This window comes from Streptomyces sp. SKN60 (assembly GCF_026236535.1).
Taxonomy (GTDB): Bacteria; Actinomycetota; Actinomycetes; order Streptomycetales; family Streptomycetaceae; genus Streptomyces.
On the sequence record NZ_JAHTMW010000022.1, the window covers coordinates 56,444 to 112,282 of the forward strand.

At 72.2% G+C, this 55,839-nt stretch carries 53 protein-coding genes (2 of these 53 only partly in view); 28 read left to right on the forward strand and 25 right to left on the reverse strand.

Translation table 11 applies throughout. The features are described 5' to 3' along the window. The 4 genes in view from KV205_RS29750 to KV205_RS29765 are tightly spaced (at most 27 nt apart) and all read left to right on the forward strand, a layout consistent with a single transcriptional unit that may run on beyond the window. Positions 1 to 61 carry the 3' portion of an amino acid ABC transporter ATP-binding protein gene (locus tag KV205_RS29750; protein WP_274711013.1) on the forward strand. Its footprint begins 686 nt before the window's first position, so 61 of the gene's 747 nt are visible here — the last part of the coding sequence; the start codon falls outside the window, past its left edge; the stop codon is at positions 59 to 61. Between the two features lie 27 nt (positions 62 to 88). Then, the gene (locus KV205_RS29755) at positions 89 to 1,006 is read left to right on the forward strand and encodes a glutamate ABC transporter substrate-binding protein (protein WP_265867835.1); all 918 of its coding nucleotides are present in this window, start codon (positions 89 to 91) and stop codon (positions 1,004 to 1,006) included. Between the two features lie 20 nt (positions 1,007 to 1,026). Then, positions 1,027 to 1,671, forward strand: a complete 645-nt coding sequence (locus KV205_RS29760; protein WP_265867836.1) for an amino acid ABC transporter permease — start codon at positions 1,027 to 1,029, stop codon at positions 1,669 to 1,671. Beyond that, positions 1,668 to 2,528: an amino acid ABC transporter permease gene (locus KV205_RS29765; protein WP_265867837.1), complete on the forward strand. Its 861-nt coding sequence runs from the start codon at positions 1,668 to 1,670 to the stop codon at positions 2,526 to 2,528. Before KV205_RS29760 ends, KV205_RS29765 begins: the two co-directional genes overlap by 4 nt. 58 nt (positions 2,529 to 2,586) lie before the next feature. On the opposite strand, the gene KV205_RS29770 is transcribed toward KV205_RS29765, so the two are convergent. Together KV205_RS29770 and KV205_RS29775 are read right to left on the reverse strand one after the other, a co-directional pair. Beyond that, a complete protein-coding gene (locus KV205_RS29770) occupies positions 2,587 to 4,137 on the reverse strand; it encodes an alpha/beta fold hydrolase (protein ID WP_265867839.1) in 1,551 nt (516 codons plus the stop codon). A 169-nt stretch (positions 4,138 to 4,306) separates the two neighbouring features. Continuing rightward, positions 4,307 to 4,627: a hypothetical protein gene (locus KV205_RS29775; protein WP_265867840.1), complete on the reverse strand. Its 321-nt coding sequence runs from the start codon at positions 4,625 to 4,627 to the stop codon at positions 4,307 to 4,309. A gap of 148 nt (positions 4,628 to 4,775) precedes the next feature. On the opposite strand from KV205_RS29775, the gene KV205_RS29780 reads away from it, so the two are divergent. Beyond that, on the forward strand, positions 4,776 to 6,068 hold the full coding sequence (locus KV205_RS29780; protein ID WP_265867841.1) for a cytochrome P450: 1,293 nt from the start codon (positions 4,776 to 4,778) through the stop codon (positions 6,066 to 6,068). Here KV205_RS29780 and KV205_RS29785 read toward each other — a convergent pair. Beyond that, entirely contained in the window at positions 6,022 to 6,753 is a 732-nt protein-coding gene (locus tag KV205_RS29785) for a hypothetical protein (RefSeq protein ID WP_265867842.1), read from the reverse strand. The two genes, KV205_RS29780 and KV205_RS29785, sit on opposite strands and share 47 nt — an antisense overlap. A 106-nt stretch (positions 6,754 to 6,859) precedes the next feature. Between KV205_RS29785 and ggt the strand changes: the two genes are divergently transcribed. Continuing rightward, entirely contained in the window at positions 6,860 to 8,677 is a 1,818-nt protein-coding gene (gene ggt / locus KV205_RS29790; RefSeq protein WP_265867843.1) for a gamma-glutamyltransferase, read from the forward strand. A gap of 10 nt (positions 8,678 to 8,687) precedes the next feature. Here ggt and map read toward each other — a convergent pair whose 3' ends face one another. Further along, on the reverse strand, positions 8,688 to 9,455 hold the full coding sequence (gene map, locus KV205_RS29795) for a type I methionyl aminopeptidase (protein WP_265867844.1): 768 nt from the start codon (positions 9,453 to 9,455) through the stop codon (positions 8,688 to 8,690). 33 nt (positions 9,456 to 9,488) lie between these two features. Between map and KV205_RS29800 the strand changes: the two genes are divergently transcribed. From KV205_RS29800 to KV205_RS29845, 10 genes are all read left to right on the forward strand, one after another. Beyond that, positions 9,489 to 9,740 (forward strand): helix-turn-helix domain-containing protein, encoded by a 252-nt coding sequence (locus tag KV205_RS29800; protein WP_265867845.1) that lies wholly within the window; start codon positions 9,489 to 9,491, stop codon positions 9,738 to 9,740. A gap of 96 nt (positions 9,741 to 9,836) precedes the next feature. Next, positions 9,837 to 11,096 (forward strand): alginate lyase family protein, encoded by a 1,260-nt coding sequence (locus KV205_RS29805; RefSeq protein ID WP_265867847.1) that lies wholly within the window; start codon positions 9,837 to 9,839, stop codon positions 11,094 to 11,096. A gap of 10 nt (positions 11,097 to 11,106) precedes the next feature. After that, the gene (locus KV205_RS29810; protein WP_265867848.1) at positions 11,107 to 11,511 is read left to right on the forward strand and encodes a PPOX class F420-dependent oxidoreductase; all 405 of its coding nucleotides are present in this window, start codon (positions 11,107 to 11,109) and stop codon (positions 11,509 to 11,511) included. 76 nt (positions 11,512 to 11,587) lie between these two features. Continuing rightward, a complete protein-coding gene (locus KV205_RS29815) occupies positions 11,588 to 12,808 on the forward strand; it encodes a UL36 very large tegument protein (protein WP_265867849.1) in 1,221 nt (406 codons plus the stop codon). Between the two features lie 196 nt (positions 12,809 to 13,004). Continuing rightward, a complete protein-coding gene (locus KV205_RS29820; RefSeq protein ID WP_265867850.1) occupies positions 13,005 to 13,847 on the forward strand; it encodes a nitrilase-related carbon-nitrogen hydrolase in 843 nt (280 codons plus the stop codon). Continuing rightward, the gene (locus KV205_RS29825) at positions 13,844 to 15,124 is read left to right on the forward strand and encodes an aspartate aminotransferase family protein (RefSeq protein WP_265867851.1); all 1,281 of its coding nucleotides are present in this window, start codon (positions 13,844 to 13,846) and stop codon (positions 15,122 to 15,124) included. Before KV205_RS29820 ends, KV205_RS29825 begins: the two co-directional genes overlap by 4 nt. 64 nt (positions 15,125 to 15,188) lie before the next feature. Continuing rightward, entirely contained in the window at positions 15,189 to 16,592 is a 1,404-nt protein-coding gene (gene hydA / locus KV205_RS29830; RefSeq protein ID WP_265867852.1) for a dihydropyrimidinase, read from the forward strand. Positions 16,593 to 16,605: 13 nt separating this feature from the next. Further along, entirely contained in the window at positions 16,606 to 17,622 is a 1,017-nt protein-coding gene (locus KV205_RS29835) for a TIGR03842 family LLM class F420-dependent oxidoreductase (protein WP_265867853.1), read from the forward strand. A gap of 58 nt (positions 17,623 to 17,680) precedes the next feature. Continuing rightward, positions 17,681 to 19,204, forward strand: coding sequence for an NCS1 family nucleobase:cation symporter-1 (locus KV205_RS29840; RefSeq protein ID WP_265867854.1), 1,524 nt, complete (start codon positions 17,681 to 17,683; stop codon positions 19,202 to 19,204). A 175-nt stretch (positions 19,205 to 19,379) separates the two neighbouring features. Beyond that, positions 19,380 to 19,976 carry a bifunctional 2-polyprenyl-6-hydroxyphenol methylase/3-demethylubiquinol 3-O-methyltransferase UbiG gene (locus KV205_RS29845; RefSeq protein ID WP_265867855.1) on the forward strand — a complete coding sequence of 199 codons (597 nt, stop codon included), beginning with the start codon at positions 19,380 to 19,382 and terminating at the stop codon, positions 19,974 to 19,976. 33 nt (positions 19,977 to 20,009) lie between these two features. Here the strand turns inward: KV205_RS29845 and KV205_RS29850 are convergent, their stop codons facing one another. Continuing rightward, the gene (locus KV205_RS29850) at positions 20,010 to 20,903 is read right to left on the reverse strand and encodes a hypothetical protein (RefSeq protein ID WP_265867856.1); all 894 of its coding nucleotides are present in this window, start codon (positions 20,901 to 20,903) and stop codon (positions 20,010 to 20,012) included. A 21-nt stretch (positions 20,904 to 20,924) separates the two neighbouring features. Beyond that, the gene (locus tag KV205_RS29855; RefSeq protein ID WP_265867857.1) at positions 20,925 to 21,980 is read right to left on the reverse strand and encodes a biotin/lipoate A/B protein ligase family protein; all 1,056 of its coding nucleotides are present in this window, start codon (positions 21,978 to 21,980) and stop codon (positions 20,925 to 20,927) included. Between the two features lie 138 nt (positions 21,981 to 22,118). Here KV205_RS29855 and KV205_RS29860 point away from each other — a divergent pair, with 138 nt between their 5' ends. The 3 genes from KV205_RS29860 (at position 22,119) to KV205_RS29870 (ending at position 25,087) form a co-directional block, all read left to right on the forward strand. Next, positions 22,119 to 22,997, forward strand: coding sequence for an inositol monophosphatase family protein (locus tag KV205_RS29860; RefSeq protein WP_265867858.1), 879 nt, complete (start codon positions 22,119 to 22,121; stop codon positions 22,995 to 22,997). A 59-nt stretch (positions 22,998 to 23,056) separates the two neighbouring features. Then, on the forward strand, positions 23,057 to 24,481 hold the full coding sequence (locus KV205_RS29865; RefSeq protein ID WP_308404114.1) for an NAD(P)/FAD-dependent oxidoreductase: 1,425 nt from the start codon (positions 23,057 to 23,059) through the stop codon (positions 24,479 to 24,481). Positions 24,482 to 24,550: 69 nt separating this feature from the next. After that, positions 24,551 to 25,087, forward strand: coding sequence for an O-acetyl-ADP-ribose deacetylase (locus KV205_RS29870; RefSeq protein ID WP_265867860.1), 537 nt, complete (start codon positions 24,551 to 24,553; stop codon positions 25,085 to 25,087). A 227-nt stretch (positions 25,088 to 25,314) separates the two neighbouring features. On the opposite strand, the gene KV205_RS29875 is transcribed toward KV205_RS29870, so the two are convergent. Continuing rightward, positions 25,315 to 25,761 (reverse strand): VOC family protein, encoded by a 447-nt coding sequence (locus KV205_RS29875; RefSeq protein WP_265867861.1) that lies wholly within the window; start codon positions 25,759 to 25,761, stop codon positions 25,315 to 25,317. A 97-nt stretch (positions 25,762 to 25,858) separates the two neighbouring features. Between KV205_RS29875 and KV205_RS29880 the strand changes: the two genes are divergently transcribed. The 3 genes from KV205_RS29880 to KV205_RS29890 are packed head-to-tail and all read left to right on the forward strand — an operon-like array spanning position 25,859 to position 28,674. Next, positions 25,859 to 26,617: a TetR/AcrR family transcriptional regulator gene (locus KV205_RS29880; RefSeq protein ID WP_265867862.1), complete on the forward strand. Its 759-nt coding sequence runs from the start codon at positions 25,859 to 25,861 to the stop codon at positions 26,615 to 26,617. 51 nt (positions 26,618 to 26,668) lie between these two features. Then, a complete protein-coding gene (locus tag KV205_RS29885; protein WP_265867864.1) occupies positions 26,669 to 28,162 on the forward strand; it encodes an AlkA N-terminal domain-containing protein in 1,494 nt (497 codons plus the stop codon). 11 nt (positions 28,163 to 28,173) lie between these two features. Continuing rightward, complete coding sequence (locus KV205_RS29890; protein ID WP_265867865.1) at positions 28,174 to 28,674, forward strand: methylated-DNA--[protein]-cysteine S-methyltransferase; 501 nt, start codon at positions 28,174 to 28,176, stop codon at positions 28,672 to 28,674. A gap of 219 nt (positions 28,675 to 28,893) precedes the next feature. Here KV205_RS29890 and KV205_RS29895 read toward each other — a convergent pair whose 3' ends face one another. Further along, a complete protein-coding gene (locus tag KV205_RS29895; RefSeq protein WP_265867866.1) occupies positions 28,894 to 29,610 on the reverse strand; it encodes a Sir2 family NAD-dependent protein deacetylase in 717 nt (238 codons plus the stop codon). Positions 29,611 to 29,674: 64 nt separating this feature from the next. Here KV205_RS29895 and KV205_RS29900 point away from each other — a divergent pair, with 64 nt between their 5' ends. Then, the gene (locus KV205_RS29900; RefSeq protein WP_265867867.1) at positions 29,675 to 29,878 is read left to right on the forward strand and encodes a DUF2191 domain-containing protein; all 204 of its coding nucleotides are present in this window, start codon (positions 29,675 to 29,677) and stop codon (positions 29,876 to 29,878) included. Here the strand turns inward: KV205_RS29900 and KV205_RS29905 are convergent. The 4 genes from KV205_RS29905 to KV205_RS29920 all read right to left on the reverse strand — a co-directional run bounded on the left by KV205_RS29905 (position 29,850) and on the right by KV205_RS29920 (position 33,473). Continuing rightward, on the reverse strand, positions 29,850 to 30,248 hold the full coding sequence (locus KV205_RS29905; RefSeq protein ID WP_265867868.1) for a hypothetical protein: 399 nt from the start codon (positions 30,246 to 30,248) through the stop codon (positions 29,850 to 29,852). The two genes, KV205_RS29900 and KV205_RS29905, sit on opposite strands and share 29 nt — an antisense overlap. After that, positions 30,245 to 30,739, reverse strand: a complete 495-nt coding sequence (locus tag KV205_RS29910) for an NUDIX hydrolase (protein ID WP_265867869.1) — start codon at positions 30,737 to 30,739, stop codon at positions 30,245 to 30,247. The genes KV205_RS29905 and KV205_RS29910 overlap by 4 nt, the downstream gene beginning before the upstream one ends. Next, the gene (locus KV205_RS29915; protein ID WP_265867898.1) at positions 30,736 to 31,845 is read right to left on the reverse strand and encodes an ADP-ribosylglycohydrolase family protein; all 1,110 of its coding nucleotides are present in this window, start codon (positions 31,843 to 31,845) and stop codon (positions 30,736 to 30,738) included. Before KV205_RS29915 ends, KV205_RS29910 begins: the two co-directional genes overlap by 4 nt. A 101-nt stretch (positions 31,846 to 31,946) precedes the next feature. After that, positions 31,947 to 33,473 carry a BCCT family transporter gene (locus tag KV205_RS29920; protein WP_265867899.1) on the reverse strand — a complete coding sequence of 509 codons (1,527 nt, stop codon included), beginning with the start codon at positions 33,471 to 33,473 and terminating at the stop codon, positions 31,947 to 31,949. A 231-nt stretch (positions 33,474 to 33,704) separates the two neighbouring features. Here KV205_RS29920 and KV205_RS29925 point away from each other — a divergent pair, with 231 nt between their 5' ends. Continuing rightward, on the forward strand, positions 33,705 to 34,856 hold the full coding sequence (locus tag KV205_RS29925) for a glycerate kinase (RefSeq protein WP_265867870.1): 1,152 nt from the start codon (positions 33,705 to 33,707) through the stop codon (positions 34,854 to 34,856). Between the two features lie 106 nt (positions 34,857 to 34,962). Here the strand turns inward: KV205_RS29925 and pssA are convergent, their stop codons facing one another. The 9 genes from pssA to KV205_RS29970 form a co-directional block, all read right to left on the reverse strand. Next, positions 34,963 to 35,835 carry a CDP-diacylglycerol--serine O-phosphatidyltransferase gene (gene pssA, locus KV205_RS29930; protein ID WP_265867900.1) on the reverse strand — a complete coding sequence of 291 codons (873 nt, stop codon included), beginning with the start codon at positions 35,833 to 35,835 and terminating at the stop codon, positions 34,963 to 34,965. After that, entirely contained in the window at positions 35,828 to 36,484 is a 657-nt protein-coding gene (locus tag KV205_RS29935; RefSeq protein WP_265867872.1) for a phosphatidylserine decarboxylase, read from the reverse strand. Before KV205_RS29935 ends, pssA begins: the two co-directional genes overlap by 8 nt. A 170-nt stretch (positions 36,485 to 36,654) precedes the next feature. After that, positions 36,655 to 37,860 (reverse strand): acyl-CoA dehydrogenase family protein, encoded by a 1,206-nt coding sequence (locus KV205_RS29940; protein WP_265867873.1) that lies wholly within the window; start codon positions 37,858 to 37,860, stop codon positions 36,655 to 36,657. Between the two features lie 2 nt (positions 37,861 to 37,862). Further along, a complete protein-coding gene (locus KV205_RS29945) occupies positions 37,863 to 38,375 on the reverse strand; it encodes a MaoC family dehydratase (RefSeq protein WP_128981445.1) in 513 nt (170 codons plus the stop codon). A 6-nt stretch (positions 38,376 to 38,381) separates the two neighbouring features. Further along, complete coding sequence (locus KV205_RS29950) at positions 38,382 to 39,359, reverse strand: CoA ester lyase (protein ID WP_265867875.1); 978 nt, start codon at positions 39,357 to 39,359, stop codon at positions 38,382 to 38,384. Next, complete coding sequence (locus tag KV205_RS29955) at positions 39,356 to 41,410, reverse strand: protein meaA (protein ID WP_265867901.1); 2,055 nt, start codon at positions 41,408 to 41,410, stop codon at positions 39,356 to 39,358. Before KV205_RS29955 ends, KV205_RS29950 begins: the two co-directional genes overlap by 4 nt. 11 nt (positions 41,411 to 41,421) lie before the next feature. Beyond that, a complete protein-coding gene (gene ccrA, locus KV205_RS29960; RefSeq protein ID WP_265867876.1) occupies positions 41,422 to 42,759 on the reverse strand; it encodes a crotonyl-CoA carboxylase/reductase in 1,338 nt (445 codons plus the stop codon). 424 nt (positions 42,760 to 43,183) lie between these two features. Next, complete coding sequence (locus KV205_RS29965; RefSeq protein WP_265867877.1) at positions 43,184 to 44,023, reverse strand: TetR family transcriptional regulator; 840 nt, start codon at positions 44,021 to 44,023, stop codon at positions 43,184 to 43,186. A gap of 124 nt (positions 44,024 to 44,147) precedes the next feature. Beyond that, positions 44,148 to 45,929 carry a 3-hydroxyacyl-CoA dehydrogenase family protein gene (locus tag KV205_RS29970; protein ID WP_265867878.1) on the reverse strand — a complete coding sequence of 594 codons (1,782 nt, stop codon included), beginning with the start codon at positions 45,927 to 45,929 and terminating at the stop codon, positions 44,148 to 44,150. Positions 45,930 to 46,228: 299 nt separating this feature from the next. Here KV205_RS29970 and KV205_RS29975 point away from each other — a divergent pair, with 299 nt between their 5' ends. Then, complete coding sequence (locus KV205_RS29975) at positions 46,229 to 46,834, forward strand: HEAT repeat domain-containing protein (protein ID WP_265867879.1); 606 nt, start codon at positions 46,229 to 46,231, stop codon at positions 46,832 to 46,834. Between the two features lie 241 nt (positions 46,835 to 47,075). Here the strand turns inward: KV205_RS29975 and KV205_RS29980 are convergent, their stop codons facing one another. From KV205_RS29980 to KV205_RS29990, 3 genes are all read right to left on the reverse strand, one after another. Continuing rightward, entirely contained in the window at positions 47,076 to 47,510 is a 435-nt protein-coding gene (locus KV205_RS29980; protein ID WP_265867880.1) for a RidA family protein, read from the reverse strand. A gap of 68 nt (positions 47,511 to 47,578) precedes the next feature. Then, positions 47,579 to 49,177, reverse strand: a complete 1,599-nt coding sequence (locus KV205_RS29985) for an alpha/beta fold hydrolase (protein ID WP_265867882.1) — start codon at positions 49,175 to 49,177, stop codon at positions 47,579 to 47,581. A gap of 111 nt (positions 49,178 to 49,288) precedes the next feature. Continuing rightward, entirely contained in the window at positions 49,289 to 50,374 is a 1,086-nt protein-coding gene (locus tag KV205_RS29990; RefSeq protein WP_265867883.1) for an Rv2578c family radical SAM protein, read from the reverse strand. A gap of 148 nt (positions 50,375 to 50,522) precedes the next feature. Between KV205_RS29990 and KV205_RS29995 the strand changes: the two genes are divergently transcribed. Together KV205_RS29995 and KV205_RS30000 are read left to right on the forward strand one after the other, a co-directional pair. Then, positions 50,523 to 50,966: an SRPBCC family protein gene (locus tag KV205_RS29995; protein WP_265867884.1), complete on the forward strand. Its 444-nt coding sequence runs from the start codon at positions 50,523 to 50,525 to the stop codon at positions 50,964 to 50,966. Between the two features lie 296 nt (positions 50,967 to 51,262). Then, complete coding sequence (locus KV205_RS30000; protein WP_374214742.1) at positions 51,263 to 53,731, forward strand: MFS transporter; 2,469 nt, start codon at positions 51,263 to 51,265, stop codon at positions 53,729 to 53,731. 173 nt (positions 53,732 to 53,904) lie between these two features. Here the strand turns inward: KV205_RS30000 and KV205_RS30005 are convergent, their stop codons facing one another. Next, positions 53,905 to 54,951, reverse strand: coding sequence for a hypothetical protein (locus KV205_RS30005; protein WP_265867903.1), 1,047 nt, complete (start codon positions 54,949 to 54,951; stop codon positions 53,905 to 53,907). 329 nt (positions 54,952 to 55,280) lie between these two features. Between KV205_RS30005 and KV205_RS30010 the strand changes: the two genes are divergently transcribed. Beyond that, a protein-coding gene (locus KV205_RS30010) for a M55 family metallopeptidase (RefSeq protein ID WP_265867885.1) crosses the window boundary here: on the forward strand, positions 55,281 to 55,839 show its 5' portion. The gene runs 275 nt beyond the window's last position; only the first 559 of its 834 coding nucleotides appear in the window; its start codon is at positions 55,281 to 55,283; its stop codon lies beyond the right edge, outside the window.

Below are 55,839 nucleotides of genomic sequence, written 5' to 3' on the forward strand. Positions count from 1 at the left end.
CTTCACCGCCCCGAACAGCGACCGCGCCAAGGACTTCCTGTCCAAGATCCTCCAGCACTGACCGGGACCGGGAGCAGCGCACACCCCCATGCAGCGAACGAAACGAACCCTCGCCGCGCTCGCCCTGCTGCTCGCCGCCGCCCTCACCGGCGCCGGCTGCGGCAAGGAGGGCAGCCCGCCCGTCAAGGGCCCCCAACCGGACCAACTCCCCGTCTACCAGGTCCGGTCCGGCTTCACCCTGACCGACTCCGCGACCTGGAACCGGGCGAAGAAGCGCGGCCGGCTCGTCGTCGGCGTCAAGGAGGACCAGCCCTACATGGGCGAGAAGGACCCGGCGACCGGCGTCTACTCGGGCTTCGACATCGAGATCGCCCGGATGATGTCCGCCTCCCTCGGCTTCGACCCGGCCGGCATCTCCTTCCGGACCATCGCCTCGGCCAACCGCGAAACCGCCCTGCAGAACGGCCAGATCGACTACTACGTCGGCACCTACACCATCAACGACAACCGCAAGAAGCTCGTCGGCTTCGCCGGCCCCTACTACCTGGCCGGCCAGTCCCTGCTGGTCCGCACCGACGAGAACGACATCGACGGACCCCAGGACCTGGCCGGCAAGCGGGTCTGCTCGGCCGCCGGCTCCACCCCGTACCAGCGCATCCAGAAGGACTACCCGCAGGCCGAACTCGTCGCGTACGACACCTACTCGGTCTGCGTCGACAACCTGCTCACCTACCAGGTCGACGCCGTCACCACCGACGACACCATCCTCATGGGCTACGCGGCCAAGGTCCCCGACGAACTCAAGCTGACCGGACAGCCGTTCAGCAAGGAGCCGTACGGCATCGGCGTGCCGCGCTCCGACACCGCGCTGCGCTTCGCCCTCGACGACGCGATCGCCGCCCACGAGAAGAACGGCGACTGGAGGAAGGCCTACGACGCGACCCTCGGCCTGTCCGGCGTGCCCGCGCCCGCCCCGCCCGCCATCGACCGCTATCCGGCGAGCTGAGGAAGGAGCACCACCCCGCCATGGACGTCCTGACAGAGAACTTCTCCACCTACGGCGAAGGCTTCCTCGGCACCGTCGAACTCACCGTCTACTCCTCGCTGTTGGCCCTGGTGCTCGGCTTCCTCGTGGCCTCCTTCCGGGTCGCCCCGGTCCGCTCGCTGCGGGTGTTCGGCACCGCGTGGGTCACCGTGCTCCGCAACACCCCGCTCACCCTGCTGTTCTTCGCGGTGATGCTGGGCCTGCCCCGGTTCGGCCTCGTGCTGCCCTTCGAGCTGTTCGCGGTGCTCGCCCTCGGCTGCTACACCTCCGCGTTCATCTGCGAGGCGCTGCGCTCCGGCATCAACACCGTGCCGCTCGGCCAGGGCGAGGCCGCCCGCAGTCTCGGCATGACCTTCGGCCAGACCCTCGGCAACGTCGTGCTGCCGCAGGCCTTCCGCTCGGTGATCCCGCCGATCGGCTCCACCCTCATCGCCCTCGCCAAGAACTCCGCCATCGCCGGCGCGTTCAGCGTCACCGAACTCCTCGGCACCTACAAGACGTTGAGCGAGCTCGGCTACAACATCGTCTGGACCTTCGTCTGGATCGCCGTCGGCTACCTCATCATCACCCTCGCCATCAGCGCGCTCTTCCACCTCCTGGAGAAGCGCTATGGAGTCGCCCGATGACCACCGCCACCTCCGCGCTCTACGACATCCCGGGCCCGCGCACCCGCCAACGCCATCTGATCTACGGACTGATCTCCACCGCGGTCCTGCTCGGCCTCGCCGCCTGGATCCTCTATCTCCTCTTCGACACCGGCCAGTTCACCGCCACCAAATGGACGCCCTTCGCATACCAGGGCATCCAGGACTTGCTGCTCCGGGGCCTCGGCAACACCCTCAAGGCCTTCGCGTACGCCTCGGTGCTCTCCCTCGCGCTCGGCGCGGTCCTCGCCACCGGACGCCTCTCCGAACACCGGGCCTTCCGCTGGACCTCCACCCTGCTCGTCGAGTTCTTCCGGGCCATGCCGGTCCTCGTGATGATCTTCTTCATCTTCGTGGCGCTCAAGGTCCAGCCGCTGCCCGCCCTGGTGGCCGGACTCACCCTCTACAACGGCTCGGTGCTCGCCGAGGTCTTCCGCACCGGCGTCCACGCGGTCGCCCGCGGGCAGCGGGAGGCCGCGTACGCGCTCGGCATGCGCAAGACCCAGGTGATGACCTATGTCCTGGTGCCGCAGGCGGTGCGGGCCATGCTGCCCGCCATCATCAGCCAGCTGGTGGTGGCCCTGAAGGACACCTCGCTCGGCTTCCTCATCACGTACGAGGAGTTCCTGCACGCGGGCAAGCTGATCGCCTCCAACCTGGACTACGACCTGCCGTTCATCCCGGTGGTGCTGGTGATCTCGCCGATCTACATCGGCATGTGCATGCTGCTGTCCTGGTTCGCCACCTGGGTGGCGCGGAGGGAGCGCCGCAGCCCCCGGACGAAGGCCGTCGACGTGGCTCCGGCGGAACCGCCCACGCTGCTGCCGGACCGGGAGTAGCCTCCCGGCACGGCGCACCAGCCCCGCCCGGGCCCTGCCCGCCCGGCAGCAGCCGTGATCACTCCGACCGCAGCGGTACCGACACGAAGCTCGGGTCGGCCGCGGGCGAGGAGAAGGTCAGCTGCGCGCCGGTCGGGTTGTGCTCGATGTACAGCGGGTCGACGGTGTCGACGACCAGCGCGAGCCGGTGGCCGGCCGGTACGTCGTAGGCCGTGGAGAAGAGATCCAGGTCGACGGCGAACGGCCGCCCCGGCTGCCGGTCGTGGAAGGTGTACGGGGCGTGGGTGACCAGCTTGCCGATCCCGAGCGGGCCCACGTCGTAGAGGTACGCCACGAAGGTGCCGCTCTCGGCGGTCGGGGTGACCGTGGTGTGCAGCCGCGCCGTGCCGCGCACCCGCTGCGGGGTGGCGTACCGCTCGGACTGCCACACGCCCGCGAAGGCGCGGGGGAGCAGCGGGACCGAGACGGCGGGCGGGGCCTGGAAGAACTGGTCCAGGAGGTTGGACAGCAGGACGACGCCGCCGTCGGCGCCGGAGTCGACGTTGGCCCACAGGTGCTCGGAGCCGCCGAGCGGGATCTCGCGCCGGTTGGCGTTGACCGACGTCCAGTCCGGATAGCCCTCGTAGCCGGCGTCGGAGCGCGGCTTGAGTCGCACGGGCTGCTCGCGGTCGACGCCGTTGTCGACGCCCTTGAGGTAGTGGTCGAACCAGCGGTGGGCGCTGGTCCAGGTGTCGTTGGGCAGCCCGAGCAGTCCGGTGGCCTCCGCGGTGGCGTGGTCGCCGGGCCGGAACTCCAGGCGCTTGGGCCCGGCCAGCTTCTCGTAGAAGCTCGCGAACTGGTTGGGCGGGAAGATGGTGTCGCCCCAGGCGTTGCCCAGCATGATCGCGGGCCGGTTGGCGTTGAGCGCGTCGAGGTGGGTCGCGGCGGAGCGCTCGCGGCCCCACGCGATCATCTCGTCCTCCTTGTCCAGGTTGGAGGAGAGGAAGTCCTTGAGCGTCTGCTGGAGTTCGGGCCCGGGTCGGCCGGTGAGATAGCCGGCACCGCCGAGCAGCGCGGCGGCCTGGAGGTGCTGGGTGCGGCCGCTGTAGATGGAGTCGATGAGGTCGGCCCAGCCGCTGAGCGCGGCGACCGCCTTGACCCGCTTGTCGTGCGCGGCGACGAGCAGGCTGATGCCGGCGCCGTACGAGACGCCGGCCATGCCCACCCGGGCGGGATCGGCCGGGGTGTTCGCCAGCGCCCAGTCGATGACGAGCGAGGCGTCGGCGACGTCCTTCGGCCCGGCGGTCTCGATCTCGCCGCCGGACTGCCAGAAGCCGCGTGAGTTGTAACTCACCACGACATAGCCGGAGTCGGCGAGCTGCTTGGCCTGGGCGAGGTACTCGACCTGGGGCATCGCCCAGCTGGTCGGCAGCACGATCACGGGGTAGCGGGCGCCGGCGGCGGCTCCGGCCGGGGTGACGACATTGGCCTTGAGGACGGTGCCGCCGTCGCCGGCGATGTCGACGAAGCGGACGGTGTCGGCGGAGTCCGCCTGGGCGGCGGGGGCGAGCCCGAGGGCCGTCCCGGCGACGAGGGCCGCCGAGACGGCGAAGGTCAGGGCTGTGCGCACGGGTCACTCCTCACTGGTTCACTGAATGGGGGGCAGTGAAAGTGACCCGACGGTAACCGCGATGCCTTACCGGAGGTAACTGGTCGGTAAGTTACGCATGGGTAACGATTGGCCGGTTCGCGTCAGTGCGCTGAGCCCTCGCCCCGAGATCACGGGCGCCCCGCCCGGTTCACGGGGCCGTGGCCGCCCGCTGCGCCTCCAGTGCGCGGCGCAGCCGTCCCTCCCCGCCGGGCACGTCGTCCGGGATCCGCCGCGCGGCCGCCACCGCCTCGGTCGCCAGGTCGAGGCGCACCCGCCGGTCCCCGCTGCGGCCGGCCGCGAGCAGCAGCCCGTCGACCAGCTTCGGCAGATACGCCTTCGGGCTCACCTCCGCCAGCACCCGGTACGCCAGCACCTCCTCCCACGAGATGTCGTCCCACGCGCCCAGTTGCTTGCTCCCCAGGAGCAACACCCGCGCCCGCAACACCGCGTCGTGATCGATCTTCCCCATGTGCCCCCTGTTCTCCGTGTGATGCACGACGGAGATTCTGGGAGTCGGAGGACACCCCGGACAAGGCTCCCGAACTGTGCGTTCCGTCCTACGAAAATGGCCGCTGACCTGTCATGATGGTGACGTCTTCACTCCGACGGGAGGGTCGGTGGAAAAGCCGGACGGCACACCCGACGTCTTCGACCCGCGGATCTACGCCGCCGGGATCCCGCACGACCGCTTCCGGCTGCTCCGGGACAGGTGGCCGGTCGCCCGTCAGCGGGAGCCCGAGATCCTCGGCTGGCCCGCCGGGCCCGGTTTCTGGGCCGTCACCCGGCACGCCGACGTCGTACGGGTCCTCAGGGACGCCGCCGGATACTCCTCGTACCTCGGCGCCACCCAGATCCGCGACCCCGACCCGGCCGACCTGCCGTTCATCCGGCGGATGATGCTCAACCAGGACCCTTCCCCACGCTCTGAACCGCGTTCGAGCGGGGGAGACCCCATGCACCACGGCCGGCTGCGCCGCCTCGTCAGCCGGGCCTTCACGCCCGGGCGGATCGAGCGGTTCGCCGTCACCGCCCGCGCGCGGGCCCGCGAACTCCTGCTCGCCGCACGGGAGTCGGGGCCCGAGATCGACCTGGTGTCCGCCGTCACCGACGAGTTCGCCCTGCTCAACCTCACCGATCTGCTCGGCGTGCCCGCCGCCGACCGGGGCCTCCTGCACACCTGGACCGAGCGGGTCATCGCCTACCAGGACCCCGACGAGCCACCCGTCCTCGGCCCCGACGGGCGACCGGTCAACCCCCGCTCACCCGCGATGCTGGCCGAGATGTTCGCGTACGCGCAGGAGCTCGCCGCGGACAAGCGGAAGCACCCCGCCGACGACGTGATGACCACTCTCGCCGGCTCCGAACTCCGCGACGCCGAACTGGAGATGTTCTTCTTCCTGCTCACCGTCGCCGGCAACGACACCGTCCGCAGCGCCGCCCCCGGCGGGCTGCTCGCCCTCGCCGAACACCCCGACCAGCAGCGGGCGTTGTGGCACGGCGAGGTGGCCATGGACACCGCCGTCGACGAACTGCTTCGGTGGCACCCGCCCGTGCTCTCCTTCCGCCGCACCGCCGCCCGGGACACCGAACTCGCCGGGGTGCAGATCGCCGCCGGGGACAAGGTGGTCGTCTTCCACGCCTCCGCCAACCACGACGAGCGGGCCTTCACCGACCCGCACCGGCTCGACCTGGGCCGCACGCCCAACCCGCACGTCTCCTTCGGCGACGGACCGCACGTCTGCCTCGGCGCGCACTTCGCCCGGCTCCAGCTGCGCGTCCTCTACGAGGAGGCGCGCGCCGTACTGCCCGGCCTCACGCCCGCCGGGCCGCCCCGCCGGCTCGTGTCCAACTTCATCAACGGGATCAAGTCGCTGCCGGTGCGGCTTGCGGAGTGCGCGCCACGCGCGTGAGATCGGCGACGAGTTCGACCACATCGGGGCCGTACGCCTGGGAGTTGACCACCCGCAGCAGCAGCACGAAGGAGCCGTCCTGCCCGTACTTGCCGGCCAGCGCCTTGTGGTGGCGGGCCAGATGGCGCGCGGCGGCCTGGTTGGTGACCGCGGCCTGGCCGCAGAGCAGGAACACCGGCCGGCCGCCCTCGCCGCGGGTGAGACGGGCGAGGACGACGTACTCGCTGACGCCCCACTCCGGGCGGTAGGTCTCGCCCGCCACGGTGAACATGCCGCGGTCCTCGGGCGGGTCCTGCTCGACGTTCATCGTGAGCCCCGGCAGCAGATTCGGCAGATGGGCGGCCATGCGGCGATTTGAGAACGGCCCGCCGATGCAGAACTCGGCTATCTCGCCCAGGCCTTGGCGTGCGGTGTCGTGCTGCACGATCCGGGGCCGAGCCCCGCAGTCCTTGATCAGCGCCGACAGTTCGAGGAGTGCCGACACGTCGGTGGCGTGCACCCCCCGCTCGCTGCCCGCCAGCCGGTTCACCACGAGCAGGCATTCCGAGCCGGCGGGCAGCCCGAAGAAGGCCTGCTTGCGACGCAGCCGGCGGCGCCAGAAGTAGGTGCGGGTCAGCCAGCCGAGGGAGCCGCTGACGCCGGTGGCGAGCACGCCCAGGATGACGTTGCGCAGGTCTTCGTTCATGGGCGCGCATGCTACTGGGCGACCGGTCGACTGTTCGAGAGGCGGTCCTGACGGGAGACGCGGACAGAAGTTACGCTGTGCGAACGGTCGTTGACTGGAGGTTGGGATGCAGTCTCGGACGCGGCGCTTCGCCGTACGCAACGGATCGGTCCTGGCGGTCGCCGTGACGGTGCTCTCGGTGGGCGCCGCGGCCCCGCCGGCCGCCGCGCCGCCGGGCCCGGCCCCCGCCAAGGTGCCGGTCGCCGCCGGCTGGGGCGGGGCCGTCGCCAGCGTCGACGCGGACGCCTCCGCCGCCGGCGTCGAGGTGCTGCGCAAGGGCGGCAACGCCGTGGACGCGGCCGTCGCCGTGGCCGCCGCGCTCGGCGTCACCGAGCCGTACTCGGCGGGCATCGGCGGAGGCGGCTACTTCGTCTACTACGACGCCAAGACCCGTACGGTGCACACCGTCGACGGCCGTGAGACCGCGCCCGGCTCCGCCGACGCGCACCTCTTCACCGAGAACGGCGTGCCCATCCCCTTCGAGGAGGGCATGACCAGCGGCCGGGGTGTCGGCACCCCCGGCACCCCCGCCACCTGGGAGACGGCGCTCGACGCCTGGGGCAGCAAACCGCTCGGCAAGCTGCTCGAACCGGCCGAGCGGCTCGCCCGCGACGGCTTCACCGTCGACGCCACCTTCCGCGCCCAGACCGCGGGCAACGAGGCCCGCTTCCGCGACTTCCCGGCCTCCGCCGAACTCTTCCTGCCCGGCGGGCGGTTGCCGGTGGTCGGCTCGGTCTTCAAGAACCCCGACCTGGCCCGTACGTACGAGAAGCTCGGCCGGGAGGGCGTCGGCGCGCTCTACCGGGGCCCGCTGGCCCGCGACATCGTCAACACGGTGCAGCACCCGCCGGTACGGGCCGGGGCGACCCGGGTGGTCCGCTCGGGCGATCTGACGGAGCGGGACCTCGCGCGCTACGAGACGGTGCTGCGGCGCCCCACCAAGGTGTCCTACCGGGGCCTCGACGTCTACGGCATGGCGCCCTCGTCCTCCGGCGGCACGAGCGTCGGCGAGGCGCTGAACATCCTGGAGTCCACCGACCTCTCGCGCGCCTCCCAGGCCGCGTATCTGCACCGCTTCATCGAGGCGAGCCGGATCGCCTTCGCCGACCGCGGGCGCTGGGTCGGCGACCCCGCCTTCGAGGACGTGCCCGTCCGCGGCCTGCTCTCCCAGCGGTACGCCGACTCCCGGGCCTGCCTGATCCGCGACGACGCCGCCCTGACCAGCCCGCTCGCGCCGGGCGACCCACGCGACCCGGCGCCCTGCGCGGCCGGCGGCACCGCCGCCCCGACCACGTACGAGGGCGAGAACACCACCCACCTCACGGTCGCCGACAAGTGGGGCAACGTCGTCGCCTACACCCTCACCATCGAGTCCACCGGCGGCAGCGGCATCACCGTCCCGGGCCGCGGCTTCCTGCTCAACAACGAGCTGACCGACTTCTCCTTCGCCCCGGCCAACCCGGCCGTCCACGACCCCAACCTCCCCGGCCCCGGCAAGCGCCCGCGCTCCTCGATCTCCCCGACGATCGTCCTCGACCGCACCGGCCGCCCGGTCCTCGCCCTCGGCTCCCCGGGCGGCGCCACCATCATCACCACGGTCCTGCAGACCCTCACCGGCGTCGTCGACCGCGGCCTCCCCCTGCCCGACGCCATCGCCGCCCCCCGCGCCAGCCAGCGCAACCAGCCCACGACCGAGCTCGAACCGGCCCTCTGGAACAGCCCGTTGAAGGCCGACCTCGAATCGATCGGCCACGCCTTCCGCCAGAACCCCGAAATCGGCGCGGCCACCGGCGTCCAACGCCTCCCCGACGGCCGCTGGCTCGCCGCCGCCGAACCCACCCGCCGCGGCGGCGGCTCGGCGATGGTGGTCCGGCCCGCTCCGTAGCGCGGGCGGCCTACAGCGCCGTCAGGATGCGCGGGCCCGCGTCCGTGATGGCGATCGTGTGTTCGGTGTGGGCCGCGCGGGAGCCGTCGAGGGTGCGGATGGTCCAGCCGTCGGCGGCCGTGTAGTGGGCGTCGTCGCCGCCGGCGATGAGCATCGGCTCGATCGCGATGACCATGCCGTGGCGCAGCGGCATGCCGCGGCTCGGGCGGCCCTCGTTGGGGACGTCCGGGCCCTCGTGCATCGAGCGGCCGACGCCGTGGCCGCCCATGCCGTCGGGGATGCCGTACCCCGCGGTGCGGCAGACGCGGGCGATCGCGTGGCCGATGTCGCCGACCCGGTTGCCGACGACGGCCGCGGCGATGCCGGCCTCCAGGGCCGCGTAGGCCGTGTCGATCAGCCGGGTGTCCGCCGGGCGGGCCCGGCCGACCGTGAAGCTGATCGCCGCGTCGCCGACCCAGCCGTCGAGCACCGCTCCGAAGTCCGCGCTCACCAGGTCGCCGTCGGCGAGCGGCGTGGCGTCCGGGACGCCGTGCACGATCGCGTCGTTCACCGAGAGGCACAGCGTGGCCGGGAAGGGCACGAGCGCCCAGTTCGGCCGGTAGCCCAGGAAGGGCGAGCCCGCGCCGGCCGCCGCCAGCACCTCCCGGGCCACGCCGTCGAGCTCGGCCGGGGTCACCCCGGGCGCCGCCTTGTCCCGTACCGCCTGGAGGGCCTGGGCCACCACCCGGCCGGCCTCGCGCATGAGCAGCAGGTTCGCATCCGTCTTGATCTCCACCATGCCAATTACTATACCGGTATTAGAATGGGCCGCATGGTGCGCACACCCCTCACCCCCCAAGAGCGCGAACGCGGCGAGCGGCTCGGCCGGCTGCTCCGCGAGGCCCGCGGCGACCGCTCCATGGCCGAGATCGCCGCCGCCGCCGGCCTCTCCGCCGAGACCCTCCGCAAGATCGAGACCGGCCGCGCCCCCACCCCCGCCTTCTTCACGGTCGCCGCGCTCGCCGGCGTGCTCCACATCTCGATGGACGAGCTCGTCACCCGCTGCGCCTTCGTCCCCGTATAGGACCCGCCGAGTGGACCCGGCCCGCCGGCCCGCCGGCCTCAGCCCCGTGGCCTAGCAGCGGATGCGCCGCCGTGCGCCCGGCCCCACCGTGGACGCGTGAACCGTCGTCAGCAGCTCGCGCCGCACCCCGCACCCCGCCCGGCGGCCAAGGCCCTCGCCGGCCTCGCCGCCACGCTCCTGCTCACCGCCGGCGCCACCGGCTGCGGCGGCACCGGCAGCGACGCGCCGCAGGCCGCCGCGCCGCCCGCGGGCACCGCCCCCGAGCACTTCCGGCACCCGGGCGTCGTCGTCGGCGGAGCCCAGCTCGCGGCCGTCCGCAAGCACGTCGCCGCCGGGCGGGAGCCGTGGAAGTCGGCGTTCGAGGAGATGAGCGCCAGCAAGTACGCCGCGCTCGACTACACCCCGCACCCCGCCGAGGTCGTCGCCTGCGCGTCCAACGCCGGCACCGACGCCTGCGTCGCCGAACGCGCGGACGCCATCGCCGCGTACACCCATGCCCTGATGTGGTCCGTCACCGGCGAGCGCGCGCACGCCGACAAGGCCGTCGAGATCATGAACGCCTGGTCGAGGACGGTGAAGCGGCACACCCGCGACGACGCCGACCTCCAGACCGCCTGGTCCGGCTCCTCCTGGGCGCGCGCCGCCGACATCGTGCACGCCGGCTACCCGGCCTGGAAGGGCCCCGAGGTGCAGCGTTTCAAGTGGATGCTGCGCAAGGCCTATCTGCCCGACGTCACCGCCAAGGTCCCCGACTACAACGGCAATTGGGAACTGGCGATGACCGACGCCGCCATGGGCATGGCGGTGTTCCTGGAGGACCGCACGCTCTTCGAGGACTCGGTGCGGCGCTACCGCGCCCGCGTCCCCGCCTACTTCTACCTCGCCTCCGACGGCGCCCTGCCCAAGCCCCCGCCCGGCGGCACCATCAAGACCGCCGACCAGCTCGCCACGTACTGGTTCGGCCAGCGCACCTACCGCGACGGCCTCGGCCAGGAGACCTGCCGCAACTTCATGCACATCGGCTACTCCCTCGCCGCCACCGCGCACATCGCCGAGACCGCCTGGCACCAGGGCCTCGACCTCTACCGCGAGGAGGCCGACCGGCTCACCGCCGCCCTGGAGTTCCACGCCCGCTACCAGCTCGGCGCGACCCCGCCCGGCTGGCTGTGCGGCGGCAAGGTCGAGCGCACCATGGGCCCGGACGTCGAGGTCGCCCTCAACCACCTCCAGGGCCGGATGCACCGCGACCTCCCGGAGACCGCGAAGCTCGCCCGGAGCCAGCGGCCAGGCGGCACCGACGACCTCTTCGTCGCCTGGGAGACCCTCACCCACGCCGCCAACCCGAGCACCGCGTAGCCTCTGGCGCGTGACCCCCGACACCACGCTGCCCGAAGAGCTGCGGCACGGCCGCTACGTCAGTCTCACCACCTTCCGGAAGAACGGCACCGGGGTCGCCACCCCGGTCTGGTACGCGGTCGAGGGCGACGAGCTGTACGCCTGGACCCGCACCGACTCCTGGAAGGTCAAGCGGCTGCGCAACGACCCCCGGGTGGTCGCCGCCGTCTGCGACGTGCGCGGCAACGTGGCCGCGGACGCGGTGCGGGTCGAGGGCACGGCCCGGCTGGTCACGGGGGAGGAGCTGCGACGGGTCCGCAAGCTGCTGTCCCGCAAGTACACCTGGCAGTTCTGGGCCGTCGACTGGCCCGCGACGATCGCCCGGCTCGGCAAGCGCCCGCACACCGGCGTCGTCGTGAGCTTTCCCCGCTCCTGAGACAACTCGAAAACTCAGCGTAGTCGTCCCGTAACACTCGTGTGGTCCACTGCCCCTGGAGCAAAGGGGCTGTGGAATGACGGTGCATCAACTCCCGGCGGACATCGCCGCGTTCACCGGCTGGCTCAGCGAGCTCGCGGGCCGGCTCGAACCGGGCCAGGGCTGGTACGGGGTCTTCGCCGCCCGCGACCCGGAGGGGATGCGCGCCTGCTTCGGCGGTACGGACATCCTGCCCTGGGACGTCGTCGAGTCCCTGCTCCAGGACCTCGGCGAGCCGGCCGACGGACCGCGCGCGCTGCGCGGCCGGGCCCTGCACCGGGCCGCTGCGGCCGCCCACGACCAAGGACCCGGCGGGGCGGCGGCGCTCACCGAACGGCGCGCCCTGATGGCCGAGGAGATCCGGTACGCGGAGCAGCGCATCCGGGAGCTGAGCGGCCGGCCCGACCCGGACGGCGCCCTGTACTGGGCCCAGGACGACCACACCCGCGCCACCGCCCGGGTCGCCGAGCTGACGGAGCGGCTCGAACGCCTGCAACGCCTCGAACGGCCTGAACCGCCCGAGCCGGTACGGCGCCGGCCACGCGGGGCCCGCTACGCCTGGGTGGCGGAGGAGGCGGAACCCGTGGTGAACCCGGTGGGGGCGCCGGCCGCCGGGCCGGTCCCGGCGGCGGCACCGCTCGCCGCACCCCGGGGCGCCCGCTTCGCCCCCGTCCCGGCCGACCCGGCACCGACCGCCGATGCCGCCCCGGCCCCGGCCCCGGACGAGGCCGCCCGTGCCGCGCGCGCCGCCGGGAACGCGGTCTACGCGCTGCGCCGGCTCCGCGCCCAGGGGCGTACCGGCGAGGCGCACGCCCTGCTCTGCGAGGCGCTCGCCGGGCCGCCCGAGTGGCTGCCCGCGCTCGCGGAGGAGCTGGCGGCGGCCGGGCTCGCCGCCGACTGGTCCACCCTGCTCTGGGAGGCCGCCGACCTGCCGCCCGCCCGGCTCGCCGCCGTCGCCGTGGCGCTCGCCGACGCCGGCCGGGCGGACGACCGCGACCGGCTGCTCCGCCAAGGCGCGGCCCGCCCGGTGGCCGAGCTCGCCGGGGCCTGCGCCGCGCTGCGCGCCGTACACCGGGACGGGGAGACGCACGCCCTGCTCGGCGCCTTCCTGGGCCTCCGTGCGCCCGAGGACGCCGCCGCGCTCGCCGCCGCCGACCCGGCCGCCCTCGTCCCCGAGCTGCGTGCCGCCGCCCGCGCCGTCTCCCCGGCCCGCGAGCGCGACCTGCTGCACGCCCTGCGGGTCGCGGGCCTCGCCTGACCGGTCGAGACGACTCGGACGTGCCGGTACGTGTCGGTACGTGTCCGACGTGGACCACTCGGGTATGAAACATGATCGACTCCGCTACTTCACGGCAGTGGTCTTGCTCCGGGGTGTGACGGGGCTTACGTTCTCTCTCTACGCACCGCGTCTACGTGCGTAGAGGCTCTCTGACGCCGCGCCGAAGGAGCAGCTCATGACCGACGTCGTACGCGCCGCGCTCGTCCAGGCGACCTGGACCGGCGACACCGAATCCATGATCGCCAAGCACGAGGAGCACGCCCGCGAGGCCGCCCGGCAGGGCGCGAAGGTCATCGGGTTCCAGGAGGTGTTCAACGCCCCCTATTTCTGCCAGGTGCAGGAACCCGAGCACTACCGCTGGGCCGAGCCCGTGCCCGACGGGCCCACCGTGCGCCGGATGCAGGAGCTCGCCCGGGAGACCGGGATGGTGATCGTCGTCCCGGTCTTCGAGGTCGAGGGCGCCGGCTTCTACTACAACACCGCCGCCGTCATCGACGCCGACGGCTCCTACCTCGGCAAGTACCGCAAGCACCACATCCCCCAGGTGAAGGGCTTCTGGGAGAAGTACTACTTCCGCCCGGGCAACCTGGGCTGGCCGGTCTTCGACACCGCCGTCGGCAAGGTCGGCGTCTACATCTGCTACGACCGGCACTTCCCCGAGGGCTGGCGCCAACTCGGCCTCAACGGCGCCCAGTTGGTCTACAACCCGTCGGCCACCCACCGCGGCCTCTCCTCCTACCTCTGGCAGCTGGAGCAGCCCGCCGCGGCCGTCGCCAACGAGTACTTCGTCGCCGCGATCAACCGCGTCGGCATCGAGGAGTACGGCGACAACGACTTCTACGGCACCAGCTACTTCGTCGACCCGCGCGGCCAGTTCGTCGGCGACGTCGCCTCCACCAAGGAGGAGGAACTCGTCGTGCGCGACCTCGACTTCGATCTGATCGAACAGGTCAGGCAGCAGTGGGCGTTCTACCGCGACCGCCGTCCCGACGCCTACGACGGGCTGGTGCAGCCGTGAACAGCCTCTACCACCGCCACCGCGCCGTCATCCCCGACTGGGTCGCCCTCTACTACAAGGAGCCCATCGAGCTCACCCACGGCGAGGGCCGCTACGTCTGGGACGCCGACGGCCGGCGCTACCTCGACTTCTTCGGCGGCATCCTCACCACCATGACCGCCCACGCCCTCCCCGAGGTCACCAAGGCCGTCGCCGAACAGGCCGGGCGGATCATCCACTCCTCCACCCTCTACCTCAACCGCCCCATGGTGGAGCTCGCCGAGCGGATCGCCACCCTCTCCGGCATCCCCGACGCCCGGGTCTTCTTCACCACCTCCGGCACCGAGGCCAACGACACCGCCCTGCTGCTCGCCACCGCCTACCGGCGCTCCAACCAGATCCTGGCGATGCGCAACAGCTACCACGGGCGCTCCTTCTCCACCGTCGGCATCACCGGCAACCGCGCCTGGTCGCCGACCGGCCTCTCCCCGCTGCAGACCCTGTACGTGCACGGCGGCGTGCGCGGCCGCGGCCCGTACGCCGGGCTCACCGACGAGCGGTTCATCGAGGCGTGCGTCGCCGACCTCGAAGACCTCCTCGGGCACACCCGCGACGTCGCCGCCCTCATCGCCGAGCCCATCCAGGGCGTCGGCGGCTTCACCTCCCCGCCCGACGGCCTCTACGCCGCCTTCCGCCGGGTCCTCGACCGGCACGGCATCCTGTGGATCGCCGACGAGGTGCAGACCGGCTGGGGCCGCACCGGCGAGCACTTCTGGGGCTGGCAGGCGCACGGCCAGGCCGGACCGCCCGACATGCTGACCTTCGCCAAGGGCATCGGCAACGGCATGTCCATCGGCGGAGTGGTCGCCCGCGCCGAGATCATGAACTGTCTCGACGCCAACTCCATCTCCACCTTCGGCGGTTCACCCGTCACCATGGCCGCCGGCCTCGCCAACCTCGGCTACCTCCTGGAACACGACCTCCAGGGCAACGCCCGCCGGGTCGGCGGCCTGCTCCTGGAGCGCCTGCGCGGTGTCGCCGCCGGGGTCGACGCCGTACGCGAGGTGCGCGGCCGCGGCCTCATGATCGGCATCGAGCTCACCGAACCCGGCACCGACCGGGCCAACCCCGACGCCGCGTCCGCCGTCCTGGAGGAGACCCGGGCGAACGGCCTGCTCATCGGCAAGGGCGGCGGCCACAACACCACCGGCCTGCGCATCGCGCCCCCGCTGTCGCTCACCGTCGCCGAGGCCGAGGAAGGCGCGGCGGTCCTCGAACAGGCCCTCCGATCCCTCTAGTTCGCGTCCCTCCAGTTCGCGTCCCGCTCGTTCGCGATCCCGCACGTTCGCAGGGGAGATTCCAGTGAGCACCCGCACCCTGATCCGCGGCGGCCTGGTCGTCACCGCCGCCGACGAACTGCACGCCGACGTCCTGATCGAGGAGGGCCGCGTCGTGGCCCTCGCCGCCCACGGCTCCGACATCGCCGCCGGCTGGACCGCCGACCGTACGATCGACGCCACCGACCGCTATGTCGTCCCGGGCGGCGTCGACGCCCACACCCACATGGAGCTGCCCTTCGGCGGCACCTTCGCCTCCGACACCTTCGAGACCGGCACCCGGGCCGCGGCCTGGGGCGGCACCACCACCGTCGTCGACTTCGCGGTGCAGAGCGTCGGCCACCCGCTGCGCGAGGGCCTTGACGCCTGGTACGCCAAGGCCGACGGCAACTGCGCCGTCGACTACGGCTTCCACATGATCCTGTCCGACGTCAACGAGCACACCCTGAAGGAGATGGACCGGCTGGTCCAGGAGGGCATCTCCTCCTTCAAGCTGTTCATGGCCTATCCGGGGGTCTTCTACAGCGACGACGGACAGATCCTGCGGGCCATGCAGCGCGGCGCCGAGAACGGCGGGCTGATCATGATGCACGCCGAGAACGGCATCGCGATCGACGTCCTCGTCGAACAGGCCCTGGCCCGCGGTGAGACCGACCCCCGCTACCACGGAGAGGTCCGCAAGGCCCTCCTCGAAGCGGAGGCCACCCACCGGGCGATCCAGCTCGCCCGGGTCGCGGGAGCCCCGCTGTACGTGGTGCACGTGTCGGCGGAGGAGGCGGTGGCGGAACTGGCGGCGGCCCGCGACAAGGGGCTGCCGGTCTTCGGCGAGACCTGCCCGCAGTACCTCTTCCTGTCCACGGACAACCTGGCCGAGCCGGACTTCGAGGGCGCCAAGTACGTCTGCTCCACGCCGCTGCGGCCCAAGGAGCACCAGGCGGCGCTGTGGCGGGGCCTGCGCACCAACGACCTCCAGGTCGTCTCCACCGACCACTGCCCCTTCTGCTTCGCCGGCCAGAAGGAGCTGGGCCGCGGCGACTTCTCCAAGATCCCCAACGGGCTGCCGGGCGTCGAGAACCGCATGGACCTGCTCCACCAGGCCGTCGTCGACGGGCACATCTCGCGCCGCCGCTGGATCGAGATCGCCTGCGCCACCCCGGCCAGGATGTTCGGCCTCTACCCGCAGAAGGGCACCATCGCGCCGGGCGCGGACGCGGACATCGTCGTCTACGACCCGCACACCACCCAGACCCTGTCCGCGACCACCCACCACATGAACGTCGACTACTCGGCCTACGAGGGAAAGACGATCACCGGCCAGGTCGAGACCGTCCTCTCCCGCGGCGAACCCGTCATCGAGCAGCGCAAGTTCACCGGGCGCGCCGGACACGGCAGCTTCGTCCCCCGTTCCACCTGCCAGTACCTGAACTAGGAAGGCCGCCCCCTTGGACTTCGGACTCGTCCTGCAGACCGACCCGCCCGCGTCCCAGGTCGTCGGCCTGATGCGCCGGGCGGAGCGCAACGGCTTCCGCTACGGCTGGACCTTCGACTCCGCCGTGCTGTGGCAGGAACCCTTCGTCATCTACAGCCAGATCCTCGCCAACACCACCAAGCTGCACGTCGGCACCATGGTCACCAACCCGGGCACCCGCACCTGGGAGGTCACCGCCTCCACCTTCGCCACCCTCAACGACATGTACGGCAACCGGACCGTCTGCGGCATCGGCCGCGGCGACTCCGCGATGCGCGTCGCCGGCCGCAAGCCCAACACCCTGGCCCGGCTCGGCGAGGCCATCGAGGTCATCCGCGACCTCGCGGAGGGCCGCGAGGCCCAGGTCGACGGCAACCCGATCCACATCCCGTGGATCAAGAACGGCAAGCTGCCGGTGTGGATGGCGGCCTACGGCCCGAAGGCGCTGGCCCTCGCCGGACAGAAGGCCGACGGCTTCATCCTCCAGCTCGCCGACCCCTTCCTCACCGAGTGGATGGTCAAGGCCGTCCGCCAGGCCGCCACGGACGCCGGCCGCGACCCCGACGCCCTCACCATCTGCGTCGCCGCCCCCGCGTACGTGACGGCCGACGCCTCGCCCGAGGCCCTGGCCCACGCCCGCGAGCAGTGCCGCTGGTTCGGCGGCATGGTCGGCAACCACGTCGCCGACCTGGTCGCCAAGTACGGCGAGCACTCCGCCATGGTCCCCGACGAGCTCACCGCGTACATCAAGGACCGGCACGGCTACGACTACTCCCACCACGGCCGCGCCGACAACCCCGACACCGCCTTCGTCCCCGACGAGATCGTCGACCGGTTCTGTCTCATCGGCCCCGCCGAGGCCCACATCGAGAAGCTGCGGCAGCTGCGCGAGCTCGGCGTCGACCAGTTCGCCGTCTACGACATGCACGACAACCGCGAGGGCACCATCGACGCCTACGGCTCCGAGATCATCCCCGCGCTCAACGCCTGACCGCCCGACCGCCCCACCGCCCGGCCCCTCCACTCCTCCCAGGAAGGGTTCCGCCGCCATGACCGCCACCACCCCCTCGGACAGACCCGCCGACCCCGCGATATCCGGCCCCGGCCGCGTCGAGCTTCCGCCCGGCGCGGCCGGGACCGACCCGCGGTTCGTCAACGACGACCTGCTGCCGGTGCCCGTCGGCGCCCGCCGCTGGACCACGTACAACTTCGCCGCCCTCTGGGTCGGCATGGCCCACAACATCCCGTCCTGGCTGCTCGCCTCCGGGCTCGTCGCACTCGGCATGGACTGGGTGCAGGCGGTGCTCACCATCGCGCTCGCCAATGTGATCGTGCTGCTGCCGATGCTGCTCACCGGGCACGCCGGGCCCAAGTACGGCATCCCCTTCCCCGTGCTCGCCCGCGCCTCCTTCGGGCTGCGCGGCGCGAATCTGCCGGCCCTGGTCCGGGCCGGGGTGGCCTGCGCGTGGTTCGGGATCCAGACCTGGATCGGCGGCCAGGGCGTCTTCGTCCTGCTCGACAAGGTCTTCGGCGGCGACTGGGCCGGGGCCGCGAGGATCGCCGGCCAGCCCTGGACCCTGTGGCTGTGCTTCGCGCTCTTCTGGGCACTCGAGCTCGCGATCATCTACCGCGGCATGGACGCGCTGCGCCGCTTCGAGAACTGGGCCGCGCCCTTCGTGATCGTCGGCGCCGTCGCCCTGCTCGTCTGGATCGCGGTCAAGGCCGGCGGCTTCGGCCCGCTCCTCGACCAGCCGTCCGAACTCGGCTGGGGAGCCGACTTCTGGCCCGTCTTCTTCCCCTCCCTCATGGGCATGATCGCCTTCTGGGCCACCCTCAGCCTCAACATCCCCGACTTCACCCGCTTCGGCGCCGGCCAGCGCGCCCAGGTCTGGGGCCAGACCCTCGGCCTGCCCACCACGATGACCTTCTTCGCGCTGCTGTCCGTCCTGGTGACCTCCGGCTCGCAGGCGGTGTACGGGGCGCCGGTCTGGGACCCGGTGGCGCTCGCCGCCAAGACCGACAACGTCTTCGGGCTGCTGTTCGCCCTGGTCACCGTGCTCGTCGCGACCCTGTCGGTGAACATCGCCGCCAACGTCGTCTCGCCCGCCTACGACCTCGCCAACCTCGCCCCGAGGCTCGTCGACTTCCGCAAGGGCGCCCTGATCACCGGCGTCGTCGGCGTCGTGATCATGCCGTGGAAGCTGACCTCCACCCCCGAGCTGTACATCTTCACCTGGCTCGGCCTGGTCGGCGGACTGCTCGGTACGGTCGCGGGCATCCTGATCGCCGACTACTGGCTGGTCCGCCGCACCCGCCTCGACCTGAGCGGGCTCTACCGGGCCGACGGGCCGTACTGGTACCGGGGCGGCTGGAACCCGGCGGCCGTGCTCGCCTTCACGGTCGGCGGGGTGCTCGCGGTCGGCGGCTCCCACTCCGCACCCGGCACCGGGCCGTTCCCCGAGGACGGCCTGATCCCCTTCCTGAAGCCGCTCGCCGACTACGGCTGGGCGGTCGGCCTCGCCGCCTCGCTGCTCCTGTACACCGGTCTGATGACGCTGCGGAACCGCCGATGATCACTCAGGTCTGGACCGGCACGGCGACGATGGCCTAGCCTCGACGACACCGAAAACCGGAGCGGCGTGGCTCCCCTGCGGGCCCGCACGCCTGCCTGGACGCACGCACGCCTCCGTAACCCACCCCCCACGGTGTCGTTTTCCGTTCACACAGCGCAACAGAAGGCGGTCGTCGATGTCCGGCACGGAATCCTCCGACTACACCCAGCGGCTCGCGCGGCTGGAGAGCTCGGGGATCAAACGTCTGCTGCCCACTCAGGCGCCGTACCGGTGGAATCTGAAGCGGCTGGGTCTGGGGCGGGTGCTGGACGTCGGCTGCGGCATCGGGCGGAACCTGCTGAACTGCGGGCCGGACAGTGTGGGTGTGGATCACAACGCGACCTCGGTCGAGACCTGTCGTGAGCGGGGTCTGAAGGCGTTCACGCCGGACGAGCTGGCCGCGGCCCCGGACTGTGGCCCGGGTTCGTTCGACAGTCTGCTGTGCGCGCATGTCCTGGAGCACATGGACGAGACGCTGGGGAACTCGGTGCTTGAGCAGTACCTGCCGCTGGTGAAGCCGGGCGGCTCGGTGGTGCTGATCTGTCCGCAGGAGGCGGGCTACAAGACGGACGCGACGCATGTGCGTTTCGTCGACTTCGACGGGCTGCGGGCGCACGCCGAGAAGGCGGGTCTGGTCGTCGAGCGCAGCTACTCGTTCCCGTTCGCCCGGTCGATCGGCAAGGCCTTCCCGTACAACGAGTTCGTCCTCGTCGCCCGCGTCCCGGCCGCCTGACGACAGGACCGTCCGGCCCGGCCCGGTCCGGACTCAGGGCATGCGCGGCGGCGCCCACCCCGGTACGTGCGCCGCCGCGGCCCGCTCCCACGCGGCCACGCCGCCGTCCAGCGGCCAGGCCCGGGTGATCTCCGTCGCCCGCTCGATCGCCGTCAGGGCGTCCGCGAGGCGACGGCTCGCCACCCCGGCCCGCGCACGGGCGAGCGGGCCGGGCTCCAGGGCGGCCATGCGCTGCTCGTACTCCAGGAGCGGCCGCTCGGAGCACACCGCCACATAGCCGGCGTCGACGGCGCGGGAGAGCAGCAGGACGTGCGGCCGGCCGCCCTCGGCGAGCGCCGCGACCAGCCGGTCGTGCCCGTCGAGCACCACCGGCACGTTCAGCCCGCTGATCCACCACAGCAGCACGGGCGCGAGCAGTCCCTCCCGGAAGCGGCGCCGGTACGCCTTCACGCGCGGCGCGTCCGGGGCGGACAGCGCCCGCAGCGGCAGCAGGTCGCGGGCGTCCTCGACCGGGTCGCCGTAGCCGAACCAGGTGAGATGCCCCCGGTCGGTGTCATGGGGGAGGAGCAGCTCCCAGTGGTCCGCCACGAACCAGCCCGGGAGCATCGGCGCCAAGTGCCAGTCGCCCTCGTGCAGCGGCCCCTCGGCCGCCCCGCGCAGCTCCGCCGCCCAGCGCGCGGCCCAGCGCCCCGTCCACTCCTCGGAGCCGGGCGGCGCCGGCGCGGCGAGGGCCCGGTCGTCGGCGGCGCGCAGCGGGGCGAGCGGGGACGCGTACCGCCCGGTGCGCGCGTAGTGCACCCCGTGGTGGGACGCCCGCTGACGCGCGAACAGCACCGGACGCCCGCCCTGGGTCAGCAGCAGCCGCCCGTCGTCCGCGCACTCCATCCGCAGCCCCGGCCGCACCGGGTGATCGATCCGTATCGGCATGCGGGCAGCCTAGGGCGGGTCCTACGGGACCCGCGCCGTCCACTCCGGGGTCGAGAACTTCGTCTCGGCCAGCTCCTTGGCGAGCGTCAGCTCCTCCTCGGTGAGGCTGCCCTCGGCGAGGCCGTAGCGCGCGCGGAAGGAGGCGATCATGCGCTCGATGACCGCTTCGCGGGGCAGACCGGTCTGGCGGCGCAGCGGGTCGACGCGCTTCTTGGCGCTCTTGGTGCCCTTGTCGGACAGCTTCTCGCGGCCGATCCGCAGCACCTCGGTCATCTTGTCGGCGTCGATGTCGTACGCCATCGTCACGTGGTGCAGCACCGCGCCCTCGCCGGCGACCATCCGCTTCTGCGCGGCGCCGGCGATCTTGCCGGCCTCGGTCGCGATGTCGTTCAGCGGCTGGTACCAGGCCTTGACGCCCATGTCGCCGAGCGCGCCGAGCACCCAGTCGTCCAGATACGCGTAGCTGTCGGTGAAGGACAGGCCCTGCACGAGGGCGTCGGGGACCGACAGGGAGTACGTGATGGTGTTGCCCGGCTCGATGAACATCGCGCCGCCGCCGCTGATCCGGCGGACCACCTCGATGCCGTGCCGCTCGGCGGCCTCCGGGTCCACCTCGTTGCGCAGGGACTGGAAGCTGCCGATGACCACGGCGGGGGAGGCCCACTCCCAGACCCGCAGGGTCGGCGGGCGGCGGCCCGCCGCGACCTCGGCGGTCAGCACCTCGTCGAGCGCCATGTGCAGGGCGGGGGACTGCGCCGGCTCGTGGATCAGCTGCCAGTCGTAGTCCGTCCAGTCCGTGGCGTGCGCGAGCGCCCGGCGCACCGCGACCCCGATGCCCTCGGTGGTCAGGCCGAACATCTGGGTGCCCGGCGGCAGCGCCTGGTCGATGCGGGCCGCGAGCCCGGCCGCGTCCGTGTCGGCCGGCGCGCCCTCCAGGGCCCGGTCGATCGCCAGGATCGCCTCGTCGGGTTCGAGGAAGAAGTCGCCCGCGACCCGGACCCGGCGCAGCACGCCGTCCGCCACGTCGAGGTCGACCACGACCAGCTTGCCGCCCGGGACCTTGTACTCGCCGTGCACGGGCCCTCCCTGGAGTCGACACGGATGCATGGGGTGAACGCGATCAAAGCGTACTCGTGGCCGCAGGGTCGTCCCGTGGTTGTCCACAGGTCGCCGCAGCGATCCCGGAACGTCAGACGGGTGTGGTGGGATGGACGCATGACCGAACGAAGCGTGACGACACGGGACACGAGGGCGACCACGGACGACGACTTCCTCGCCCGGCTGCTCGCCGGCGACACCACCGAGGTGGAGGAGGCCGTCCGCAAGGCGGCCGCGGTCGAGATCATGCCGCGCTTCCGGCAGCTCGACGCCGCCGAGATCGACCAGAAGAACGGGCCGCACGATCTGGTCACCGTCGCCGACCGGGCCGCCGAGGCCCATCTGACCGCCTCCCTCACCGCGCTGCTGCCCGGCTCGGTGGTGGTCGGCGAGGAGGCCGTGCACGCGGACCCGGCGACATACGAGGCGCTGAAGGGCGACGCGCCGGTCTGGATCGTCGACCCGGTGGACGGCACCCGCCAGTTCGTCCGCGGCGAGGACGGCTTCTGCACCCTGGTCGCCCTCGCGCTCCACGGCGAGCTGCTCGCCTCCTTCACCTTCGCGCCCGCCCTGGACGAGTTCGCCGTCGCGGTGCGGGGCCGCGGCGCCACGCTGAACGGTGAGCCGATACGGGCCGGGGCGCCGGCCGCGGGAGCGGTCCTGGAGGTCGCGACCTCGCACCCCGACTACACCACCCCGGACCAGAAGCGGGCCCTGCTCGGCCTGCGCACCGAGGGCGTCCGCCCGCGCCCCTGCGGCTCGGCCGGCCTGGAGTACCTGGCGGTGGCCCGGGGCGCGCTCGACGCCGTCGCCTTCTCCTGGGAGTACGCCTGGGACCACGCCGCGGGACTGCTCCTCCTGGAGGAGGCCGGCGGCACGGACCTGACCCTCACCGGCGAGCGCTTCCGGATCGCCGGCGGCAACGCCCTGCCGTTCACGGCGGCCCGCGACACGGCCACCGCCGACCGGATCCGGTCACTCCTCGGGGCCGGGTAAGTCCCGTACGGGGCCGGGAATATGCTGGGATCCTTGGCCGGCCGACGAAGGAGTCCAAGGTGCCGTCGATGCTCGATGCCGTCGTCGTGGGGGCGGGGCCCAACGGACTGACCGCAGCCGTGGAGCTCGCCCGGCGCGGCTTCTCGGTCGCCGTCTTCGAGGCGAAGCCGACGGTCGGCGGGGGCGCCCGCACCGAGGAGCTCACCCTGCCCGGCTTCCGCCACGACCCCTGCTCGGCCGTGCACCCGCTCGGCATCGGCTCGCCGGTCTTCAACACCATGCCGCTGGACCGGCACGGCCTGGAGTGGCTGCATCCCGAGCTGCCCATGGCCCACCCCTGGGACGACGGCACCGCGGCCGTCCTCTCCCGCTCCGTCGCCGAGACCGCGGCCTCACTCGGCCCGCGCGACGCCGGCGCCTACCGGCGGCTCGTCACGCCGTTCCTGCCGCACTGGGACAGCCTGTTCCGGGACTTCATGCAGCTGCCGCTCACCGCGCTGCCGCGCGACCCGGTCACCCTGGCCCGGTTCGGCCTCGCCGGAGTGCAGCCGGCCACCTGGCTGCTGCGCCGCTTCCGCGACGAGAAGGCCCGCGGGCTGTTCGCCGGGCTCGTCGGCCATGTCATCGCGCCGCTCGGCGGCCTCGCCACCAGCGCCGTCGGCCTGGTCTTCGCGATCGCCGCGCACGCGGCCGGCTGGCCGCTGCCCCGGGGCGGCTCCCAGTCGATCTCCGACGCCCTCGCCGGGTATCTGAAGGAGCTCGGCGGCGCCGTCCACACCGACTTCGAGGTCAAGCGGCTCGACGACCTCCCGCCGGCCCGCGCCTATGTCTTCGACACCTCGCCCACCGCCCTGGCCCGGATCGCCGGCCTCGGCGCCACCTATGACGGCTACCGCTACGGCGCCGCCGCGTTCAAGATCGACTACGCCCTGTCCGGGCCCGTGCCGTGGACCAGCGAGGCCGCCCGCAGGGCCGGCACCGTCCAGATCGGCCCCACCATGGGCGAGATCGACACCGCCCTCCACCAGGCCTCCGGCGGCACCGCCCCCGACACCCCGTTCCTCATCACCGCCCAGCCCAGCCTGGTCGACCCGAGCCGCGCCCCCGAGGGCAAGCACGTCTTCTGGGCCTACGGCCATGTCCCCAACGGCTGGCGCGGCGACCTCACCGACGCCATCGAGCGGCAGATCGAGCGCTTCGCGCCCGGCTTCCGCGATCTGATCCTGGCCCGCGCGACTGCCGGGCCGCCCGAACTCGCCGCCCGCAACCCCAACTACGTCGGCGGCGACATCGCCTGCGGCGCCGCCCGCGGCCTGCAGCTCGTGCTGCGCCCCAAACTCTCCCTGTTCCCGTACCACACCCCGCACCCGGCGGTCTTCCTCTGCTCCTCCGCCACCCCGCCCGGCCCGGGCGTCCACGGCATGTCCGGCCACAACGCCGCCAAGGCCGTCTGGCGCCGGCTGCGCACCCCCGCCGGGCGTTGACCGCCGCCGGTCGTCGGCACCCCTCGTAATCCGGATGTCCCGGCGGCCCGGCGGCGCGAGGATGGAACCATGAGCACCGCATCCGACCGACCCGACCGGCCCGAGATCGTTCTCGTCCGTGGCGACATCACCGAGCAGGACGCCGACGTCATCGTCAACGCCGCCAACTCCTCGCTCCTCGGCGGCGGCGGAGTCGACGGCGCGATCCACCGCAAGGGCGGCCCCGCCATCCTCGACGCGTGCCGCACGCTCCGCGCCGGCCACTACGGGCGCGGCCTCCCCACCGGCGAGGCCGTCGCCACCACCGCCGGAAACCTCGCCGCCCAGTGGGTCGTCCACACCGTCGGCCCGGTCCACAGCACCCAGGAGGACCGCTCCGCGCAGCTCGCCTCCTGCTACCGCGAATCCCTGCGCGTGGCCGACGCGTTGGGCGCCGAGACCGTCGCCTTCCCGGCCATCTCCACCGGCATCTACGGCTGGCCGATGGACGACGGCGCCCGTATCGCCGTCGAGACGGTCCGGGCGGCGCGGACGTCCTCCGTACGGGAGGTCCGCTTCGTGCTGTACGACGCGGCCGCGTACGCCGAGTTCGAGGCCGCGCTCTAGGGCCTGTCCGGAAAGTAGCTCCCCCTGGCTTCGCCGGGAGGTACCCCCAGTCTGCCCGCAGGGCAGGGCTCGCGGTGTCTGGTGCGTGCGATCGCAAGGCGGAGGAGGGAGACATGGCTTGCCATGGCGACCGACGACAACGCGGTGGGGGCACCTCCCGTGCCCGAAGGGCTACGGGGGAGTGCGTGCCAGGCGCCGCGTGCCAGGCGGGACTTTCCGGACAGGACCTAGGAGGCGGGGGAGGCCGGGCGTCCGTACCCCGGGCGGTCCGAGTGGTCCTTGCCGTGCCCGGCCCACGAGTAGAGGTGCAGGACCAGGCCGTCGGGGTCGCTGAAGACGAGCAGCCAGCCGATGCTCGCCTCGATCACCGGCGAGTGCTCGACGCCCAGGGCGTCCAGATGGGCGGCCCACGCCTCGGCGTCCGCGCGGTCCCGGATCGCGAAGGACACCGGATCGAAGCCCTCGCAGCCCCGGGCCGCCTCGGGGTTCTCCCGGAGGGCGACGAGCGTGCCGTCCAGGCCGGGCATCGTGCCCCCGACCCCGCGCACCACGCCGTCGTCGTCCGGGAACTCGATCGTGGTCCGGAAGCCGAGGACCCGGCCGTACCAGTCGAGGGAGCGCGGGAGGTCGGTGACGGGGATCTTCACATGGTGGATTCCGGCGAGTTCCGGCATGGCGGGCCTCCTCGGGCCGTGTCCCTCGGGCCTGGTCCCTCGGCCCTTGTCATTCACCGCAGTGACGCTGCGGTGAATTGCTTCTAGACTCCTCCTCATGGCAGACCCCGTCAAGACAGCCCCGCCAGGGCAGGCCGATCCGGGCAAACGGCCCTACGCCTCGCCGAAGCGCGCCGCGGCCGCGGCCCGGACCCGTGCGCGGATCCGGGAGGCCGCGGGCCGGCTGTTCGTCGAGCAGGGGTACGCGGCGACCCGGATGCGGGAGGTCGCCCGGGCCGCCGGGGTGGGGGAGCGGACCCTCTACGACGCCTTCCCGACCAAGGCCGCGCTGTTCGGCCACGCCCTCGGCGTCGCCACCGTCGGCGACGAGGAGCCGGTGGCCGTCGCGGACCGCCCGGAGTTCAAGGAGCTCGGCGGCGAGACCGACCCGGCCGAGACCGTCGACGCCCTGATCGCCCGCACCGCGGAGCTGCTCGACCGGGCCGGCGACCTGATCATGGTGAGCGTGGAGGCGGCCGGCGCCGACCCCGACATGCGGGCCGCCGCCGACGCCGGAGCCGCCGCCACCCACGCCGTCTACCTCCGGCTCGCCACCGCCCTGCACGCCCGTGGCGCGCTGCGCCCCGGCCTCGACCCCGCCCGGGCGGCGGACGTCCTCTTCGCCGTGGTCTCCCCGCACGTCCACCAGCTCCTGCGGCGCCATCGCGGCTGGTCGGCCGCCGCGTACCGGGACTGGCTGCGCGAGCTCGTCGCCGCCCAGCTGCTCGCGCCGGAACACCGGTCGGGCGCGGAACACCGGCCGGGCGCGGAACGCCGGACGGGTGTGGAGCACCGGCCGGGCGGCGGCCCACGTTGATGTCGTTTTCCTGCCAGCCCGGCCCGCCCGCGATCACCCATCCTTGAAGACATGCACACCGACACCGAGCGCTGCGTGCGGGCCGTCCAGTCGAAGGACGCCCGCTTCGACGGCGTCTTCTTCACCGCCGTCCGCACCACTCGGATCTACTGCCGGCCCAGTTGCCCCGCCGTGCCGCCCAAGGCGCAGAACATGGAGTTCCACCCCACCGCCGCGTCCTGCCAGCGGGCCGGCTACCGGGCCTGCAAGCGCTGCCGGCCCGACACCAGCCCCGGCTCGTCCGCCTGGCACGCCCGCGCCGACGCCGTCGCCCGCGCCGTACGGCTCATCCAGGACGGCATCGTCGACCGCGAGGGCGTCCCCGGGCTCGCCGCCCGGCTCGGCTACTCCACCCGCCAGATCGAGCGCCAGCTGCTCGCCGAACTCGGCGCCGGACCCCTCGCCCTCGCCCGCGCCCAGCGCGCCCAGACCGCCCGGCTGCTCATCGAGACCACCCCGCTGCCCATGGCCGAGATCGCCTTCGCTGCCGGTTTCGCCTCGATCCGCACCTTCAACGACACGGTCCGCGAGGTCTTCGCCCTCACCCCCGGCGAGCTGCGCGCCCGCGCCACCCGCCCCCGCAAGGCGCCCGCCCTCGCCCCGGCGCCCGCCCCGGCCCCCGGGACGATCACCCTGCGGCTGCCGTTCCGCGCCCCGCTCGAACCCTCCAACCTCTTCGGCCACCTCGCCGCCACCGCCGTGCCGGGCGTCGAGGAATGGCGCGACGGCGCCTACCGCAGAACCCTCGCCCTGCCGTACGGACACGGCATCGTCGCCCTCGCCCCGCGCGCCGACCACGTCCTTTGCCGGCTCTCGCTCACCGACCACCGCGACCTCACCCACGCCATCAGCCGCTGCCGCCGGCTGCTCGACCTCGACGCCGACCCCGTCGCCGTCGACGGGCAGCTCCGCGCCGACCCGCTGCTCGCGCCGCTCGTCGACGCCGCGCCCGGCCGGCGGGTCCCGCGTACGGTCGACGCCGCCGAGTTCGCCGTCCGCGCCGTCCTCGGCCAGCAGGTGTCCACCGCGGCCGCCCGCACCCATGCCGCCCGCCTGGTCACCGCGCACGGCGTGCCTGTCGACGACCCCGAGGGCGGCCTCACCCACCTCTTCCCGACCCCCGCCGCGCTCGCCGGGCTCGACCCCGAGACCCTCGCGCTGCCCGGCAGCCGCCGCACCACGCTGCTCACCCTCGTCGCCGCCCTCGCCGACGGCAGCCTCGCGCTCGGACCGGAGACCGACTGGACCGAGGCCCGCGAACGGCTGCGCGCCCTGCCCGGCTTCGGCCCCTGGACCACCGAGGTCATCGCCATGCGGGCGCTCGGCGACCCGGACGCCTTCCTCCCCGGCGACCTCGGCATCCGGCGTGCCGCCGAGGGCCTCGGCCTGCCCGCCGCCCCGGCCGCGCTCACCGCCCGCGCCGCACGCTGGCGGCCCTGGCGCGCCTACGCCGTCCAGTACCTGTGGGCCACCGACAGCCACCCCATCAACCACCTGCCCGCGTAAGGAACCCGCTCATGCCCACCGTGACGCACACGGTCGTGGACAGCCCCTACGACCTGCTGACCCTCGTCGCCGTCGACGGCGTCCTCAGCCGTATGTACATGACCGACCAGCGGCACCGGCCACCGGAGGAGACCTTCGGCGAGCCCGACCCGCGCCCCTTCACCGAGGCCGTGCGCCAGCTCGACGCGTACTTCGCGGGCGAACTCACCGAGTTCGACCTGCCGTTGCACCTCGTCGGCACCCCGTTCCAGCTGCGCGTCTGGGAACAGCTCCGGCTGATCCCGTACGGGGAGACCCGGACCTACGGCGAACTCGCCGACGCCCTCGGCAGCCCCGGCGCCTCACGCGCGGTCGGCCTCGCCAACGGCAAGAACCCGGTCACCATCATCGTCCCCTGCCACCGGGTCATCGGCTCCGGCGGCAACCTCACCGGCTACGGCGGCGGCCTCGCCCGCAAGCAGCGCCTGCTCGCCTTCGAATCGGGCACCGCCGAACCCGACGCCCTGTTCTGACCCGGCCTGACGGGCCTAGGTCCTGTCCGGAAAGTCCCGCCTGGCTCGCGGTGTCTGGCACGCACTCCCCCGTAGCCCTTCGGGCACGGGAGGTGCCCCCACCGCGTTGTCGTCGGTCGCCATGGCAAGCCATGTCTCCCTCCTCCGCCTTGCGATCGCACGCACCAGACACCGCGAGCCCTGCCCTGCGGGCAGACGACGCTACTTTCCGGACAGGCCCTAGCGCAGCCGGTCGAGCAGCGCGGGCAGCGCCGTGCCGATCGGTTCGCGGACGACCTCGGTCGCGACCGGGTCGTACGGGGTCGGCTCGGCGTTCACGATGATCAGGCGGGCGCCGTGCTCGGCGGCGATGCCGGCGAGGGAGGCGGCCGGCTGTACCTGGAGGCTGCTGCCGACCGCGAGGAAGACGTCCGCGGCCTTCGCGATGGACATCGCGTTGCCCAGGACCACCGGGTCGAGCCGCTCCCCGAACATCACCGTCGCCGCCTTCAGGATCCCGCCGCACGCCCGGCACGCCGGATCGTCCTCACCGGCCTGCACCCGCGCGAGGGCCTCCGCCATCGGCGAGCGCGCGTGGCACGCCGTGCACACCACCGCCCGGGCGGAACCGTGCAGTTCGAGCACCTTCCGCTCGGACACCCCCGCGGCCTGGTGGAGCCCGTCGATGTTCTGCGTGATCACCCGCAGCGCGTGCCCGCTCTTCTCGAACGCGGCGATCGCACGGTGCGCCACGTTCGGCTGCGCGGCCAGCACCTCCCCGTCCAGCCGCATCCGCCACGAAAGGCGCCGCACCTCCGGGTCGGCCATGTACGGCCCGTAGGTGACGAGCCGCTCCGCCTCGGGGTCGCGGGTCCACATCCCGTTCGGCCCCCGGTAGTCGGGAATCCCCGAGTCCGTCGAGATGCCCGCCCCGCTGAGAATCGCCACCATGGTCATGCGGCGAGCGTAGGCGGGCCGGAAGCCCTCCCGCGAACGGATTTGGAGCTGCTAGCGTCCCCGCATGCCCAAGGTCAGCATCTCCCTCGACGCCGAACTCGTGGTCGAGGTCATGGTCCTCGCCGGCATCGGCAACCCGCAGGACGCCGTTGAGGCGGTCGTCCGCGACTACATCGCCCACGGCCACCGCACCGAGGCCCGCACCGCCTCCCGCGAGGAACCCCTCCGCACCGGCCGTCTCACCCCGCCGGAGCCGGACCAGGGCTGAACGCCCGGCGCCCCCACCCCGCCGTCACCAGCACGAACCCGCCGAAGGCAAGCAGCCGTTGCAGCCCGGCCTGCTCGGCGAGCGAGCTGTCGAGCAGGCCGTACACGGCGTAGCCGTTCGCCGCCAGATCCGTCGCCGTCACCGCGAGCAGCAGGTCCACCCCCGCCCGCCGCCCGCGCACCAGCAGGACGGCGGTCAGCGGGTCGAGCACGGCCAGGGCCGACCAGTACAGGTCGAGCCAGGGCGGGGCGAACGCGGCGTGCGCGAAGGGCCCGTGGGACACCAGGTCCCCGACATGGGTCACCGTGCCGACCAGCAGACCGGCGACCCACACCGCCACGACCACCACCCGCACCGCCGCGCGGTTCACCGCGTGGCCGGGCGGCCGTTCTCCAGTTCCACCGCGCCCCGGCCCGCCGTCAGCGCGTCGAGGGCGGCCAGGACCCGGTGGCCCAGGCTGCCCGGCAGGTGGGCGGGGAGCTCCGCCGGGGGCACGAGCTTCCAGGAGATCAGCTCCTCCTCCTGGAGCCGGATCTGCGCGAACCGCTCGTCCGGCAGCACTCCGCCGTCGAACAGGTACGCCACCAGCGGTGGACGGTCCGCGCCCGGCACCCAGTCGACGGCGAGCAGCGCGCCGAGCTCCACGTCCAGGCCGATCTCCTCCGCCGTCTCCCGGCGGGCCGCCTGGCGCGGCGATTCGCCCGTGTCCGACTCGATCGTGCCACCCGGCAGGGCCCAGCCCTCCCGGTAGTTCGGCTCGACGATCAGCACCCGGCCGGCCGCGTCCCGGAAGAGGGCGGCGGCACCGGCCAGGACGCGCGGCAGGCCCGCGATGTACGTGGCGTAGTCAGAGGTCGTCATCCCGTCAGCGTAGCCAGCCGCAGCGTCCGCTCCGCCAGCTCGCTGATCCGTACCCCGTCGAAGCCCGTCACCGCGCTGCGCACCCGGTCCCGCAGCGGCTCCGACCACTGCGGCGGGATGGCCGCAGCGCCGCACAGCACGCCGGCCACCGAACCGGCCGTCGCCCCGTTGGAGTCGGTGTCCAGACCGCCGCGCACGGTCAGCGCCAGGGTGCGGGTGAAGTCGCCCTCGCCGTACAGCAGCCCGGCGGTGAGCACCGCCGCGTTCGGCACGGTGTGGATCCAGCCGGACCCACCGGTCTCCCGGCGCAGCTCGGCCAGCGTCTCGGACCACGCGACGCCCGCCTCGTACAGCGCCACGGTGTGCCGTACGGCGCGGGCGAGCCGGCTGCCGGCCGGAATCCGCTCCAGGGCGGTGCCGAGCGCCGACCGCGCGTCGGGCGCGGTGAAGGCCGCGGCGACCAGGGCGGCCGCCCACATCGCCCCGTACACCCCGTTCCCGGTGTGCGAGAGCACCGCGTCGCGGCGGGCCAGCGAGGCGGCCCGGCGCGGATCGCCGGGCGAGGTCCAGCCGTACACGTCCGCCCGGATCAGCGCGCCGATCCACTCCTGGTACGGATTGTCGTACGTGGCGGTCAGCGGCGGCTTCAGCCCGTTCGCCAGGTTCCGGTACGCCACCCGCTCGGCCGTGAAGGTCTGCAGATACGGCAGCCGCAGCAGCCACAGCTCGCCGACCTGCTCGGTGCTGAAGTCGAAACCGCGGGTCTCCAGGAGGTGCAGGCCCAGGATCGAGTAGTCGACGTCGTCGTCGCGGCAGCTGCCGTTGATCCGGCCGCGCACGCACTGCGGCCACTCCGGCCGCAGCTCGAAGCCGTCCGCGCCGGCCGCGGGCGGCGGCGGGAAGTAGTCGGTGAGCGGCAGGGCGTCCGTGAGCCGCAGATACGCGTCGATCCGCTCGGGCGTCCAGTGGTCGCCGCGCTCGACCGGCTTGCCGAGCATGTTCCCGGCGATCCGTCCGGTCCAGCCGCCGAGGATCCGGTCGGCGAGCTCGCCGCGCCCGAGCCGGACGGGGCCACCGCCCGTGACACCGGCCGCGACCTCGCCCATGACTTCGCTCATGCCTCCGGTCTAGCCGACGGGCCGGGCCGGCGCGCGCCGACCCGCCCACTCGGCCCCACCGGGCCCCGGGCCACACCGCCCCCCCGGCCTCATGTCTCGTCGCCGACCATCACCCGCACCGCGTCCCGCACCCCGTGCGTCGCGTGGTGCCGGGCCGGTCCCGCGCCCGGGTCCTCCCGCAGCTCCTTGAGCAGCGCCCAGCACAGCCCCAGCATCACGAGCACGAACGGCAGCGCCACCAGGATCGTCGCCGTCTGCAGCGAGGTCAGCCCGCCCGCGACCAGCAGCACCGCGGCCACCGCCGCCATCAGCACGCCCCAGGCCACCACCAGCCAGGTCGGCGGGTGCAGCGCGCCGCGGCTGGTCAGCGAGCCCATCACAAGGGAGGCCGAGTCCGCGCTGGTCACGAAGTACGTCATCACCAGGAGCATCGCGACGTACGAGGTGACCGTGCCGAGCGGCAGCGCGTCCAGCATCGCGAACAGCGAGGCCTCCGCCCCGTCCTTCACCGCCCCCGCCAGATCCGCGGCGCCCGTCGAGTCGAGCCGGATCGCCGTGCCGCCCATCACGCAGAACCAGATCACCGTCGCGCCCGAGGGCACAAGCAGCACCCCGAACAGGAACTCGCGGACGGTGCGGCCGTGCGAGATCCGGGCGATGAAGGTGCCGACGAACGGCGCCCAGGACAGCCACCACGCCCAGTAGAAGATCGTCCACGCGCCCAGCCAGGTGCGGTCCGTGAACGCGCCCGTGCGGCTCGCCATCGGGAGCAGCTGGTGCAGATAGCCGCCCACCGAGGCCGGGATCGTGTCCAGGACGTACACCGTCGGGCCGAGCAGGAACACGAACACCATCAGCGCCGCGGCCAGCACGATGTTCAGCGTCGACAGCCACTTCACGCCCTTGTGCAGCCCGGAGAACGCGGACAGCACGAAGGCCGCCGACAGCGACACGATGATGACCAGCTCGGTGGTGGTCGAGTCCGCGACCCCGGCGGTGATGTTCAGGCCCTCCGCGACCTGCAGGGCCCCCAGACCGAGGCTGGTCGCCGTCCCGAAGACGGTCGCGAACACCGCGAGCAGATCGACCGCCCGGCCCGGCCAGGAGCGCGCCCGCCGCTCGCCCATGAGCGGCACGAACGCGGCGCTCAGCGTGTTGCCGCGGCCCTTGCGGAAGCCCGCGTACGCCAGGGCGAGGCCCGCGATGCCGTAGATCGCCCACGGGGTCAGCGTCCAGTGGAAGAACGAGTACTCCATGGCCGTGCGGGCCGACGCGCCCGACTGCGGCGGGACCCCGCTCGCCGGGGGCGGGTTCAGATAGTGCTGGAGCGGTTCCCCCACCCCGTAGAACATCAGGCCGATGCCCATGCCGGCGCTGAACATCATCGCGATCCACGCGAGATTGGAGAACTCCGGCTCCGAGTCGTCCGCGCCGAGCCGGATCCGGCCGAAGCGGCTGAGCGCGATCACCACGCACAGCACCAGGAAGACGTCGGCGGCGGTCACGAACAGCCACGCGAAGTTGTCCAGGACCCAGCGCAGCGCCGAGGACGAGGCGGTGTCGAAGGAATCCTTGCCGAGCGCCGCCCAGCCCACGACGGCGACGACGGCCGCCATCCCGATGCCGATGACCTTCAGGTCGGGGCGGGGGCTCGGCCCGCCGCTCGGCCCGCCGCTGTCTCCGCCGCTGTCTCCGCCGCTGTCTCCGCCGCTTTGATCGATCAATTCCGTGCTCACCGGCCCCACTATGGTGCGGAATATCGCCTTATCAGGGGGTGGCACGCCGTCTTCCGGTACGGATAGGGTCGGCCCTGGCGCGACTGCCTGTTCGAAAGCAAGGGATGCAAGGTGACGGACGGAGCAGTAACTGAGGTCGCACGCGTGCTCGTCGCGGCCGACAAGTTCAAGGGCTCGCTCACGGCCGTACAGGTCGCGGAGCGGGTCACAGCAGGTCTGCGACGGGTCGTCCCGGAGCTCGAGGTGGAGACGCTGCCCGTCGCCGACGGGGGCGACGGCACCGTGGCCGCGGCCGTGGCGGCCGGGTTCGACCGGCGCGAGGTCACCGTGACCGGGCCGGTCGGCGAACCGGTCACGGCCGCGTTCGCGCTGCGCGGGACCACCGCGGTGGTGGAGATGGCGGAGGCCTCCGGCCTCCAGCTGCTGCCCCCCGGGGTCTTCGCCCCGCTCACCGCCACCACGTACGGGTCGGGCGAGCTGCTGCGCGCCGCGCTCGACGCCGGCGCCACCACGATCGTCTTCGGCGTCGGCGGCAGCGCCACCACCGACGGCGGCGCCGGCATGCTCGCCGCGCTCGGCGCGGTGTTCCTGGACGCGGACGGCGATCCGGTCGGCCCGGGCGGCGGCGCCCTCGCCGACCTCGCCTCGGCGGACCTGTCGGGCGTCGACCCGCGCTTCGCGGGCGTCGAATTCGTCCTCGCCAGCGACGTGGACAACCCGCTGACCGGCCCGAAGGGCTGCGCGGCGGTGTACGGCCCGCAGAAGGGCGCGACCCCCGAGGACGTCGAGACCCTCGACACGGCCCTCGCGCACTACGCGCGGGTCCTGGAGAAGGCGATCGGCCCCAAGGCCGCCGAGCTCGCCGCCTCCCCGGGCGCGGGCGGCGCGGGCGGCATCGGCTACGGCGCGCTGCTGCTCGGCGCGAGCTTCCGTCCCGGCATCGAGCTGATGCTGGACGTGCTCGGCTTCGCCCCCGCCCTGGAGCGCGCCACCCTGGTCATCACCGGCGAGGGCTCGCTCGACGAGCAGACCCTGCACGGCAAGGCCCCGGCGGGCGTCGCCGCGGCCGCCCGCGCGGCCGGCAAGGAGGTCGTCGCGGTCTGCGGCCGCCTGGCCCTCACGCCCGTGGCCCTGGGCACCGCCGGCATCCGCCGCGCCTACCCGCTCACGGACCTGGAGCCGGACCCGGCCAAGTCCATCCCGAACGCGGGCCCGCTCCTGGAGCAGGTCTCGGCGAACATCGCGCGGGACTTCCTGGCGTAGGCCGCCCCGGCAAGCCGAGACCCATACGGAAAGCCCGGACCATACGGAAGGGCCCGGACGCTTCCGCGTCCGGGCCCTTCCGTTCGTTCCATCCGCTCCACCGCGGCTACCGCAGCTGTGCGGCCTCCGCCTGGCGGGCCTCACGGCTCTCACGCCGGTTGTCGCGGAAGGTGTTCACTCGCCGGGCCGTCGCGAAGAGGGGGATCACGGCGCCCATCACCACCTGCAGCGCGCAGCCGGTCTGAAGGAGGAACTGTCCGCCCGGAGCGTCGAACGCCCATGCGGCCAGCATGGCCATGGCGCCGACGATCCAGCTGAGCATGGCCACCGCGAGGACACCCCGCGGCTTCGGGTACTCGACCCGGCTCACCATCAGCCAGGCGACGCCGATGATCGCGAGCAGCGTCGGGATGAACGGCAGCTCGAGCAGGACGATCGACACGACGGTCAGCGCGCCGAAGGGGCTCGGCATGCCCTGGAACATGCCGTCCTTCATCGTCACGCAGGAGAACCGGGCGAGTCTCAGCACCACCGCGAGCAGCACCAGGACCGCGGCCACGGCCGAGACCTTCTGCTGCGCGCCGGGCGTGACCATGCCGTACACGAGTACGAAGTAGGCCGGGGCGAGACCGAAGCTGATCAGGTCCGAGAGGTTGTCGAGCTCGGCACCCATCGGCGAGCTGCGGAGCTTGCGCGCCACGATGCCGTCGAAGAGGTCGAAGATCGCCGCGGCCAGCATGAGGATCACGGCGGTGGCGGCGCTGTTGCGCGCCATGCCGGTCTCGCTGCTGCCGGTGAGGTGCGGGATGAGGATGCCGGTGGTGGTGAAGTACACCGCCATGAAGCCGCACGTGGCGTTACCGAGCGTGAGGGCGTCCGCTATGGACAGCCTCAGCGACAGCGGCATCTCCTCGGCGTCGTCGGCGTCCGCCTCCGACTCGGCGACCCATTCGGCCGCCCGTGTGTCGGGATCAATCACGGTCAATGCGAGTCACCCCCGCAGTCGTGGGCTGACCGACCTCGACCGCGACCTCGACACCCTCGGGGAGGTAGATGTCGACCCGCGAACCGAAGCGGATCAGCCCGATCCGGTCACCCTGCTCGACCTTCGTCCCCTGCGGGATGTACGGCACGATCCGCCGGGCCACGGCGCCGGCGATCTGCACCATCTCGATGTCGCCGAGCTCGGTGTCGAAGTGCCAGACAACGCGCTCGTTGTTCTCGCTCTCCTTGTTGAACGCCGGCACGAAGCCGCCGGGGACGTGCTCCACGGACGTCACCGTGCCGGCCAGCGGCGCGCGGTTGACGTGGACGTTCAGCGGGCTCATGAAGATGGCGACGCGGGTGCGTCCGTCCTTCCACGGCATGATGCTCTGCACCACGCCGTCGGCGGGCGAGATGACCCGGCCCTGGGCGATCTCTCGCTCGGGGTCGCGGAAGAACCACAGCATGCCGGCCGCGAGAGCGGTGGCCGGCACGGCGATCGCCTTGGCGCGCGTCGACTTGCGCGAGCGCGCCAGGCTGAGCGCCGCGGTGGCGACGGTCGGCAGAAGCCACGGCGATGCTCCGCGAGCGATGCGTACGCCCTTGAGGCGGTCGCGGTGTGCAGAGGTTTGGCTGTGGGGCATGGATGACCTTCGTAGCGGATGATGCCGCGCTGGAAACACGGGGACGGCGGCTTTCGGGCGATGCTATCGGTTGCGGGCCGCAACTGGGCAAGCCAGAAGCCGAGTCGGCGGCCGGAAGACGAACACAGGGTGTGATCTTCTTCGCGGCCAAACCGACCCAAATCCGACAATCAACCCTGGAAGCGGTACTCCTCGAGCAACCGTCGACCAATGATCATTTTCTGGATCTCGGCGGTACCTTCGCCGATGAGCAGCATCGGGGCTTCGCGGTAGAGGCGCTCGATCTCGTACTCCTTCGAGAACCCGTAGCCACCGTGAATGCGGAACGCATCCTCGACGACCTCCTTGCAATATTCGGAGGCGAGGTACTTCGCCATCCCTGCTTCGAGGTCGTTTCGTTCCCCGGAGTCCTTTTTGCGTGCTGCGTTCACCATCATGGCATGAGCGGCCTCGACCTTGGTAGCCATCTCGGCAAGCTTGAACTGAATCGCCTGGTGCTGGGCGATCTGCTTGCCGAAAGTGTGACGCTGCTGGGCATACTGGACGCCGAGTTCGAAAGCACGCTGCGCGACGCCACAGCCACGGGCCGCGACATTCACACGGCCGACTTCCACGCCGTCCATCATTTGGTAAAACCCTCGGCCGGTGACGCCGCCGAGGACCCGATTGGCCGGAATGCGCAGTCCGTCCATGATGAGTTCGGTCGTGTCGACGCCCTTGTAACCCATCTTCTCGATCTTGCCCGGAATGGTGAGGCCGGGGCGGACCTCTCCGAAGCCGGGCTCCTTCTCGACGAGGAAGGTCGTCATCGACTTGTGCGGGGCCGTGCCCTCGGGGTGGCCTTCGTCACTTCGGACGAGAACGGCCACCAGCGTTGACGTGCCGCCGTTCGTCAGCCACATCTTCTGGCCGTTGAGGACGTACTCGTCGCCGTCCTTGACCGCCTTCGACGTGATCGCCGACACGTCCGAGCCGAGACCCGGCTCCGACATCGAGAACGCGCCGCGCGTCTCGCCGGCCGCCATCCGCGGCAGGAAGTAGTCCTTCTGCTCCTGCGTGCCGTGCTGCTTCAGCATGTACGCCACGATGAAGTGGGTGTTGATGATGCCGGAGACCGACATCCAGCCGCGGGCGATCTCCTCCACGCACAGCGCGTAGGTGAGCAGCGACTCACCCAGGCCCCCGTACTCCTCGGGGATCATCAGACCGAAGACGCCGAGCTCCTTCAGCCCGTCCACGATCTGCTGCGGGTACTCGTCGCGGTGCTCCAGCTCCGTCGCGACCGGGATGATCTCCTTGTCGACGAAGTCCCGGACGGTGGAGAGGATCTCCTGCTGGACGTCGGTCAGACCGTGGGTCTGGGCGAGTCGCGCCATGACTACTTCCCCTGTTCCTTCAGCTCGGGGCGGCCGGGCTGCTCGCCGCCGCGCGCGTCGATGTACTCGGCGGTCGGGACCATGACCTTGCGGCGGAAGACGCACACCAGGGTGCCGTCCTGCTTGTAGCCCTTGGTCTCGACGTAGACGATGCCGCGGTCGCTCTTCGACTTCGACGGCGTCTTGTCCAGGACGGTCGTCTCGCCGTAGATGGTGTCGCCGTGGAAGGTCGGCGCCACGTGGCGCAGCGACTCGATCTCCAGGTTGGCGATGGCCTTGCCGGAGACGTCCGGGACGGACATGCCGAGCAGCAGCGAGTAGATGTAGTTGCCGACGACGACGTTCTTCTTGAAGTCCGTCGTGTTCTCCGCGTAATTCACGTCCATGTGAAGCGGGTGGTGGTTCATCGTCAGCAGACAGAAGAGGTGGTCGTCGTACTCGGTGACCGTCTTCCCGGGCCAGTGCTTGTAGACGGCGCCGATCTCGAACTCTTCGTAGGTGCGGCCGAACTGCATGGTGGATCAGGCCTCCGGGATCTCGAACTTGGTGGTGCGCTGCATGCCGGCGGCGCGGCCCTTGCCGGAGATGACCAGGGCCATCTTGCGGGAGGCCTCGTCGATCATCTCGTCGCCGAGCATCGCGGAGCCCTTCTTGCCGCCGGCCTCGGAGGTGTAGTAGTCGTAGGCGTCGAGGATCAGCTCGGCGTGGTCGTAGTCCTCCTGCGACGGCGAGTAGATCTCGTTCGCGGCGGCGACCTGGTCCGGGTGCAGCACCCACTTGCCGTCGAAGCCCAGGGCGGCGGAGCGCTGGGCGACCGCGCGGTAGCCCTCGGGGTTGCGGATCTGCAGGTAGGGACCGTCGATCGCCTGCAGGTTGTTGGCGCGGGCGGCCATCAGGATGCTCATCAGGATGTGGTGGTAGGCGTCCGCCGGGTAGCCGGGCGGCTGCTCGCCGACGACGAGCGACTTCATGTTGATGGAGGCCATGAAGTCGGCCGGGCCGAAGATGATCGTCTCGACGCGCGGCGAGGCCTGCGCGATCGCGTTGACGTTGTTCAGGCCCTGGGCGTTCTCGATCTGCGCCTCGATGCCGATCTTGCCGACCTCGAAGCCCATGGTCTTCTCGATCTGGGTGAGCAGCAGGTCGAGCGCGACGATCTGCTCGGCGTTCTGCACCTTCGGCAGCATGATGCAGTCGAGGTTCTGGCCGGCGCCCTCGACGACGGTGACGACGTCACGGTACGTCCAGTGGGTCGTCCAGTCGTTGACGCGGACCACGCGGGTCTTGCCGGTCCAGTCGCCCTCGTTCAGGAACTTCACGATGGTGTGGCGGGCGTCCGGCTTGGCCAGCGGCGCGCACGCGTCCTCCAGGTCGAGGAAGACCTGGTCGGCGGCGAGGCCCTGGGCCTTCTCCAGGAAGCGCGGGTTGGAGCCGGGCACCGCGAGGCAGGAGCGGCGCGGGCGCAGCCGGTTCACAGGGGAAGCGGGCGTGCTGGTCATGCGGGGACCTCCGTACTTTCAAGGGGGCTGAGCTGGTTGGCTTTCCGGATCTCGTCGACGATACGACCGATGATCCCGGTGATACCGAAGTCCTTCGGGGTGAAGACCGCGGCCACGCCGGCGGCCTTGAGCTCCGCGGCGTCGGCGTTCGGGATGATGCCGCCGACGACGACCGGGATGTCGGCCGCCCCGGCGTCCTTCAGCCGGTCCAGGACGTCCGGCACGAGCTGGGCGTGCGAACCGGACAGGATCGACAGGCCGACCGCGTGCACGTCCTCCTCCAGGGCCGCGTCGACGATCTGCTCCGGCGTCAGCCGGATGCCCTGGTAGACCACCTCGAACCCGGCGTCGCGGGCCCGCACGGCGATCTGCTCGGCGCCGTTGGAGTGCCCGTCCAGGCCCGGCTTGCCGACCAGGAAGCGCAGCTTGCCGACGCCCATGTCGGCCGCCGTGCGGTCCACCTTGCGGCGCACCTCGGCGAGCGGGGAGCCCTCCTCGGCCGGCACGGCCACGGGGGCGGAGGAGACGCCGGTCGGGGCGCGGAACTCGCCGAACACCTCGCGCAGCGCCCCGGCCCACTCGCCGGTGGTGACCCCGGCGCGGGCGCACTCCAGGGTGGCCTCCATGAGGTTGCCGGTGCCCTTGGCGGCCTCCTTCAGGCGCTCCAGGGCCTTGCACGGCCGCGGGTGGTTGAACGGCGGCTGGTAGCGGGTGTCGCGCCAGGTGCCCAGGGCGCCCACGACGCGGGCCTCGACGGCCGGGTCGACCGTCTGGATCGCGGTGTCCAGGTCGGCGGTGAGCGGGTTGGGCTCGGTGGTCTCGAAGATGTTGACGCCGATGATCTTGTCCTCGCCGGACTCGATCCGGGCCCGCCGCTCGGCGTGCGAGGAGACAAGCTGCGCCTTGAGGTAGCCGGACTCGACGGCGGCCATCGCGCCGCCCATCTCCTGGATCCGCTCGATCTCGGCCAGGCACTCGGCGACCAGGGCGTCCACCTTGGCCTCGATGACGTGCGAGCCGGCGAAGATGTCCTCGTATTCCAGCAGGTCGGACTCGTGGGCGAGCACCTGCTGGATCCGGAGCGACCACTGCTGGTCCCAGGGGCGCGGCAGGCCCAGCGCCTCGTTCCAGGCCGGGAGCTGTACGGCGCGGGCGCGGGCGTCCTTGGAGAGCGTCACGGCCAGCATCTCCAGGACGATGCGCTGGACGTTGTTCTCCGGCTGGGCCTCGGTCAGGCCGAGCGAGTTGACCTGCACGCCGTAGCGGAAGCGGCGCTGCTTGGCGTCCTCGATGCCGTACCGCTCACGGGTGACGGTGTCCCAGATGCGGCCGAAGGCGCGCATCTTGCACATCTCCTCGATGAACCGGACGCCGGCGTTCACGAAGAACGAGATCCGGGCGACGACCTCGCCGAACCGCTCCTCGGGAACCTGCCCGGAGTCGCGGACGGCGTCGAGGACCGCGATCGCGGTGGACATGGCGTACGCGATCTCCTGGACCGGCGTGGCGCCGGCCTCCTGCAGGTGGTAGCTGCAGATGTTGATCGGGTTCCACTTCGGGATGTGGTTGACCGTGTACGCGATCATGTCCGTCGTGAGCCGGAGCGAGGGGCCGGGCGGGAAGACGTGCGTCCCGCGCGACAGGTACTCCTTCACGATGTCGTTCTGGGTGGTGCCCTGGAGCTTGGTGATGTCCGCACCCTGCTCCTCGGCGACCACCTGGTAGAGCGCCAGGAGCCACATGGCGGTGGCGTTGATGGTCATCGAGGTGTTCATCTGCTCCAGGGGGATGTCCTGGAACAGCCGCCGCATGTCGCCGACGTGCGAGACGGGCACGCCGACCCGGCCGACCTCGCCGCGGGCGAGGACGTGGTCGGGGTCGTAGCCGGTCTGCGTGGGCAGGTCGAACGCGACCGAGAGGCCGGTCTGGCCCTTGGCGAGATTACGCCGGTAGAGCTCGTTCGACGCCTCGGCGGTCGAGTGGCCGGCGTAGGTCCGCATGAGCCACGGCCGGTCCTTCTGGCGCTCTGTCATCTGTGGTCCCTGGTTCAGAGGTTGCGGAATCAGACGTTACGGAAGCGGTTGATGGCGTCGATGTGCTGCGCCCGCAGCTCGTGGTCGCGCACGCCCAGGCCCTCCTCGGGCGCGAGCGCGAGCACGCCGACCTTGCCCTGGTGCAGGTTGCGGTGCACGTCGTAGGCGGCCTGGCCGGTCTCCTCCAGGGAGTAGACCTTCGAGAGCGTCGGGTGGATCTTGCCCTTGGCGACCAGCCGGTTGGCCTCCCAGGCCTCGCGGTAGTTGGCGAAGTGCGAGCCGACGATCTTCTTCAGCGACATCCACAGGTAGCGGTTGTCGTACTCGTGGTTGTAGCCCGAGGTCGAGGCGCAGGTGACGATGGTGCCGCCCTTGCGGGTGACGTAGACGCTGGCGCCGAAGGTCTCGCGGCCCGGGTGCTCGAAGACGATGTCCACGTCCTCGCCGCCGGTCAGCTCGCGGATCTTGCCGCCGAAGCGCTTCCACTCGCGCGGGTCCTGGTTCTGCTCGTCCTTCCAGAACTTGTAGCCCTCGGCGTTGCGGTCGATGACCGCCTCCGCGCCCATGGAACGGCAGATCGCGGCCTTCTCCGGGGAGGAGACGACACAGATCGGGTTGGCGCCGCCTGCCAGCGCGAACTGGGTGGCGTACGAGCCGAGGCCGCCGCTCGCGCCCCAGATCAGCACGTTGTCGCCCTGCTTCATGCCGGCGCCGTTGCGGGAGACCAGCTGGCGGTACGCGGTGGAGTTCACCAGGCCCGGGGCCGCGGCCTCCTCCCAGCTGAGGTGGCCGGGCTTCGGCATCAGCTGGTTGGACTTCACCAGGGCGATCTCGGCCAGGCCGCCGAAGTTGGTCTCGAAGCCCCAGATGCGCTGCTCGGGGTCGAGCATCGTGTCGTTGTGGCCGTCGGAGGACTCCAGCTCGACGCTCAGACAGTGCGCGACGACCTCGTCGCCGGGCTTCCAGGCGTTGACGCCCGGGCCGGTGCGCAGCACGACGCCGGAGAGGTCGGAGCCGATGACGTGGTACGGCAGGTCGTGGCGCTTGGTGAGCTCGGACAGGCGCCCGTAGCGCTCCAGGAAGCCGAAGGTCGACATCGGCTCGAAGATCGAGGACCACACCGAGTTGTAGTTCACGGAGCTGGCCATGACGGCGACGAGCGCCTCGCCCGGGCCGAGCTCGGGGAGCGCCACGTCGTCCAGGTGGAGCGACTTGCGCGGGTCCTTGTCGCGGCTGGCGACCCCGGCGAACATCTCCTGCTCGTCCTTGTGGACGGTCACGGCGCGGTACGACTCGGGGAGCTTGATGCTGGCGAAGTCCGCCGACGTGGAGTCGGGCGACTGGATCGCGTCCAGGATGTCCTTCACGGGATGCCTCCGGCGGTGCGGCGTCCCGGGCGGGGGACGCGCTGAGGGTTTTCGTCGGGGTTGGTGCTGTGGAGGTGTGCCGTCGGTTCGGCGCGGTGGAGCGGTGGCGGCGCCGGTGTGGGGCGCGGGAGGTTGCCTGTGACGCAGGCGTCCGGGCGCACTTGCAGGATTGCTTGTGGGGACAGCCGGCGCACGAGGTGATCTCTGCGCGCCGGCCGCCCGGACACCCTCAACGTATGGCACGCCGTGTCACGTGACAAGGCACTGCGTGCCAACAATTTCACTCAGATGCAATCTGGTGGTCACGGATGAGCGATGATCGATCGAAAATGCCCCTGAACTGGGCGGATAAGGCATCGGGAGACCCGGATACGACGAGGGCCGCCCCCGGAATCCGGGAGCGGCCCTCGTCGTGACGTGATGGTCAGCTCTTCTTGAGCGCCTGCTGGATCGTCCGCATGACCTCGTCCAGCGGTGCGTCCGTCCGGGCGACGGCGACCACCACGTCGCCCGTCGTGGAGGCGGTGGCGGCGGCCGGCCGGACCGGCTCGTCCGCGGCCCTGGCGCTCTCGGCCGGCACGGTCCCGGGCCGGGCGCCTATGCCGCTGCCGAAGGTCTCCCGGACGATCGCGAAGGCGTGGTCGAGCTGCGCCTCCACGTCCCCCTGGCCGCCGGCCCGCAGCCAGCGCCGCAGCACGTGGTTGTGGGCCGTGACCACCGCCGACGCGGCCACCTCGGCGAGCAGCGGGTCGTCGTTGCCGTCGTGGTGGTCGCGCTCGTCGAAGTGCCCGAGCAGATAGCGGGTGAAGAGGCGCTCGTAGCGGGCCACCGAGGCGATCTCGCGCTCGCGCAGCGTCGGCACCTCACGGGTGAGCCGGTAGCGGGCCACGGAGACCGCGGGCGCGCCCGCGTACATCTTCATGACCTCCTTGATGCCCCGGCACACGGTGTCGAGCGGGTGCTCGTGCGGCGGTGCGGCGTTCAGGACCGCCTCGGCGCGCACCAGGGTGTCGTCGTGGTCGGGGAAGATCGCCTCTTCCTTGGAGCGGAAGTGCCGGAAGAAGGTCCGCCGGGCCACCCCGGCCGCCGCCGCGATCTCGTCGACGGTGGTCGCCTCGTACCCCTTGGTGGCGAACAGCTCCATGGCCGCGCTGGCGAGCTCCCGGCGCATTTTCAGCCGCTGTGCGGCGGCACGGGTCCCCGCCGCGCTCTCCGGGGCGTCGGGCGTGGACGTGGCACGGGGTGTCTTCGCGGCCTTGGACATGTCCCGAACGTACTGCATCGGAGCGGCAGTGCGCCCAGGTGGGGGAGGGGAGCCCGGCCCGGCACCGGCGGTGCCCGGCGGGCTGAGCAGCCCTCCCCATCCCCCGTACGGCCCGGAGCCCGGCTCAGCGGCGGGCATATTCGCGGAAGCCACGGCCCGTCTTGCGGCCGAGGCAGCCCGCGGCCACCAGGTGCTCCAGGAGCGGCGCCGGGGCCAGGCCCGGGTCGCGGAACTCGCGGTGCAGGACCTTCTCGATGGCGAGCGAGACGTCCAGGCCGACCACGTCGAGCAGCTCGAACGGACCCATCGGGTAGCCGCCGCCCAGCTTCATCGCGGCGTCGATGTCGTCCAGGGTGGCGTAGTGCTCCTGGACCATCTTGATCGCGTTGTTGAGGTACGGGAAGAGCAGCGCGTTGACGATGAAGCCGGCCCGGTCGCCGCAGTCCACGCCGTGCTTCCTGATCTTGGCGGTGACCTCGCGGACGGTGGCGTGGACGTCGTCGGCGGTCAGCACCGTACGGACGATCTCCACCAGCTTCATGGCGGGCGCCGGGTTGAAGAAGTGCATGCCGATGACGTCCTGAGGGCGGCTCGTCGCCTTGGCGCAGGCGACGACCGGCAGCGAGGAGGTCGTGGTGGCGAGCACCGCGCCCGGCTTGCAGATCTTGTCCAGACGGGCGAACAGGTCCTGCTTGACCGCCAGGTCCTCGGCGACCGCCTCGACGGCCAGGTCGACCTCGGCGAAGGCGTCGAGCGAACCGGCCGGGACGATCCGGGCCAGCGTCTCGTCGTGCGCCTCGCCGGTCATCCGGCCCTTGTCCACGGAGCGGCCGAGCGACTTGGCGATCCGGGCCTTGGCGGTGTCCGCCTTCTCCTGCGAGCGGGCGGCCAGGACGACCTGGTAGCCGGCCTTGGCGAAGACCTCGGCGATGCCGGAGGCCATGGTGCCCGAGCCGGCGACGCCGACCGAGCGGACCTCACGGCCGGCGCCGGCGGACGCCGAGTCCTGCGGGGTGAGCGCGTCGGCGACGACCTCGGCGGAGCCGGCGGACGCGTAGCTGTAGAAGCCGCGGCCGGACTTGCGGCCGGTCAGACCCGCCTCGCTGAGCTGCTTGAGGATCGGGGCCGGGGCGTGCAGCCGGTCCCGCGAGGAGGCGTACATCGCCTCCAGGACGGTACGGGCGGTGTCGATGCCGATCAGGTCGAGCAGCGCCAGCGGGCCCATCGGCAGACCGCAGCCGAGCCGCATCGCGGCGTCGATGTCCTCGCGGGAGGCGTACTTGGCCTCGTACATCGCGGCGGCCTGGTTGAGGTAGCCGAAGAGCAGCCCGTCGGCGACGAAGCCGGGGCGGTCGCCGACCGCGACCGGCTCCTTGCCGAGCTCCTGGGCGAGGCGGGTGACGGCGTCCACGTGCCGCGGGTCGGTGAGCACCGAGGAGACCACCTCGACCAGCTTCATCGCCTGGACCGGGGTGAAGAAGTGCAGGCCGAGCACGCGCTCCGGGTGCGCGGAGTCGGCGGCGAGGCGGGTGACCGAGAGGGCGTTGGTGCCGGTGGCGAGGATCGCGTCCGGCCGGACGATGCCGTCCAGGGCGCGGAAGACCTCCTGCTTGGTCTCGTACGCCTCGGGCACGACCTCGATGACGAGATCGGCCGCGGCGGCGGCCTGCAGGTCGGAGTAGGTGCGGAAGCGGGCGAGGACGTCCTGCCGCTCCTGCTCGGTGATGCGCTCGCGGGCCACCGCGCGGGCGGTGGAGGCCTCCAGGGCGGCGACGGCCTGGGCGGCCGCGGTCTCGTCGATGTCGATGCCGATGACCTCGCGGCCGGCCCGGGCGAGGACATCGGCGATGCCCGTGCCCATGGTGCCGAGACCGACGACGGCGATGGTGGAGAGAGGGGTGTCCATCAGGGGACTCCTGGGAGAAGAGTGACGACTGAAGGCAGCGCGCGAAGAAAGGAAGGCGCGGTGGGCCCGGAGGTCGAGGGAAAGACCAGCGGGGCGTGGGAAACGGGCGACGGACCCTGTCCCGGAGTCACGTCGAAAACTGCCGAACCGAACGAACGAACACAACGGCTGCGTCACCAGGCCGTCGTGCGGAGTGCGGGGGGTGGCCCGCTCACCTGAGATTAACTGCCCGGTAACGAGCACGCCAGTCCTGGCAAGTTGAGGAAAGTGTGATCTGGGTCGCGGATAGGCTGAGGAATATGAATTTCGCTGCGGACCCCGAATTCTGCTCGATGATCGATCGTTTGCGGGAAGAGATCGAGAATGACGGAGGGGAGGTTCCCGCGGCATTCGAACAACTCGCCGGACCGCTCGGTACGGAGGAACTGCACGCCGCCCTCACCGCACCCGGGCAGCCGCTCTGGGCCCGCGAGATCGCCGCCTTCCGGCTCGGCCTGGCCGGCGACCCCCGCGCCTTCGAGGCCCTGGTCCTCCTCCTCAACCACCGCGACCCCGAGCGCTGCGTCTCCGCCGCCCACGCCCTCACCCGGCTCGGCGACCCGCGCACCGCCCGCGCCGCCGCCGCGCTCGCCACCAACGAACTCCGTGTCGCCTACGCCCTGCTGCCGGTCCGCCTGCTCGCCGCCCTGCGCGCCCCGGAGAGCGCGCCCGCCCTCGTCACGGTCCTGCGCCGCCGCCTCACGCCCGGCGACCCGCACTGGCGCGTCGGCCTCGCCTGCGTCGAGGGGCTCGGGGTCCTGGGGGACCTCGGCGGCCCGGCCGCCCGGGAGGTCCTGACCGCGGCGCTCCCGCACCCGAGGCTGGGGGAGGCGGCCCGGGAGGCGTTGCGGCGGCTGTGCCCCTAGGTCCTGTCCGGAAAGTCCCGCCTGGCTCGCGGCGCCTGGCACGCACTCCCCCGTAGCCCTTCGGGCACGGGAGGTGCCCCCACCGCGTTGTCGTCGGTCGCCATGGCAAGCCATGTCTCCCTCCTCCGCCTTGCGATCGCACGCACCAGACACCGCGAGCCCTGCCCTGCGGGCAGACTGGGGGTACCTCCCGGCGAAGCCAGGGGGAGCTACTTTCCGGACAGGCCCTAGGGCCCGCGGGCTAGGCGCTGTGCCGGCCCTCAGGCATGCCCCGCTCCTCCGGTATCAGCGCGAACGCCTCTATCTCCACGAGGAGTTCGGGCCGTACCAGCGCGCCCACCTGGACCGCCGAGCCGGCCGGCAGCGGAAGCCCGTCGAACGCGGCGTCGCGGGCCGCGCGGAGCGCGGGCATGTGCGCCATGTCCGTGACGAAGTAGGTCAGCTTCACCACGTCCTCGAAACCCGCTCCGGCCGCGGCCAGGCAGCGGCCGACGTTGGCGAAGACCTGCCGGGCCTGCGCGACCGGATCCCCGGCGCCGACGATCGCGCCCCCGGCGTCCAGGGCGAGCTGGCCGGACACGGCCACGAACCGGCCGGTCCCCCATACGACATGGCTGTACTGCGGACTGGGCGCGAGCCCCTCGGGGGCGGACACATGGGTCAGATGCGTACTCATGGCTCACATCCTGACCCATGCCACTGACAGTCGGGTCCCCTCTGGTCGATCTGTGGACAACTCTCGGGTCAGCGGACGTGGCCCAGCAGTCCGTGCAGGGTGATGCCCGCCTCGGGGGCCGCGCCGCGGGTCTCGGCGGGCTTGGCGGGCTCCGGCTCCGGGAGCGTCTCGCAGACCGCGTCCGCCTCCGCGCCGGCGTTCGCGGCGCGCGGCACCTTGCCGGTGGAGAGGTAGGCGGTGAGGTGCTCGTCCATGCAGTCGTTGCCGGCCAGCGTCACTCCGTGGTTGCCGCCGCCCTCCTCGACGACCAGGCTGGAGCCCCGCACCATCCGGTGCAGCGCGACCCCGCCCTCGTACGGCGTGGCGGCGTCGTCGGTGGCCTGGAGGATCAGCGTCGGCGGCACCTGGTCGTTGTGCACGTCCGGCGGGGACAGCGGCTCGACCGGCCAGAAGGCGCACGGCGCGTTGTACCAGGCGTTGTTCCAGGTGGAGAACGGCGCCTTGGCGTGGGTCTCCCAGTTGTCCTTGCGCCACACGCTCCAGTCGCGCGGCCAGGCCGCGTCCCGGCACTGCACGCTCGCGTAGACCGAGTAGCCGTTCTCGGCCGACGCGTCCGCCGCCGCGTAGTCCTCGTACGCCTTCACCAGCGGTGCGCTGTCGTGGTCGTTGACGTGGGCGGCGAAGGCGGTCGCGAGCCGCGGCCAGTAGCCGTTGTAGTAGCCGCCCGGCAGATACGTGTCCTCCAGCTCGCCCGGCCCGACCTTGCCGCCCGCGGGCGTGGTCGCCAGCTCGTCGCGCATCCGGTACCAGGCCGCCTCGACCGCCGTCGGGTCGGTGCCGAGCCGGTAGGTCGCGTCGTTGCGCGCCACCCAGGCGGCGAAGTCCTTGTGCCGGGTGTCGAAGGCGTAGTCCTGCGAGAGGTTGTCCTCGTACCAGACCCCGTGCGGATTGACCACGGAGTCCAGGGCCATCCGCCGGACCCGCTCGGGGTAGAGCCGCGCGTACACGGCGCCGAGGTAGGTGCCGTAGGAGTAGCCGAGGTAGTTGAGCCTCGGCGCGCCGACGGCGGCGCGGATGGAGTCCATGTCGCGGGCGGTGGAGACGGTGTCGATGTACGGCAGCACGTCGGCGTACTTGTCGCCGCAGGCCTTCGCGAACGCCTGGGCCCGCTCGACACCGGCCCGTTCGCCCTCGGCGCCGTGCGGCACGGAGTCCGGGCGCACCGGATCGAAGTGGCCGGGGCGGCAGTTCAGGGCGGGCTCGCTCTTGCCGACGCCGCGCGGGTCGAAGCCGATGACGTCGTACTGCGCGGCCAGCTTCGGCGGCAGCGAGGCCGCGACGTAGCCGGCCATCCCGCGGCCGCTGCCGCCCGGTCCGCCGGGGTTGACGAGCAGCGGGCCCTGGAAGGTCTTCGCGGTGTGCGCGACCCGGGTGAGGGCGAGCGAGATGCTCCGGCCGGCCGGGTCGTCGTGGTTGAGCGGCACCCGGAGGGTGGCGCACTGGAGCTTCGGGTACGCCCTGGTCGGGCAGTCGGTCCAGGTGAGCGGTGCCACGGGGCGGGTGGTCGGTCCGGGCTCGCTCGCGGCGGTGGCGGGCGCGGGCAGGACGGTGACCGTCCCGGCGACCAGCGCCCCAGCGGCGATCAGTTTTCCTGCGCGGGGTCTCATACGGCCTCCGTGCCCCGTGGCGGGCGCGAAAGGACCGTTTCGGCGGAGAGTTGACCCGTTCGGCGGACGTGACACGCCGTCAGGGAACTCGCTTTACGGAGACCGCCGTCTTCAGAGGAGGCTGAGCTGCTCGGCCGCCGGCACGCGCGCGTGGTGGTCGGGTACGGGGCCGTCCGCGCGTCGCCGTTCCGGGCGGGGCGTCGCGCGCCCGCCCGGACCCATGCCGAACTCGGCCGCGAGCTCGTGCACCTGACGGGTGATCCGGCGCTGGTACCAGGTGGGCGCGTAGGCGCCGCCCGCGTACATCCGCTCGTAACGGGCGACCAGTTCGGGGTGGTGGCGGCCCAGCCAGGTGAGGAACCACTCGCGGGCGCCCGGCCGCAGGTGAAGCACGAGCGGTGTGACCGAGGTCGCGCCGGCCTCGGCGACCGCGCGGACCGTGGCGCGCAGCTGTTCCGGCCGGTCGCCGAGGAACGGGATGACCGGGGCCATCAGGACCCCGCACCCGATGCCGTGCGCGGCGAGGGTGCGGACGACGTCCAGGCGCCGCTCGGGGGCCGGGGTGCCGGGCTCGACGGTGCGCCACAGCTCCCGGTCGGTGAAGCCGACGGAGACGGACACGCCGACCTCGGTCACCTCGGCGGCCTGCCGCAGCAGCTCCAGGTCGCGCAGGATCAGCGTGCCCTTGGTGAGGATCGAGAACGGGTTGGCCCGGTCCCGCAGCGCCTCCAGGATCCCCGGCATCAGCCGGTAGCGGCCCTCCGCGCGCTGGTAGCAGTCGACATTGGTGCCCATGGCGATGTGCGCGCCCTGCCAGCGCGGCGAGGCGAGGTGGGCGCGCAGCAGTTCCGGGGCGTTCACCTTCACCACGATCTGGGAGTCGAAGCCGATGCCGGTGTCCAGGTCCAGATAGCTGTGGGTCTTGCGGGCGAAGCAGTACACGCACGCGTGCGTGCAGCCGCGGTACGGGTTGACCGTCCACTCGAAGGGCATGCGGGAGGCGCCGGGCACCCGGTTGACGATCGACCGGGCCCGCACCTCGTGGAAGGTGATCCCCTGGAACTCGGGCGTGTCGAAGGTGCGGGTGGTGACCGCGTCCCGGCCGAACAGCGCGAGGTCGGCGGGCGCGGCGGGAGCGAGGGCACCCGTGTGATTCGTGGGGTCGCCGGCGGTGTCGGCCAGATGGTCCCAGCGCATGGACGCCTCCTCGGTCGGCGGTGGTGAGTGCCAGAATAGAACACGTGTTCCCTTGATCGCCGCAACCCCGATTTTGGGCCCCGGCGCCCAGGTGATTGGCTTGACCCACATCCCCGTGAGCACCACGAGAACAGCTGGAGGAAGTGCCATGGCGCAGGTCGAGGCCACGACGGAGCGGATCGTCGCCGCCGACGCGGAGACGGTGTTCGACGCGCTCGCCGACTACACCGGCACGCGCGGGAAGCTGCTCCCCGAGCACTTCAGCGAGTACGAGGTGCGCGAGGGCGGCGACGGCGAGGGCACCCTCGTCCACTGGAAGCTCCAGGCCACCAGCAAGCGCGTCCGCGACTGCCTCCTGGAGGTCAGCGAGCCCACCGACGGGCAGCTGGTCGAGAAGGACCGCAACTCCTCCATGGTCACCACCTGGACCGTCACCCCGGCCGGCGAAGGCAGGTCCAAGGCCGTGGTCACCACCGTCTGGAACGGCGCCGGCGGCATCGGCGGCTTCTTCGAGCGCACCTTCGCGCCCAAGGGCCTCGCCCGGATCTACGACGCCGTGCTCGCCAACCTGGCCACCGAGGTCGAGAAGTAGTCCCGAGCGTGACTCCCCGGGGCGGGAAGTAGCCTCGGGAAACCGGAACTCTGAAGTAACGCCCCGAATCGTCACCGATTCGAGTGGTTCCCCCGCGACCCCCGCAAGAGTGCCCGGCGCACCCGGGGGTCGCGCACCACCCGGTAAACGCGCTGATGAGCGCCCCAAGTGCGCCGCCCCGCAGGGACGTTCAACCACACCGGCCCCACCCGTCCCCCGTACCGCCCGACTTGCTCCCGCTTCGCGCGCAATGCGAAGAATGACGCGCGCAGACGGCGTGGCGAGGGGAGTGACAGGTGGGTGCCATCACGAGCGTGAAGGACGCCGAAGCGACCGGGGGCGCGGTGCCGCCCCTCGTGGGCGAGCCGCCCCCGGACCTGGTCGCGGAACCGGCCGCCGAGGGTCCCGAAGACGGTCCCGGCCCCGAAGGCAGTCCCGACGCCGGGCCCGATGCCGGGTCGGCCCTGGACCCCCGGCGGGTCCGGCTGGTCTTCGTCGGCCTCATGCTCGCGCTGCTCCTCGCCGCGCTGGAGCAGATGATCGTCGCCACCGCCCTGCCGAAGATCGTCGGTGAACTCCAGGGCCTGGACCGGATGTCCTGGGCGATCACCGCGTATCTGCTCACCGCCACCATCGGCCTGCCGGTCTACGGCAAACTCGGCGACCTCCTCGGCCGCAAGGGCGTCTTCCTCTTCGCGATCGTCGTGTTCGTCATCGGCTCCGGGCTCGCCGGCTGGTCACGCACCATGGACCAGCTCATCGCCTTCCGCGCCCTCCAGGGCGTCGGCGCCGGCGGCCTGATGATCGGCGTCCAGGCGATCATCGCCGACATCGTGCCCGCCCGGGAACGCGGCCGCTACATGGGCCTCATCGGGGCCGCCTTCGGCCTCGCCTCGGTCGCCGGACCGCTGCTCGGCGGCTTCTTCACCGACCATGTCTCCTGGCGCTGGTGCTTCTACTTCAACGTGCCGTTCGGGCTCGTCACACTGGTCGTCGTCGCGCTCGTCCTCAAGCTCCCCAAGCCGACCGCCCGAGCCCGCTTCGACGTCCTCGGCACCCTGCTGCTCGCCGCGGCCTCCACCTGCCTGGTGCTGCTGACCAGTTGGGGCGGCACCGAGTACGCCTGGGGCTCGCGCGTGATCCTCGGTCTGGGCGCCGGCGCCACGGCGGCCGCCGTCCTGTTCCTCGTCGTCGAGCACTTCGCGGCCGAACCCCTCATCCCGCTGCGGCTGTTCCGCGACTCCGTCTTCACCGTCACCAGCCTGGTCGGCGCGGTCGTCGGCATCGCCCTCTTCGGCGCCGCCAGCTATCTGCCCACCTTCCTGCAGATGGTCGAGGGCGCCAGCGCCACCGAGTCCGGCCTGCTGATGCTCCCGCTGATGGGCGGCATCGTCGTCGCGTCCGTCGTCTCCGGCCAGCTCATCAGCCGCACCGGCCGCTACAAGGCGTACCCGGTGGCGGGCGCCGCCGTCGCCACCCTCGGCATGTGGCTGCTGTCCCGGATGGACACCGACACCCCGCGTCTCCAGCACAGTCTGTGGCAGGCGGTCCTCGGCACCGGCATCGGTCTGATCATGCCGGTCCTGGTGCTCGCCGTGCAGAACTCGGTGCGGCCCGCCGACCTCGGCACCGCGACCAGCGCCCACAACTACTTCCGGCAGATCGGCGGCAGCGTCGGCGCCGCCGTCTTCGGCACGCTGTTCGCCGCCCGGCTCGACGACGCGCTCGCCGAGCGGCTGCCCCGGGACGGTGCCGCCGCCGCGCTGCCGCCGGCGGACTCGGTCACCCCGCAGACCGTCCACGCCCTGCCGCCCGCCCTCCGGGACGCCTTCGTCCAGGCGTACGCCGACGCGATGCCCCGGATCTTCCTCTACCTCGTGCCGGTCCTCGCGCTCGGCCTCGTCCTCGCCTTCTTCCTCAAGGAGAAACCGCTGGTGTCCCACCACACCCCCACCACCGAGGCCCCCGCCACCACCCCGATCCCGTCCGCCCGGACGGCGCCCGCACCCGGGGTGCCGGTCTGCGGCCATGTGCAGCACCCGGACGGCGGCAGCGTGCCGCGCGCGGCCCTCACCCTCATCGACGTCGCGGGGACGCAGATCGGCCGGGGCGCGAGCGGCGACGACGGCCGGTACGCGCTGAGCGTGCCGGGCTCCGGCTCGTACGTCCTGATCGCCGCCGCCGGCGGGCACCAGCCGCAGGCGGTCTCCGTGACCGTCGGCGAGCGCCCGGTCGAACTCGACGTGGTGCTCGGCGGCGCGGGCCGCCTCGCCGGTAGCGTGGTCACCGCCGACGGGACCCCGGTCGGGGACGCGGCCGTCACCCTCACCGACGTACGCGGCGAGGTCGTCGCCTCCACCCGCAGCGGCCGCGAGGGCGGCTACGTCATCGGCGAACTCGTCGCCGGCGAGTACACCCTCGCCGCCAGTGCCCCCGCCTTCCGCCCGGCCGCCCTCCCGGTCACCGTCCAGTCCTCCCGCGAGACCCGCCAGGACATCGAACTCGCCGGCGGCGCGGTCCTCCGCGGCACCGTCCGCGCCGGCGCCGGCCGCCCCGTCGAGGACGCCCGCGTCACCCTCCTCGACGCCGCCGGCAACGTCGTCGACACCCTCACCACCGGCCCCGACGGCACCTTCCGCTTCGTCGACCTCTCCTCCGGCGAATACACCGTCATCGCCGCCGGCTACCCCCCGATCGCCACGGTCCTCCAGGTCGCCCGCGGCGGCCGCACGGAACGCGACCTGCAACTGGGCCACGAGGACTGAGGGGGCGGGGCCCCTGGCCCCCGCCCCCTCAGTCGGACGCGCCTGACGCCGCCCCGGGCCCGGCCTCTGGCCGGACGCGCCTCAGCCCGCCCGGCCGGCCTTGGGCCGGTAAACGGGGGCGCCGCGCAAGGGCGCGCCCGCGCCGTGCGCGGAGCCCCCGGCCCCGCTCAGGTTCAGTCCTCGGCCGCCTCCGGCGACGCCGTCGCCTTGCGCAGGGCGCTGATGCAGGCGCCGATCGCGTCCTGGAGGGCCTCCAGGCGCTGGAGCATGTCGGCCTCGACGACGTCTTCCTCCAGGACCTCGTCGAGGGTCAGCTCCTCGAAGACCTTCGTGGCCTTCTGGAGGCTGTTGTAGAACTTGGTGCGGCGTTCCTGGACGCGCAGTTCCGGGTTGTCCTCGACGGCCTTGACGACCATCGTGCGCACCGTCTCGTACGCCTCGCCGGCCCACTCGCCGGCCTCCTCCGAGTCGTCGAGCTCGTCGATGAGGGACAGGTGGCGCTCGGCCTCGGCGCGGAGTTCCGGAGGGGCGGCGACGGTCTGGCCGGCCGGGGTTCTGATCTGGCCGCCCTCGGCGATCTGGCGGACGTACTCGATGCGGTCGGCGGCCTTCGCCTCCTGGGCCACCGCCTTCTTCAGGTCGCCGGTGCGGGCGATGGCGCGGGCCATCTCCGTCTGCAGCGCCGGGTCCTCCTTCATCCGGTCGAGCAGCGCGCCGCGCGCCGCCTCCGCGGTGCCGGGGTCGGCGAGGATCGCGGCGCGCAGGGCCGTGGGGTTCTCCGCGACCTCCAGCGCCTTCGTCGGCTTGATGCCCTCCGCCTCCGCCGCCGCGCTGATCGCGTGGCCGCGCACGGAGGTCGCGCTGTTGCGGGAGGAGTAGTACGACAGCCAGACGTCCGCCTCGGGCAGCTCGACGTCCTCGCCGGGCACCAGCGCCTCGAACTGCGGCACCAGGCCGTCGTCCGCGGCCATGTCCCAGGCCTTGTAGTAGCGCATCACGCGCTCGGGCGAGCACCCGGCGAGCTCGGCGAAGGCCTTCGCCGACACCTTGTCCGAACCCTCGGCCGCCTGGCCGCCGGGCCGCACGCTACGAGCCACCTTGAGCGCGAAGGCCCAGCCGCCGGTCCGTGCGTACACCCCGAAGTCACGGGCGTCGCGGACCACGGCCTCGGCCACGGCCTGCGCGGCGGGCTCGACCCACTCACCGGTGTCGACGGCCATGTCGACGGCCATGTCGACGGTCGCCTCGGCGGGCGCCTGCGCGGGCACCTCGACAGGCGACTCGACGGTCGTTCCGACGGTCGTTCCGACGGACGTTTCGGCGGACGTTTCGGCGGGGGTTTCGGACGGGGCGAGCGACGTGGTCACCGAGAGGTCTCCTGCGGATCGGGAGGGAAAATCTGCGCCCGACAGCCTATACGCACGAGATGAAAGGATTCGCCCGAATCACTGGCACGCGCCGCCGCCCGAACCGCCGCCACCGGTCCACGCCTTCGACACTTATCCACAGGGGTGGTGGGGCCCGCCGCCCGACGCGTACGGTGCCAGACATGAAGATCCTGATCAGCGCTGACATGGAAGGCGCAACGGGCGTGACCTGGCCCGCCGACGTGCTGCCCGGCACCCCGCAGTGGGAGCGGTGCCGGTCCATGTTCACGTCCGACGTGAACGCGGCGGTGCTCGGTTTCTTCGACGGCGGCGCCGACGAGGTGCTGATCAACGAGGCGCACTGGTCGATGCGCAATCTGCTCCTGGAGCGGCTCGACGAGCGCGCCGAGATGCTCACCGGCCGCCACAAGTCGCTCTCCATGGTCGAGGGCGTGCAGCACGGCGACGTGGACGGCATCGCCTTCGTCGGCTATCACACGGGCGCCGGCGCCGAGGGCGTCCTCGCGCACACCTATCTCGCCAACTCCATCACCGGCGTCTGGCTCAACGGTGTCCGCGCGAGCGAGGGCCTGCTCAACGCGCGTGTGGTGGCCGAGTTCGGCGTCCCCGTCGTGCTCGTCACCGGCGACGACCTGACCTGCGAGGACGCTCTCGGGTACGCGCCGGAGGCGCACAAGGTCGCGGTCAAGGACTACGTGTCGCGGTACGCGGCGGTGTGCC

Excerpts from the sequence above, each read along its gene's own strand:
- KV205_RS29990 (WP_265867883.1), bottom strand. The coding sequence starts at position 50,374 with ATGCGCTGGGACCATCTGGCCGACACCGCCGGCGACCCCACGAATCAC.
- KV205_RS29985 (WP_265867882.1), bottom strand. The coding sequence starts at position 49,177 with ATGAGACCCCGCGCAGGAAAACTGATCGCCGCTGGGGCGCTGGTCGCC.
- KV205_RS29885 (WP_265867864.1), top strand. The coding sequence starts at position 26,669 with ATGCACACCGACACCGAGCGCTGCGTGCGGGCCGTCCAGTCGAAGGAC.
- KV205_RS29915 (WP_265867898.1), bottom strand. The coding sequence starts at position 31,845 with ATGGGCGAGGTCGCGGCCGGTGTCACGGGCGGTGGCCCCGTCCGGCTC.
- KV205_RS29850 (WP_265867856.1), bottom strand. The coding sequence starts at position 20,903 with ATGCCGATACGGATCGATCACCCGGTGCGGCCGGGGCTGCGGATGGAG.
- KV205_RS29785 (WP_265867842.1), bottom strand. The coding sequence starts at position 6,753 with ATGAACGAAGACCTGCGCAACGTCATCCTGGGCGTGCTCGCCACCGGC.
- KV205_RS29980 (WP_265867880.1), bottom strand. The coding sequence starts at position 47,510 with ATGAGTACGCATCTGACCCATGTGTCCGCCCCCGAGGGGCTCGCGCCC.
- KV205_RS29840 (WP_265867854.1), top strand. The coding sequence starts at position 17,681 with ATGACCGCCACCACCCCCTCGGACAGACCCGCCGACCCCGCGATATCC.
- KV205_RS29940 (WP_265867873.1), bottom strand. The coding sequence starts at position 37,860 with ATGGCGCGACTCGCCCAGACCCACGGTCTGACCGACGTCCAGCAGGAG.
- KV205_RS29820 (WP_265867850.1), top strand. The coding sequence starts at position 13,005 with ATGACCGACGTCGTACGCGCCGCGCTCGTCCAGGCGACCTGGACCGGC.
- KV205_RS29755 (WP_265867835.1), top strand. The coding sequence starts at position 89 with ATGCAGCGAACGAAACGAACCCTCGCCGCGCTCGCCCTGCTGCTCGCC.
- map (WP_265867844.1), bottom strand. The coding sequence starts at position 9,455 with ATGGTGGAGATCAAGACGGATGCGAACCTGCTGCTCATGCGCGAGGCC.
- KV205_RS29935 (WP_265867872.1), bottom strand. The coding sequence starts at position 36,484 with ATGCCCCACAGCCAAACCTCTGCACACCGCGACCGCCTCAAGGGCGTA.
- KV205_RS30005 (WP_265867903.1), bottom strand. The coding sequence starts at position 54,951 with ATGGCCGTCGACACCGGTGAGTGGGTCGAGCCCGCCGCGCAGGCCGTG.
- KV205_RS29890 (WP_265867865.1), top strand. The coding sequence starts at position 28,174 with ATGCCCACCGTGACGCACACGGTCGTGGACAGCCCCTACGACCTGCTG.
- KV205_RS29765 (WP_265867837.1), top strand. The coding sequence starts at position 1,668 with ATGACCACCGCCACCTCCGCGCTCTACGACATCCCGGGCCCGCGCACC.
- KV205_RS29875 (WP_265867861.1), bottom strand. The coding sequence starts at position 25,761 with ATGCCGGAACTCGCCGGAATCCACCATGTGAAGATCCCCGTCACCGAC.
- KV205_RS29910 (WP_265867869.1), bottom strand. The coding sequence starts at position 30,739 with ATGACGACCTCTGACTACGCCACGTACATCGCGGGCCTGCCGCGCGTC.
- KV205_RS29945 (WP_128981445.1), bottom strand. The coding sequence starts at position 38,375 with ATGCAGTTCGGCCGCACCTACGAAGAGTTCGAGATCGGCGCCGTCTAC.
- KV205_RS29920 (WP_265867899.1), bottom strand. The coding sequence starts at position 33,473 with ATGGCGGCCGTCGTCGCCGTCGTGGGCTGGGCGGCGCTCGGCAAGGAT.
- KV205_RS29995 (WP_265867884.1), top strand. The coding sequence starts at position 50,523 with ATGGCGCAGGTCGAGGCCACGACGGAGCGGATCGTCGCCGCCGACGCG.
- KV205_RS29975 (WP_265867879.1), top strand. The coding sequence starts at position 46,229 with ATGAATTTCGCTGCGGACCCCGAATTCTGCTCGATGATCGATCGTTTG.
- KV205_RS29775 (WP_265867840.1), bottom strand. The coding sequence starts at position 4,627 with ATGGGGAAGATCGATCACGACGCGGTGTTGCGGGCGCGGGTGTTGCTC.
- KV205_RS29870 (WP_265867860.1), top strand. The coding sequence starts at position 24,551 with ATGAGCACCGCATCCGACCGACCCGACCGGCCCGAGATCGTTCTCGTC.
- KV205_RS29970 (WP_265867878.1), bottom strand. The coding sequence starts at position 45,929 with ATGGACACCCCTCTCTCCACCATCGCCGTCGTCGGTCTCGGCACCATG.
- KV205_RS29845 (WP_265867855.1), top strand. The coding sequence starts at position 19,380 with ATGTCCGGCACGGAATCCTCCGACTACACCCAGCGGCTCGCGCGGCTG.
- KV205_RS29895 (WP_265867866.1), bottom strand. The coding sequence starts at position 29,610 with ATGACCATGGTGGCGATTCTCAGCGGGGCGGGCATCTCGACGGACTCG.
- KV205_RS29760 (WP_265867836.1), top strand. The coding sequence starts at position 1,027 with ATGGACGTCCTGACAGAGAACTTCTCCACCTACGGCGAAGGCTTCCTC.
- KV205_RS29950 (WP_265867875.1), bottom strand. The coding sequence starts at position 39,359 with ATGACCAGCACGCCCGCTTCCCCTGTGAACCGGCTGCGCCCGCGCCGC.
- KV205_RS29860 (WP_265867858.1), top strand. The coding sequence starts at position 22,119 with ATGACCGAACGAAGCGTGACGACACGGGACACGAGGGCGACCACGGAC.
- KV205_RS29880 (WP_265867862.1), top strand. The coding sequence starts at position 25,859 with ATGGCAGACCCCGTCAAGACAGCCCCGCCAGGGCAGGCCGATCCGGGC.
- KV205_RS29800 (WP_265867845.1), top strand. The coding sequence starts at position 9,489 with ATGGTGCGCACACCCCTCACCCCCCAAGAGCGCGAACGCGGCGAGCGG.
- KV205_RS29965 (WP_265867877.1), bottom strand. The coding sequence starts at position 44,023 with ATGTCCAAGGCCGCGAAGACACCCCGTGCCACGTCCACGCCCGACGCC.
- ggt (WP_265867843.1), top strand. The coding sequence starts at position 6,860 with ATGCAGTCTCGGACGCGGCGCTTCGCCGTACGCAACGGATCGGTCCTG.
- KV205_RS29900 (WP_265867867.1), top strand. The coding sequence starts at position 29,675 with ATGCCCAAGGTCAGCATCTCCCTCGACGCCGAACTCGTGGTCGAGGTC.
- KV205_RS29815 (WP_265867849.1), top strand. The coding sequence starts at position 11,588 with ATGACGGTGCATCAACTCCCGGCGGACATCGCCGCGTTCACCGGCTGG.